This window comes from Polynucleobacter sp. UB-Siik-W21 (assembly GCF_018687415.1).
Classification (GTDB): Bacteria; Pseudomonadota; Gammaproteobacteria; order Burkholderiales; family Burkholderiaceae; genus Polynucleobacter.
The window spans coordinates 1035387-1093057 of sequence record NZ_CP061289.1; the positions used below are offsets into that span (position 1 = coordinate 1035387).

Sequence of the window (57671 nt, forward strand, 5' to 3'; positions counted from 1 at the left end):
ATGTCCTGCATTCACAAGATGCCCAGCCATAGGGGCGCCCATAATACCTAAACCAACAAATCCTAATTTCATTTGATTGCTCATAGAGTCTCCGTTATAAATCGTTTTTTATGAATTGAGATGCTTCATCCAGCCAAGACCTGCTTCAGTATTGGTGGCAGGTTTGTATTCACAACCTATCCAACCATGATAGCCAATTCGGTCAAGGAACTTGAACAAGTATGGGTAATTGATTTCTCCAGTGCCAGGCTCATTGCGACCAGGATTGTCAGCTAGTTGAATATGGCCAATTTTGGAGAGATTCTTTTCAATGGTATTTGCTAGCTCACCTTCCATGCGCTGTGCATGATAGATATCGTATTGAATGAAGAGATTATCGGCAGCAACTTCAGCCAAAATATCTGCAGCCTGTTTGGTAGTATTTAAAAAGAATCCAGGAATATCAAAGGTATTAATTGGTTCAATCAATAAACGAAGATTTGCTTTTTTGAGCTCCGCTGCAGCATAGCGAAGATTTTCTACTAAGGTTGCATGAAGAAGTTTTGGATCGACTCCCACAGGGGTCTTCCCAGCTAAACAATTCAGTTGTTGAACTCCTAATACTCTGGCGTATTCAATGGCTTTAGCAACACCCTGGCGGAATTCTTCTACGCGATCAGGATGACACGCAATGCCTCGCTCTCCTGCATCCCAATCTCCAGCTGGCAGGTTATGCAGCACTAATGTCAGTTGGTGTTGATCTAATTGTTGTTTGATCTCTGCAGCAGAATAGGCGTAAGGGAAAAGGAACTCAACCGCATTAAATCCGGCTTTACTGGCTCTTTCGAAGCGCTCTAAAAATGGTGCCTCATTAAATAGCATGGTTAAGTTAGCAGCAAATTGTGGCATAGCAAACCTTTAGAAGAATGAAGAATTGATAACGAATCTTAACAAAGAAGCCAATTTTCTTCCCGAAATGCAATAGGGCTTGATTAGAGCTTAATAGTTAATGAAAGTAGGCTAATATGGAAAATAAACGCTTTTATCCCATAAGGAAAACAATGAATACTCAATTTATCCAAATCTCCTTGGCTCTTGCAGTCAGCCTTGCAGGCTTAGGCACTGCTTTTGCTCAAGCCGGTAGTTCTCCTTCATCTGCTAATCAGCCCATGGTAATCGATGCCGCAGTAGTAGATAACAGCTACCTACTCTATGAAGGTAATGTTTTAAAAGTAGACAAAAAGACGCGCACCATCACCTTCAAAAATAAAGAAGGAGAATCAAAATTTGTTGCCGGCCCTGAAATCACCAATTTTGATCAAATCAAAAAAGGGGATCGTCTCAGCGTTACATATCAATTAGCAGTAGCTATCGAATTGATTAAAACCAAGAGTGATGGCGTTCGTAGCAAAGTTGAAACTAATACAGTAACAACCTCTAAAGGCAATGAAAAGCCAACCGAAACCATTTCCAACAAAACAACTATCATTGCCGATATAGTCGAAGTCAATCGTGATAAGAAATTGGTTTCTGTTAAGGGCCCTAGCGGCAAGATCACTACCGTGATGGTCAAGAACCCTGCTCTTTTAGCTGATGTGAATATTGGCGAGCAAGTTAAAGTCATTTATTACGATGCCATGGCTGCCTCAATTACCTCTCCAAAAAAATAAGCCTTGTAGATGCAACTAACGGCAGTTTGTTTTAAGGCAATTACTACTCTCGCGTTTACCTCACTCCTCTTGGCCTGCGCTAACACCACCAGGTCAGGAGCGGTGGGTGTAAACCGATCTCAGTTCTTAGTAGTATCTGCTTCTGAAGTGGATCGTTTGTCTGCTGTTAGTTACAACGAGCAGAATCAAAAAGCCAAAGAAAAAAATATTCTGCTTACATCCGGCCCTGAATACGATAGGCTTAAGGCAATCTCCAACCGATTAATTTCTCAAACGGGAGTCTTTCGTGACGATACCCGCCAGTGGAATTGGCAACTGGTTTTAATCAATGCGCCGATTCTGAATGCTACTTGCGCTCCCGGCGGAAAGATCACCTTTTATACGGGCTTAATTGAACAACTGAATCTGACTGATGATGAGATTGCGGCCATCATGGGCCATGAAATTGCCCATGCATTGCGTGAACATGGTCGAGAACGTTTATCACAGGCCATGGCTCAGAGCGCCGTTACTAATATTGCTATGGCTGCGGCAGGAGCTTATGGTTCAGCGATTAGCGCAGCCAATCAAGCGGCTCAATATATTTTGGTATTACCTAATTCTAGACAAAACGAATCAGAGGCGGATGCAATTGGCCTGGAACTGGCTGCAAGAGCTGGCTTTAAACCTCAAGCTGCCATTAGTGTTTGGCAAAAGATGAATAAGGTAACTCAAGGTAAAGGCCCACCAGAGTTTTTGTCGACCCACCCTTCTGGTGAAACCAGAATTGAGCAACTCTCAGAACTCATGCCTGCAGTAGAGCCGCTTTACATAACAGCAGTAAAACCATCTACCAATTTAAATGCCGACAAATCTAAAAAATAAATGTTATTTTTTAGATTGTTGTGGCACGGTGTTATTTACTGGAGGAGTTACCGGCTTTGGCTGTGGCACAACTAATGGTGAAGGAGGTTTTGGAGCCGGTGCAGCAGATGGGTTGGCTGGACGGCCACTTTGAGCGCCACCTGGAGATGTAGGTGAAGCTTTTTCAAAAGGATTAAAACCCAAGCCGGCAGCGCCTGCAGGCAGTGTCGCAAAACTAAGAAATATGGCCAATATCTTGTACATCCTTCGATTATGACACATTGCAGCATAAAAGTCACCTATTTATGGCCTAGTGAGTGCCAAGAGTGATCTTCAAAGCTTATTTTGAGTTTCTTTATCTTTTGAAATGAGGTTCATTGCATTTTTCAAGCTTCTACTGGCATCGCTTAAAAGCTGAAAATTACTGTCACTTACGCGGGTTAATAATATCGCCTTATATCGCTCTCTTTGTAACCACTCAACAATTCCAACGGCAATAAAAGCTATCAAGATGTAAGAGATAAATACAAAAGAATCCTGGGGTGTTGGCATATCAAATGAGTCAAAAGGTGGAACGAAGAAAAAAAAGGCTAAGGGAATAGAAAGAATAATTGTTACGACACTTGGCAGAAAACCAAAAAAAAGTGCTATCAAGATCGTATTCAGAATAAAAAAGGTCATCGGGAGATTGGCCTGTAAAAATGTATGCAAGCTATAGCGTATGGAAAAAGCCACAAACACTCCAAATACAGCCATAAAATAGGCTTGAGGCCCATTTCTTGCCCAACGCTTCGAATTTTGTATTTTCATGAGTAATAATGACGTTATATATATAGGTACCCGAAACACCCAATGACAGTCCCAATAGATCAGCAAGATCGTTACGAAACATTCTATCAAGGTAATTCAGGTCACGTAGTGATTCTTTTACCTGGTCTTTGTGGTTCTGAATTGGAGATGGGTGTTATTCCTAGACTCTTACGTCAATCTGACCACTCCTACGTAATCCCAAGAATACCCGGCTACTCTGCACACACTGGTTTAAAAGACTATCAAGAATGGATTGAAACGGTAGATCAGCTTGTTTATGATTTAAATTCTAGCTACAAATCAGTATCACTTGTTGGGTTAAGCATGGGGGCTACCCTTGCCCTAGCGGTTTCTGAAAGAAATGCAAATATAAAATGCCTTTCGCTGCTTTCCCCAGTCATTTTTTTTGATGGCTGGTCTGTGCCCTGGTACTACCCGTTTTTATCCTTTATATATAAATTAGGAGTTCGAAATTGGCATTACAAGGAATCTGAACCATTTGGCGTTAAAAATAAAGATTTACGCCGACACATTCGAAAAGCCGTTATGGCTAATTCTGTAAGCGAGCTAGGAGCAGCTCATCTTCCGGCAAAACACCTCTATCAGTCCTTGCAATTAGTTGCAGCTACGAAAAAAAATCTCGAAGACATTACATCAGACGTGTTAATCATCCATGCTATTGATGATGAAACTGCTTCACCTAAAAATCCTGACTTCTTAATAAGCAAAATTGCCTCTGAAACCTGTCGAGTAATCTGGTTGGGTAACTCATACCATATGATTACTGTGGATAATGAACGGGAAGTCGTAGCCAACGAAGTCATTAAATTTATTGGGCTATCTATCCAAAAGGAAGAAGCGCTTAATCATTACGATCTTGAATCCCCCAATCTCATCATTAAAAATCGACATGAAGGCTAAGCTTATTAAGATAAAATTGGTATTTGGTGGGATTTTTGTTTCAACCTGCCTTCTGTCCCATTTCTCTTATGGACAAACACTCCCTCCTTTCAAGTCATCCGATACGAACTATCAAGCTATTCCATTAAGTGCTTACCTTAGTGAACTTAATGAAAAAAATGCTTCCTTAAAAGTAAAGAAATTAAATACAGATTCTGCGTTATCCACTGCCAAACAAGCTGGAATGCCGAATTTAAGTCCTATCCTAACTTATGCACGCGGTAGTATTTATACTCAGGCGCCCTATACTGACTATACCAATCCGTCATCGAATACTTTTGGGGCTACAGTTACTGTAGAGGGTTGGGGTAAGCGTTCTGCCCGTGAGGCTTATGCTCAAGCCGAAGCAAACCGACTGTTAGCAGAGACGGTTGTTGAAACTAGGACTCTTGAAACTCAAGCAATTTTTAACTATATCGATGCGCTAAGAACAAAATTACTATGGCAGTCCTATCAATTTGCCCTTGATAAGCTAGGCACCATAAAGTCTTCAGATATAACAGCTCAAAAAGCGGAATTCCAAGCAGCTCAAAAAGTTCTTGCTAATGATTTGAAATACTACTCATATGGTTTATTAGGGTTACTTGGAGCGCAAGATCAGCAGTTGCCTCTTCCCTTAGGCACGCTCAACATAGCACCACAAAAATTTAAAGTTGAGGAACTCGTTGAGCAGGCACAAAACAACAGAGTAGAGATCATTTCTAATAAAGCCTTTGTTGAATCTGCTAACGCTAATTTAGAAGTTGTGAGGGCTAGCAAAAATACAGATTTCTTGCCGGGGATTTATTACACCGAAACACCCCCATACACTTCAAGTGGAGTTGGCTATGGAGCTCAAAAATCATTAAGCTTTTTACTCTCTATTCCTCTGGGTAATGGCATGTTAAATAATTCTGACGTAATCTCGGCCTCAAATAGCGTGACAGAGCAAGAAGTAAATTTAAGAGCTGCAAAATCAAAAATTGTTACTGAAATTAATCAAACTTACTTACAATATCAGTCTGCTCGGGAACGTCTTGAAACTGCGACAAGCGCCTACAATCAAGCAAAATTATTACAAAACTCAGGCCTTCAGGGATTATTAAAATTTCGAGATGTGGAATACGAATTGATAGATGCCCGCACTGTTCACGCAAAAACTCTGATACTGTTGCAAAGATTAAGTGGGAACTTTGAAAACCCCAATTTATATTAAGTCCGACTAGAGGTCACTATGAAGATCATCAAGAAATCTTTACCAGCTTTTGTATTAATCTCAACCTTACTTACGTTATCAATACCTGTTTACGCAGCGCAAACTCAAGCGCAGCAGCAAGCAACTGCAGCGGCTTCTAAAGCTGCAGCAACTGCAGCGGCTTCTAAAGCTGCAGCAACTGCAGCGGCCTCTAAAGCTGCAGCAACTGCAGCGGCCTCTAAAGCTGCAGCGATTACTGCATCAACTAAAGCTAATCCAACAACATCAACATTGTCTGCTTCGAAGAGCAGCAATGGTGTTACAGGTACCACACCTACTTCGAGTAAGACCTCAGCTAGCACAAGTAGTGGCGCTAGTACATCAGTCGCGAGGAGTAACGTCCTATCTTCGAATAATCAGCAAGTCATTAGTCATGCCGAAGGCAGCAAATCTTCCATTCAACCTGGTAATCCTGGAGGACCTACTGATGGTGGCAATTATCTCGGCACTTCTCCTACTAGCCAGTAATGCCCTAAACAATTATGGAAAAATAAAAAAGCCCTTTCAACAAGGGCTTTTTTAATGAATTTGGCGGAACGGACGGGACTCGAACCCGCGACCCTCTGCGTGACAGGCAGATATTCTAACCAACTGAACTACCGCTCCAAATTACAACAAGTGAATCAAAAAAACTACTACCAAAAAGATCTGGCGTCCCCAGGGGGATTCGAACCCCCGTACTCACCGTGAAAGGGTGATGTCCTAGGCCTCTAGACGATGGGGACCTGGACTACTGCAAACTACAAATGTCTTGAATTTTTGGTGGAGATAAGCGGGATCGAACCGCTGACCTCTTGCATGCCATGCAAGCGCTCTCCCAGCTGAGCTATACCCCCGAAATCTCGCAATAAAACCACAAGACAATCAAAACAATCCAAGATTTTAGCCTATTTTTGCGTAAGCACGCAAATTGCCTACAGGACGACCTTCGAGAGCCTATTTACAGCCTCTTCTTTACCCAAAACGACTAATACAGAATCAATGGCTGGTGTCTGAGTAGTTGCAAATAATGCATAACGAACAGGCATTGCTAAGGCTGGCATTTTGAGTTGGTGCTTTGCTAGGACTTGTTTGAATGCAGCGCTATAAGCTTCTTTACTTGGCTCTGCATTTTGAATAGTTTCAATCAAATCTTTTAATGCAGGAACTACAGATTGAGGAATATTCTCTGCAATTTGTTGCGCATTGATTTGCGGCGCTGGCAGATAAAATAACTTTGCTCCTTCCGCAATCTCAATCAAGGTATTGGCGCGATCCTTTAATAAAGCAACCACTTGAATAAAGTTCGGACCACTTTCAGTATCAATGCCTAGTGCATGAGCAAAAGGCTTGGTTGCTTGTGCCAAGTTAGCTGGATCTGCATTTTGAATATATTGATGGTTAAGCCAAAGGAGCTTTTCAGGGTTATGTTGAGCTGGTGAGCGACCCAAACTATCGAGATCAAACCAATTGACAAATTGCTCCTTAGTAAATACCTCTGCATCACCATGTGACCAACCCAAACGCGCCAAGTAGTTCAAGATAGCGTCCGGCAGATACCCTGCTTTTTGATAATCCCGCACACTCATGGCGCCATTGCGTTTGCTCATCTTTTCACCAGAGTCGTTTAAGACTGTGGGTAAATGGGCATAGACAGGCGGAGTCCCGCCAAGAGCTTTCATGATATTGATTTGGCGTGGCGTATTGTTCACATGATCATCACCGCGTATGACGTGAGTAATCTTCATATCCAAGTCATCCACCACTACGCAGAAGTTATAGGTGGGAGTACCATCAGGTCTCGCAATGACTAGGTCATCCAACTCGTCGTTCGAAATTTCAATTTGACCTTTGACGGCATCATCCCAAATCACAGATCCACCAAGCGGGTTTTTAAAACGAATCACCGGTGGAACACCTTCCGGAATGGCCGGCAAAGTTTTGCCTGGCTCAGGCCGCCACAATCCGTTATAACGCGGCTTTTCTTTATTAGCCATCTGCTGGTCACGGAGTTTGTTGAGTTCATCCTCACTCATATAGCAAGGATATGCCAATCCAGATGCCACCATTTGCTTGATCACTTCACGATAACGATCAATACGCTGCATTTGATAGATAGGGCCTTCGTCGATATCCATGCCTAACCACGCCATACCTTCAATGATGACGTCTACCGCCTCTTGCGTGGAGCGCTCAACATCCGTATCTTCAATGCGAAGAATGAAATCGCCTTGATTGTGACGCGCAAAAGCCCAAGGATAGAGTGCGCTGCGAAGATTTCCCAAATGAATGAAGCCCGTGGGACTGGGGGCGAATCGTGTACGAATATGCATAGTAAGTATTATCTCAGGTCGGCCAAATAGGCACCCAAATCAAAAAACATGGATACTTTGATCTATGAATGAATTGCTTGTATTTATGTGTGATGGTGCCCCAGTTCGCGGGGAAATTGTCTCTATCGGCACTGCCTGGCAGGCTGTTTTGGAGCGTCGTAACGACCCTCTGGCGGTACGTCGCATCCTCGGAGACTTCGTTGGTGCTGCAACACTCCTGAGTGCCAGTTTAAAGTTTGATGGCACCCTCATCATCCAGGCTCAAAGTAAGGGCCCTATTCAGCTACTTGTGGTCGAATGTAAATCCGACCTCTCAATGCGTGCCACTGTAAAACTATCAGTTGATCCCTCCGAAATATCGGAAGGCGCAAGCTTAGGAGAGTTACTAGATGCCGGTAATTCAGGCAGGCTTGTGATCACTCTAGATCCTGCAGACCGTGAACCTGGCCAAGCGCCTTATCAAGGCATAGTCGCACTTCAAGAGTATCAGAGTGAGGTGCTTCAGCCTGTTGCTAGCGCAGCTGAGGCAATAGCGCTATACATGCAAAATTCTGAACAGTTAGATACCCGTATTTGGCTGGCCTCGAATGAAAGTCATATTGGCGGACTTTTATTACAACGTCTTCCAAACTCTGGAGGCCATATTCACTTAGATCCTCAGGTCGCTGCAGAAGGCTGGTCACGCATCCAAACTTTAGGCGAAACAATTACTGATGAAGAACTATTGACTCTTCCTCCAGAAACCATCTTGAGACGCTTATTCCTTGAAGAGTCTGCAGAGAATGGTGTGAGGATCTTTCCCGCACGCCCTATTCGCTTTGCGTGCCGTTGCTCTCGTACAAAAGTGGCTGATATCTTGAGAATGTTGGGTGAAGAGGAAGTGCAAAGCATCTTGGCAGAACAAGGCTCTGTAGAAACCATCTGTGACTTCTGTGCAAAACCTTACCGTTTTGATGCGGTAGATTGTCTGCAAGTATTTAAAACAGATTTGTTGAGTGACGCCACCAGACCACCCTCAAGCGGCCACTGAAATCTTATTGCTTGGTAACTTGAGTATCTGAAGACTTATCAGCAGGCAGGATTTGTACAAAAAACTCACCGTCTTTAATAAGACCATGCTCAACCCGAGCGCGTTCCTCAATCGCACGGGTTCCGTCTTTTAAATCTTTGACATCACCTGCAAGTTTTGCATTACGCAAAGCCAAGAGGCTATTTTTAGCTTCTTGAAGCTCTACTTGTTTTTCCATCTCGTAAACCTTTAACCATCCACCCTTTCCCAACCAAAGTGGGTACTGAATTGCAATCAGCAATAACAGCATCGAGTAGATAACAATGCGCATAAAAACTGAATGCTTAGCGTTTCAAGTTGTAGAACACAGACTTCCCAGGGTAGCTTGCTACATCACCCAAATCTTCTTCAATGCGTAAAAGTTGGTTGTACTTAGCAATCCGGTCAGAGCGTGACAAAGAGCCCGTCTTAATCTGACCAGCATTAGTACCAACGGCGATATCGGCAATCGTGCTGTCTTCGGTCTCACCTGAACGATGAGAAATCACAGCGGTGTAATTAGCGCGCTTAGCCATCTCAATAGCAGCGAAGGTCTCAGTCAAGGTGCCAATTTGATTAATTTTGATCAAGATCGAATTAGCGATTCCCTTTTCAATACCTTCTTTGAGGATGCGGGTGTTGGTTACGAAGAGATCATCGCCTACTAACTGAATTTTTTTGCCCAACTTCTGAGTAATATCAGCCCATCCATCCCAATCACTCTCATGCATACCATCTTCAATGGAGACAATTGGGAACTGGTCAGCTAAATTGCCTAGGTAGTCTGAGAACTCGCTTGAGCTTAGTTGCAGGCCCTCACCAGATAAATGGTATTTACCGTCTTTATAAAACTCACTAGCGGCGCAATCCAAAGCCAAGAGAACATCTTCACCAGCTTCGTAGCCGGCGCCCTCAATAGCCTTCATGATGGTTTGCAAGCACTCTTGATTGCTCTTAAAATTCGGTGCAAAGCCCCCTTCATCGCCAACTGTTGTCGGCATGCCTTGAGCGCCAATAATCTTTTTAAGCTCATGAAAAATTTCAGCGCCGCAGCGTAAGGCATCACGGAAGTTTTCTGCGCCTACCGGCATCACCATAAATTCTTGGATGTCTAAGCTGTTATTGGCGTGTGCACCACCATTCACAATGTTCATCATCGGCACGGGTAATTGCATGCCGCCAGAGCCGCCAAAGTAACGATATAAAGGTAAACCTGCTTCTTCAGCAGCAGCTCTAGCTACTGCCATAGAGACAGCCAGCGTTGCATTAGCGCCGAGCCTTGCTTTGTTATGGGTACCATCCAAATCGATCAGGGTGTGATCCAAGAAGGCTTGTTCGCTAGCATCTAAACCAAGAATAGTTTCAGCAATTTCAATATTGATATTTTGAACGGCTTTAAGAACGCCTTTGCCTAAGTAACGTGACATATCACCATCACGTAATTCAATAGCTTCACGTGAACCCGTGGATGCTCCGGATGGAACTGCTGCACGACCCATTACACCAGACTCGAGTAATACATCGCACTCTACTGTTGGGTTACCGCGTGAATCCAGAACTTCTCTACCGATGATGTCAACAATGGCGCTCATGCACCTTCTCCTTAAAACAATTTGAAATGGGGCGTATTAAAAATTACTTAATTACTGAAAACTATTCTCTAAAAAAGAGCCGCTAGATTTAACCACTGTATCGATTGCCACTAGTGACTCTAATAATTCTTTCATACGATTCAGTGGCACAGCGTTAGGCCCATCAGATAATGCATTTGCAGGATCTGGATGGGTTTCCATGAACAGACCGCTAATGCCAACGGCAATGGCGGCACGTGCCAATACGGGAACAAATTCACGCTGACCACCACTAGAATTTCCTTGGCCACCTGGTAACTGCACCGAATGAGTCGCATCAAATACCACCGGCGCATGGGACTCGCGCAGGATGGCAAGGCTACGCATATCGGAAACTAGATTGTTATAACCAAAAGAAGCGCCGCGTTCACAGACCATGAATTGGTCCGGCAGATTACTCTCTGCTGCTGCTGCTCTGGCTTTTTCAATGACATTGAGCATCTCATGGGGAGAAAGAAATTGCCCTTTTTTGAAATTCACTGGCTTACCACTTTGGGCGCAAGCGCGAATAAAGTCAGTCTGTCTACACAGGAATGCTGGTGTTTGCAAAACATCGACCACTTGAGCTACCGCTGCAATCTCAGTAGTATCGTGCACATCCGTTAGTACCGGAACGCCAACTTCCTTTTTTACCTTCGCCAATATCTCAAGACCCTTTTCCATACCTAGGCCACGGAATGAAGTTCCTGACGAGCGATTGGCTTTATCGAAGGAAGACTTGTAAATGAATGGGATCTTTAAAGTAGCAGTAATTTCTTTTAATTGACCAGCAATATCGATAGCCGATTGTTCAGACTCAATGACACACGGGCCTGCGATCAGAAAGAATCGATGCTCTAGACCAACGTCGAAACCACAAAGCTTGAATTTGCTCATCGTTTCCTCTTAGGCAACTTGTTTTAATGCAGCATCTTGATGCGCAAGCGCGGCATTGATAAACGCTGAGAACAATGGGTGACCATCCCGTGGCGTCGAGGTGAATTCTGGGTGAAATTGCACGCCAAAGAACCAGGGATGCATGGATTCTGGAAGCTCCATCATTTCTGGCAGAGACTCGTTTGGAGTGCGCGCAGAAATAATCAAACCTGACTGCTCAAGTTTTGGTACGTAGATGTTGTTTACCTCATAGCGATGCCGATGACGTTCATTGACCTCCGCACCATAGATGCGATGCGCTAAGGTATCCGCTTTTACTGGACAACGTTGTGAACCAAGACGCATGGAACCACCAAGATCAGAATCGTTGGTGCGCTTCTCAACACGCCCTTCTCTATCCAGCCACTCATTAATGAGAGCGACAACAGGGCTATCTGTGTCAGGGTCAAATTCAGTACTATTGGCTTTCGTAATGTTTGCCACGTGGCGCGCAAACTCAATCACAGCCAATTGCATACCCAAGCAAATGCCCAAATAAGGGACATGGTTTTCTCGGGCATAACGGATTGCAGCGATTTTTCCTTCTGTACCACGCTTACCAAAGCCACCTGGAACTAAAATTGCATCAAGCTTTTTAAGGCAGTCAACACCATCTTTTTCAATTACTTCGGAGTCGATGTAATTGATGTTCACGCGAGTAAGCGTATGAATACCTGCATGGCGTAAAGCCTCAATGAGAGATTTATAGGATTCAGTCAGCTCGACATACTTGCCAACCATGCCGATAGTCACTTCATGCTTGGGATTGGCCAACTCATAAACCAATTTAGCCCACACAGCCAGATTGGCTGGTTTAGCATCAATTTGTAACTCACGACAAATCAAATCATCCATACCTTGGGCATGAAGCATTTCTGGAATCTTATAAATCGTGTCGACATCCCATACCGAGATCACTGCTTCTTCGCGCACATTCGAAAATAAAGAAATCTTGGCACGCTCATCATCTGGAATAGGTCGATCAGCACGGCAAAGTAATACCGTTGGCATGATGCCTATCTCACGTAATTTTTGAACCGAGTGTTGAGTGGGCTTGGTTTTTAACTCACCCGCACTGCTAATGTAAGGTACCAAAGTTAAGTGCACAAATGCACAACTATGAGTGGGCAAACGCAGACTCATCTGCCGCGCGGCCTCTAAAAAAGGAAGTGATTCAATATCACCCACAGTGCCGCCAATTTCACAAATAGCAATATCCGCTTTGCCATCGTGACTTGCTTTAGCGCCACGCTCTACAAAAGCTTGAATTTCATTTGTAATGTGTGGAATAACCTGAACTGTTTTGCCAAGGTATTCGCCGCGACGCTCTTTACTGATTACTGACTCATAAATCTGACCAGTAGTGAAATTATTGCTTTTACGCATCTTTGCCGACACGAAACGCTCATAGTGACCCAAATCCAAATCAGTCTCTGCGCCATCTTCAGTCACGAAAACCTCGCCGTGCTGGAGAGGACTCATCGTGCCAGGATCAACGTTGATATAAGGGTCTAATTTTAGGAGGGTGACTTTCAGGCCGCGGGATTCAAGAATCGCGGCAAGCGAGGCAGCTGCGATTCCTTTCCCTAGAGAAGAAACCACACCACCAGTGACAAAAACGTATTTAGTCATCGCTTAAGCTCTGTTGGAAAAAGTAATTATAACGATAGCAATCCTCTTTTACAGAAATCTAAAGAAGGTTATATTGAAAAAATCTATGAAAAAACCTCTATTTTTCGTCTTTGTTGCAAGTATTTTGACCCTAGGGGTCAATGTCATCTCATCTCAGACAACAGACTCCATTGCGGGGTCTTGGAAGACTTTTGACGATGACACCAATCAGCCGGCAGCTATTGTCCTCATCACCGAGAAGAATGGCCTATTTTCAGGAGTAGTTACCAAATTACTAGATCCAAGTGCACTCCCTACCTGCGAAAAATGCACTGATTACCGTAAAGGCAAGGCAGTCATTGGGATGGAAATTCTATCTGGCCTAAAAAAGACGGGGGATTCCTATTCTGGCGGTCATATATTGGACCCAGACGATGGTGAAATTTACCGCGCTGAGATGAAGCTTAAGGAGCAAGGGGCCAAATTAGATCTGCGCGCATACATTGGAATTCCTCTACTGGGCAGAACCCAGACTTGGATTCGTGAAAGATAAGCGCCATGCGTCTTCTATTTTCGGTCCTAATGACCCTGCTGTCCCTTTTTTACTTTTTGCCTTTTGCCATCGCTTTTAATAAGAAACGGGCCAACACAGGGGCCATATTTGCCTTAAACCTGTTTTTAGGATGGTCACTCATTGGTTGGGTTGTTGCTCTAGTTTGGGCTCTGAAAGAAGAGCAAGTGATCTAGTTTTGGTCAAAACGGTCGGTTTTGATGATCAATAGGGTTTAAATTCTTATATAAGACTTGAATTAGTCACTATAATTGAAAGATTTGGGTGAAAATGCCCTTTTAGCCTTTCTATTGATTACTTTTACCCCATAGGAAACACAATGTTAGAAGCCTATAACGCACAAGTTGCTGAAAGAGCAGCTCTTGGGATTCCAGCTCTTCCCCTGACCAAGGATCAAACTGCTGAATTAGTAAAGCTACTCAAAAGTCCTCCTGCAGGTAAAGAGGCTGAACTAATAGAGCTTATTACCAATCGCGTTCCAGCAGGGGTTGATGATGCCGCTAAGGTCAAAGCAGAATTTTTAGATACCGTTGCTAAAGGAACAGAAAAGTCTCCTTTGATTTCGCGTGTCAAAGCAACTGAATTGTTGGGCACCATGCTTGGTGGCTACAACATCAAACCACTGGTAGAGTTGTTGACGGATGCCGAATGCGGTACAGCTGCCGCCGAAGCCCTCAAGAAAACACTTTTGATGTTTGATTATTTCAATGACGTGCATGAGCTAGCCGAAAAAGGTAACGCTAACGCTAAAACAGTAATGAAAAGCTGGGCTGATGCAGAGTGGTTTACGAGTCGCCCTGCTGTTCCAGAAAGCCTGAAGCTCACAGTATTCAAAGTCACTGGTGAGACCAATACTGACGATCTCTCTCCTGCGCCTGATGCATGGAGTCGTCCAGATATCCCCTTGCATGCAACGATCATGCTAAAGAACCCACGTCCAGGTATCGAGCCTGATGAATCTGGTGTTCGCGGCCCGATGAAGCAAATCGCCACCCTCCAGAAAAAAGGCAATCAAATTGCTTATGTTGGTGATGTGGTGGGTACTGGCTCATCACGTAAGTCTGCAACTAACTCTGTTCTTTGGTGGACTGGTCAGGATATTCCATTCGTACCAAACAAGCGCTTTGGTGGCGTTTGTTTGGGTGGCAACATTGCTCCAATCTTCTTTAATACCATGGAAGATTCTGGCGCACTCCCCATCGAATTGGATGTATCGCAAATGAATATGGGTGATGAGATTGAACTCCGCCCTTACGAAGGCAAAGTATTTAAGAACGGTCAAGAGATCACTACTTTTGCCCTTAAATCCCCAGTAATTTTGGATGAAGTCCGTGCGGGTGGACGTATTCCATTGATCGTAGGTAGAGGCTTGACAGCTAAAGCTCGCGCGGCATTGGGTTTACCTGCTTCCACTGAATTCCGCCTCCCAGTGAGTCCGCCTAATAACAACAAAGGTTTCAGCTTGGCCCAGAAGATGGTGGGTCGTGCCTGTGGCTTACCAGAAGGTCAAGGCGTCCGTCCTGGAACCTATTGCGAACCACGTATGACCACTGTTGGCTCACAAGACACCACCGGTCCGATGACGCGTGATGAATTGAAAGACTTGGCTTGCTTGGGTTTTTCTTCTGACTTGGTCATGCAGTCCTTCTGTCACACCTCCGCTTATCCAAAGCCAGTGGATATTCGTACGCAACACGAATTACCGCCATTCATGACCAATCGTGGTGGTGTTGCATTACGCCCAGGTGACGGTGTGATTCACAGTTGGTTAAACCGTTTACTTCTTCCAGATACTTGCGGTACTGGTGGCGATAGCCACACTCGTTTCCCAATCGGCATTTCCTTTCCTGCTGGATCAGGCTTAGTTGCCTTTGCAGCTGCTACTGGCGTCATGCCATTAGATATGCCTGGGTCTGTATTGGTGCGTTTTAAAGGCAAGATGCAACCTGGCATCACTTTGCGTGACTTAGTAAATGCAATCCCTTTGTACGCAATCAAAAAGGGTTTGCTGACAGTTGAGAAGCAAGGTAAGAAGAATATTTTCTCTGGTCGCATTTTAGAAATCGAAGGCTTACCTGATCTGAAAGTGGAGCAAGCCTTTGAATTGTCTGATGCTTCTGCTGAACGCTCTGCTGGCGGCTGCACCGTTCACCTGAATAAAGAACCTATCATTGAGTACATGCAGTCCAACATCACTTTGATGAAGTGGATGATTGCCAATGGTTATGAAGACAAGCGTACTCTTGGACGTCGTATTAAAGCCATGGAAGCTTGGATTGCAAATCCACAATTACTCAAAGCTGATGCGAATGCAGACTATGCCGAGATCATCGAAATCAATATCGATGAAATCAAAGAGCCTATTCTTGCCTGCCCTAACGACCCAGATGATGTGAAAATATTGTCTGAAGTTGCTGGCGATAAGATTGATGAAGTCTTCATTGGCTCATGCATGACAAACATTGGCCACTTCCGCGCTGCTGGACAAGTATTACAAGGCAAGAAAGATATGCCAACCCGTTTATGGGTAGCACCTCCTACCAAGATGGATGCGATGATCTTGATGGAAGAAGGCTACTACGGCATGTTAGGTGCAGCGGGTGCACGTATGGAGAGCCCAGGTTGTTCATTGTGCATGGGCAATCAAGCGCAGATTCGTAAGGGTTCTACAGCAGTATCGACTTCTACTCGCAACTTCCCTAATCGCTTAGGTATTGATACCCGTGTGTATTTGGCTTCTGCCGAATTAGCATCTGTAGCCGCCCTCTTGGGTCGCTTACCCACTCCTGCTGAATACTTGGAACAAGTAAAAGCGCTTGATGCTAAGGCTGGCGATGTTTATAAATATATGAGCTTTGATAAGATTAAGTCATTTAGCGACGTTGCTGATACTGTAGCGGTGTAATACTCAACATCCCAAGCTAGCAAGAAGTTGGAAAATAGAAAAAGGCGATCAAGCGATCGCCTTTTTCTTTTAGATGCCGAACGATTAAATCGAGAGTTTATTTTCTTGGCGTGCATTTTCGCGACTGATACCAGTTACCCACTTATTGGTGGGTAAGCCCGTCTTTTCCATAATGAGCTTTGCACGTTTTGAAACATCCTGCCATTCAGCTTCTAACTGAGGACCTTTGAATGCGATTGCGACAACATTGCAATCATGCGATTCTGGAAACAATAAAACACGGTCATCAAAAGCTTTACAGATATTCTGAAGATTGATATCAAAACTTTGATGGCGTGAGAATAGGTTCACCGTCATTACGCCAGGACTATTCAGAATGTCAAAGCAACCTTGATAAAACTCCAATGAGCTTGCGGCAGGTCCATCACATATAGCGTCATACAGGTCAACCTGAACTGCGTCAAATTGATTCTTATATCGGTTCAATTGAACAAACGTCTTAGCATCAGCCTGCAGTGTCTCCAGCCTACGATCATCATTCGCCATAAAAAACATAGATCGAGCAGCCACTATGACCGCAGGATTGAGTTCAACTACCGTTGTTTTTACTGCCGGACAGTGACGATGTTGAAACTTTGCCAATGCACCCGTACCCAAACCTAATTGCGCCACCTTCATACCAGGTTTGGTCTCTAAAAATAGTAACCATGCCATCATTTGCTGGTTATATTCAAGATAGATTTCATCAGGATCTCGAATACGCATTGCCCCTTGAATGAGTTCAGTTCCAAAATGGAGATAGCGTACTCCCCCACTTTCTGAAAAGGTCACTGGCTCCATCAACATCATCTAATGGGGTTTAATTAGCCCAGCGACGTGCATTGCGGAACAAACGCAACCAAGGGCTAGCGCCATCTGGCGTATCCAACCACTCTGGTGGGCACCAACTCATTTGTACTGCTCTGAATACCCGCTCGGGATGAGGCATCATCACTGTAAAGCGACCATCAGCAGTAGTGACTCCAGTTAAGCCCCCAGGTGATCCATTGGGATTCATTGGATAGATCTCCGTTGGATTGCCTTGGTGATCAACAAAACGTAATACTGCTAAGTCCTGCTGGGTAATCTGATCTAAGCTTCCCTGTTGACTGAAATTGGCAAATCCTTCGCCGTGTGCAATTGCGATTGGGAGTTGGCTACCTTCCATGCCTTGAGTAAAGATGGAAGGCGATGCGAGCACTTCTGCCATGACTAAACGGGCTTCATATTGCTCAGACTGGTTACGGGTGAACTTCGGCCAAGCCTCGGCACCAGGAATAATTCCTGCAAGATTGCTCATCATTTGGCAGCCATTGCAAACGCCTAAGGCAAAACTATCTTGGCGATTAAAGAAGCTGGAGAATTGATCTCGTAGTTTTTGATTAAATAAAATGGTTTTTGCCCAACCTTCACCGGCACCTAAAACATCACCGTAACTAAATCCCCCACACGCGATAAGACCACGGAAATCATCCAGCTTCGCCTTACCACTGAGTAGGTCTGACATATGAACGTCGTAACTATCAAATCCAGCCCAATTGACGGCATAAGCCATTTCTACATGGGAGTTAACGCCTTGCTCACGCAAAATCGCCACTTTTGGTCTCGCATTTTTTGCGATGAATGGCGCGGCAATATCCGCTGCAGCATCAAACGTAAGCTTTGGCGACATGCCAGGATCAGATAAGTTATCTAAGAGCGCAAATTCAGAGTCCGCACAGGCTGGGTTATCGCGTAAACGGGCTATTTGATGGCTCGTATTGCTCCACATCTTTTGCAATACCTCACGCGGTTCTGCAAAGATATTCTTAGCATCGCGCCAAATCTCAACCCGCCCATTAGTATTAGGCTTGCCAATCACATGACTATAAGCACTCAGACCTAATTGACGCAAAATTGCAAAGACTTCATCGCGATTTTCCCTACGAATTTGAATAACAGCGCCGAGCTCTTCATTAAATAGAGCGCGAATGGTTTGTTCATGTCGACGACCAGATACTTGCTGCGACCAGTTTTTTGCATCACCGTAATCTGGCTCTTGACCTGCATCAACTGCAATCATATCGACATTGATAGAAACACCCGTATGCGATGCAAATGCCATCTCGGCTACACAAGCCAGCAAGCCACCATCAGAACGATCGTGATAGGCAAGCAATTTATTTTCTTTGCGCAACTCAATTATTGCTTTAGCCAATGACTTGAGATCTTCTGGATGGTCTAGATCGGGCGCTGACTTACCAGATTGATTGAGTACTTGTGCCAAGATACTGCCAGCCATACGATTCTGACCGCGACCTAAGTCAATCAGAATTAACTCAGTTTCTAATACTGACCCATCTTGATTTTTTAATTGCAATAATGGTGTTGCTGTTTTGCGAACGTCTTGAACAGCAGCAAATGCAGAAATAATGAGAGAAACTGGAGCGACCACTTTCTTAGCCCCGCTACCATCACGCCATTCGGTTGCCATAGACAATGAATCTTTTCCTACTGGAATAGAGATACCCAAGGCGGGACACAATTCCATACCAACGGCTTTAACAGAGTCATATAACTTCGCGTCTTCGCCTGGAGCACCGCAAGCAGCCATCCAGTTAGCAGATAGTTTGACATCTTCAAGACGACGAATATCTGCTGCCAATAAATTGGTCAACGCTTCACCAACTGCCATACGCGCTGCTGCTGGGGCATCGATAACTGCCAATGGGGTTCTTTCACCCATAGACATCACTTCGCCACGGAAGCCTTTGTAGTCCATCAAAGTCACAGCACAGTCTGCAACAGGTACTTGCCATGGACCTACAAATTGATCGCGAGCATTTAAACCACCAACAGTTCTATCGCCAATAGTGATTAAGAACGATTTACTTGCAACTGTAGGTTGCTGTAGCACCCAAGCAATGCATTGCGCTAGATCTGTATCAGTAATATCAAGTTCTATAAATTCTTGGTGAACACGTTTCACATCACGATGCATGCGAGGTGGCTTACCCAGCAAAACTTCCATCGGCATGTCGATCGGCAGTGCAGCATCTGTACCTGACGGATGTTTCGAATCGACTAATTGCAATTGACGCTCGGTAGTTGCTTCACCAACTACGGCAAATGGGCAGCGTTCACGCTCGCAAAAAGATTTAAATAAATCGAGGTCTTTGGCCTCAATCGCCAGTACATAACGCTCTTGAGACTCATTACACCAAATCTCAGCAGGGCTCATACCGCTCTCTTCAAGCGGAACGCTGCGCAGCTTAAAGGTGGCGCCTAAACCCGCACCATCAGCCAACTCAGGAAAGGCATTAGATAGGCCGCCTGCGCCAACGTCATGAATAGACACAATGGGGTTCTTCTCACCCAATGCTCGGCAGGCGTTAATCACTTCTTGTGCACGTCGCTCCATTTCTGGATTACCGCGCTGTACTGAATCAAAATCTAAATCTGCTGTATTGGTGCCAGTAGCTACTGAGCTACCAGTTGCGCCACCCATGCCAATCCGCATGCCCGGACCACCCAATTGAATTAACAAGTGTCCAGATTGAATTGCTTTTTTTGCAGTATGTATGGCTTCAATACTGCCAATACCACCTGCAATCATGATGGGCTTGTGATAGCCGCGACGCGTACCGTCTAAGGTTTGCTCAAATACCCGGAAGTAGCCACCCAAAATTGGACGACCAAATTCATTATTGAATGCAGCACCGCCCAGTGGCCCATCAATCATAATTTGCAAAGGTGTGGCAATCCGTTCAGGCTTGCCGTATTGCTCGCTCTCCCAAGGAAGATCAGTTCCAGGAATATTGAGGTTTGACACTGAGAAGCCAGTTAATCCCGCCTTAGGACGACCGCCTACGCCAGTGGCACCCTCATCCCGAATCTCCCCGCCAGCACCAGTAGAGGCGCCAGGGAAAGGCGCAATTGCTGTTGGATGATTATGAGTTTCCACCTTCATCAAGGTATGAACTAAGCGCGTATCTTTTTCGTAGCGATGATCAGCGCCTTGAGGACTCCAAGTTTCAGATTCACAACCTGCCATGACTGCTGAATTATCAGAATAGGCAACAATCGTCCCTTCGGGTTGGAGTTGATGTGTATTGCGGATCATGGCAAACAAAGACCGATCTTGATCATCACCATCAATTGTCCAAGTGGAATTGAAGATCTTGTGACGGCAATGCTCACTATTGGCTTGCGCAAACATGATGAGCTCTACATCGCTAGGATTACGCTCAAGGCGTACAAAGTTCTCTGTTAAATAGGCAACTTCATCATCCGATAAGGCTAAGCCCAATTCTTGATTGGCTATATCTAGAGCCGAACGACCCTCGGTCAGAACTGGAATGCGGCTTAATGGACGATCATCCAAAGTTTGATAAAGACCATTTGCAGCCTCAACCGCGTCAATCACTGCTTCTGTCATGCGATCGTGCACTGCAGTCAAAACAGATTGCAACTGTTTTGGATTTAATCCTTTTTTACTCTTCCAGGAAAATTGAACTCCACGTTCGATTCGTAATATAGGCAAGCCGCATTGCTGTGCAATATCCGTTGCCTTACTTGCCCAAGGAGAAACCGTGCCTAAACGGGGAATCACAATTGCGCTGTGCTCACCTCTGGGTCCACTATTGGCTAAACCAAACCAAGATTTGCCTTCACCGACTTTCGAAATAAAGGGTTGGCCATAGGTCAATAAACTTGCAAGGACTTCTTGATTTTGACTGCTCAGTTGCGCTTCAGACCAAATGAAGTGAAGAAACTGGGCTTCAATAGACTCCAGCTCAATACCTTGGGCTGCTAATGAGGCTAAAAGTCGTTGTTGACGAAATGGAGAAAGCGCATCAGCGCCAGGCAAAAAATGGAAAAAAGACATCCCTAGATTATAAGGTTTTGCCTACACTAGGCGACCACCCTGGAGGTGTAGCTGGCGCTGGCACCGATTGGCCAAGGCGGGATCATGGGTGACCAATATGAGGGTAGATTTGCTGGCTTGATTGAGCTCAAACAGTAACTGAATCACCCTCTCTCCGCTGGCCTCATCTAGGCTGCCAGTCGGCTCATCAGCGAAAAGAATGTCAGGCTGGACAATAAAGGCTCTAGCAAGGGCTACCCGTTGCTGCTCACCGCCAGATAAGGTTTTGGGGAAATGATTGAGACGGTCTTGTAAACCCACCTTTTCAAGCCAAGACACCGCTTCAGCCTTAGCATCCTTGCGACCGCTCATCTGTGCTGGTAATAAGACATTTTCTAAGGCAGTTAAATGAGATAACAACTGAAAGGACTGAAATACAAAGCTCACATGGGAAGCGCGTAGCTTTGCCCGTCCATCTTCGTCTAGAGTATTGAGGTCTTGACCCATCAGGTAAACGTTTCCAGAGCTTGGCAGATCCAGTCCAGCCAGCAAGCCTAACAAGGTACTTTTACCGGATCCTGAGGCTCCAGTAATGGCGACACTTTCTCCCTGTGTAATATCAAAACAAATGTCGTGCAAAATGGTCAATGAGCCATCGCTAGATGACACTTGTTTTCCGAGATGATTTGCGCTCAATACTTTTGTTGGAGTGCTCATAAATGATTCAAAGTTGGTGGACCTGCAAAAAACAGCAACTGCTATCAATAGGCTTATTTTGCCTGTTAATCCCCATTGCCACAGCGATTCACGCCAATCCTGTGATCTTGGTCATGGGCGATAGCCTTTCAGCTGAATATGGCTTACCCAAAGGGTCAGGCTGGGTCAAACTTCTTGAAGGGCAATTACAAAAACAACCTAGTCCTTGGACAGTCTTTAATGCCAGCATTAGCGGAGAAACTACTTCGGGGGGTCTCGCTCGCCTACCAGCACTCCTAGAGTCTAAAAAACCAGGAATGGTTTTGTTAGAGCTCGGCGCAAACGACGCATTACGCGGACTATCAATTGAGCAAACACAAAATAACCTTCGAAGAATGATTGTATTGAGCAAAAAAACTGGGGCAAAGGTTTTACTATTAGGGATGCAAATACCGCCCAACTATGGGCAACATTACACCAAACAATTCAAAGAACTCTATTCAACACTCGCAACCCAAGAAGGGCTTGAATTATTACCCTTCTTTTTAAATGGCGTTGCAGCCAATAAAGAACTATTTCAAGCGGATAACATTCACCCCAATGTTGCGGCACAAGCCATCCTCTTTAAAAACGTATGGGGCGCTATGGCCCCATATCAAAAACTTCTCCAACCATCACAGTAAAGACCAGTCCAACGTTCTGGATCTACTTTCAGAACTAGCTATTAGAACTAACTACCAGCACCAGTTGATGGCGGCTTCAATGGGTTGATCACTTTTACAACAGCCGCATTACGCCAGTAAGCCATAAAACCAGCAAACTCTGATTGAGATGCTAAAGCCTGGATTTGCTGTGCTTGAGCTTTGTGAATCTTGGCATCTAAGCCTGTAGGCTGTCGCGCCTGATCTACCCGATATAAGGTTGCACCAATACCCGGAATGCTGACAGAAACCACTTTAGGAAATTGATCAGGATGAATAGACATGACGTCATCTAATGCTGGTCCAACTAGATTAGCGGGCTTATTACGTGAAACCCAAAATGGGCTGGCAAAGCCACTGGAATTCTTTGGGTCTTTTTGTAAAGTGCCAAATTTTTCTGCGGCAGCAGCCACCGCTAATTTTTCTGCAGCACGCTGACTAACCTGACGCTTCACTTCAGCGGCAACATCTTGATAAGGCAAAATTTGTGCAGGATGAAATGTGACTACCCGAGCAGAAACAAAAACACCAGGGGTAGTTTGTACCGCTTCAGTATTACGTTTGTTCTTCAATGCCTCATCACCAAACAATGACTGGACCACTTTTGGATTTGCTAGTGGATGTTCTCTAGAAACACCAGTGACGCCAGAGCGGGTCAATCCCTTTTGCGTCTGAATCGATAATTTTAATTTATCAGCAGCAGGTTTCAGACTATCAGATTGGTCATAAGTCATATTGGCAAATTGGTCTGCCTTTTCGCTAAATGCTTTGGCATCTTCTTTGGGATCAGCCTTCAGAACGATATATTCCACGTCAATAAACTCAGGGCTTTCAAATAACTTGGCATTCGCGTTATAGAAAGCCTGTAGTTCGTCTTGACTGGGATTCACTTTACTCAAATAGTCTTTAGCAGTAAACGACAGGGTTTGAACTTGACGCTCTGTTTCATAGAGCGTAGAAACAATTTCAGATAGTTTCGGTGTGCCGATCTCAGTCCGTGCAACAGAGTTAACCAATTGCCCAATCTTTAAATCAAAAGCCTGACTTGCGTAAAACTGCTCTTCATTTAAACCATTGCTAGCCAGTAGTTGCTTGAAGCGAACATCATCAAAACTGCCATCTTGACGATAGAGGGCACGAATTTGAGGAATACCTTGCAGACTCTTAATCAAAGCTTCTTTACCAACTTGCAGACGAAGATCTACTACAGCAAAACCGAGGATGCGTTGTTGCAACAATTCATTCAAGATGGCCTGTTTAAATGGCAAGCTTTGGGCAATTTGCAAATTACCGCCAACACGTTCAGCCTGTCGCTTAGCAGCGTTATCGACTTCTTGCGCAGTAATCGGTTTGCCGTTGACTTTGACCAAATCCGTCTCTTTGTCCATGAAGCTGGAATAGCTCGAAATACCAAAAAAGACGAATGACGGAACAATGAACAACATCAGCACGAGCTGAAGTAATTTTTGATGCTTACGGACGGTATCAAACATGAATTAGATCGCTAGTAAAGATTAGAAATAAGCAGGGATAGTAAGAGTTTACTAGGCACAGGAGATATAAATCAGAAAGCCGAGAAAAGGCTATAGATGGTGAATATTTGGTGGGCGCTGAGAGGCTCGAACTCCCGACATTCTGCGTGTAAGGCAGACGCTCTACCAACTGAGCTAAGCGCCCCAAAATATTACAGGTGAGATTGTAACCTAAGCGTGGGTTTTCGCATGAAATACATCAAAACCACCCTCAAGTGCTGGGTGGCTTTGATGATAACCGGGCTTCTGCCTAACTTAGGTTAGTGCTTAAGAATATCTCCGGAAGAGACACTTTCACTGGCTTTACTTGCCTCAGTGACTTTCTTAGCCAACTCTTCAGGAGTAGGATCAGGCAGTGCTTCTGGCATGCGCTCTAAAGCAAGCTCAAGAACCTTATCAATCCAGCGAACTGGCACAATTTCGATCGCATTCTTAACGTTGTCTGGAATATCAATCAGATCTTTGACGTTTTCTTCAGGGATCAAGGCCAGCTTAATACCACCACGATGAGCAGCCAATAGTTTCTCTTTCAAACCACCAATCGGAAGCACTTCACCTCGCAAAGTAATTTCACCAGTCATGGCCACATCAGATCGAATGGGAATTCCTGTAAATACGGATACCAACGCAGTAGTGATCGCGATACCAGCTGAAGGGCCATCTTTAGGAGTTGCACCATCGGGGAAGTGGATATGGATATCTTTCTTCTCAAATGCCTCATCTGTGATACCAAGACGTTTTGCTCTAGAGCGAACCACAGTGCGAGCAGCTTCGACTGACTCCTTCATGACATCGCCAATCGAACCGGTGCGAGTAATGACACCTTTACCAGGCATCGTCGCAGCCTCAATTGTCAGAAGATCGCCGCCTACTTCTGTCCATGCCAAACCAGTCACTTGACCAACTTGATTCTCTTTACCAGCCAAACCGAAGTCATACATGCGGACAGATAAGAACTTCTCTAAATTATCTGCATTGACAACAATTGGCGCAGCTTCTTTTTTCAAGAGCAAAAGCTTAACTACTTTACGGCAGATCTTGCTAATTTCTCTTTCAAGAGAACGCACACCAGCTTCGCGGGTGTAGTAGCGAATCATATTGCGTACAGCACTCTCTTCTATCTTTAATTCATCCTTTTTTAAACCATTGTTCTTGATTTGCTTTGGAATTAAATAATTGACAGCAATACTGGTCTTTTCATCCTCGGTATAGCCAGCCAAACGAATAATTTCTAAACGATCAAGCAATGGGCCGGGAATATTTAATGAATTAGAGGTGGCAACGAACATCACATCTGAGAGATCAAAATCAACCTCGACATAATGATCTTGGAACGTATGATTCTGTTCGGGATCCAAAACTTCCAATAAGGCGCTAGCAGGATCACCACGGAAATCCATACCCATCTTGTCTACTTCATCCAAGAGGAATAATGGATTGCGCACGCCTACTTTGGTTAAGCTAGTCAAAATCTTGCCCGGCATAGAACCAATATAGGTACGACGGTGACCACGAATCTCAGACTCATCACGCACGCCGCCCAATGCCATACGCACGAACTTTCGATTAGTTGCACGAGCAATCGATTGGCCTAGAGAAGTTTTACCAACGCCAGGAGGGCCAACTAAACAAAGAATCGGTGCTTTAACACGGTCAACGCGTTGTTGAACTGCGAGATATTCCAGAATGCGTTCTTTGACTTTGTCTAAACCATAGTGGTCTTCATCCAATACTTTTTCAGCATTAGTCAGATCATTATTGATCTTGGTCTTTTTCTTCCAAGGAAGATTGACCAGGGTATCAATGAAGTTACGAATCACGGTAGCTTCAGCAGACATAGGCGACATCAACTTGAGCTTCTTTAATTCTGATTCTGCTTTTTTCAAAGCCTCTTTAGGCATAAGAGCCGCTTTAATGCGCTTCTCGAGCTCTTCGAGATCAGCACCCTCTTCACCCTCGCCTAATTCTTTCTGAATCGCTTTGACTTGCTCATTCAAGTAGTACTCGCGCTGACTCTTTTCCATTTGGCGCTTCACGCGTCCACGAATGCGCTTTTCCACTTGCAGAATATCGATCTCACTTTCAAGATCAGCCAAGAGGCTTTCGAGACGCTGAACAACATCAGTCATCTCCAGTAAGCGTTGCTTCTGCTCCAGTTTCACTGGTAAATGTGCGCAAATCGTGTCGGCAAGACGGCTTGGGTCATCAATGCCACCAAGCGATGACAAGATTTCTTGCGGAACTTTTTTATTCAGTTTTACGTATTGATCAAACTGAGCCATGATAGCGCGGCGCAAGGCTTCAGTTTCATGGGCATCAATGGCATTTAAAGCCGTTGGCGTAGCTTCGCAATTGAAGTAACCAAGGCTATCTTCAATTTGGCTCACTTCAGCACGTTGCACTCCCTCAACGAGCACCTTCACGGTGCCATCAGGTAATTTAAGCATTTGCAGAATATTGGCAATGCAACCGACCTCATAGAGATCCTCAATAACAGGCTCATCCTTAGCAGCAGTCTTTTGCGCTACTAAAAGGACATTTTTACCCGTTTCCATCGCGGCCTCTAGTGCTTTAATGGACTTTGGGCGACCTACAAACAGGGGGATCACCATATGGGGGAAGACAACTACGTCCCGCAAGGGCAGTAACGGTAGTTGAATCGGCTCAGAGGGTAGTAATAAGTGGCCAGGCATTAGGCAATTCCTCCAAAGTAATCAATCCTCAAGGGTCTACTTCTAGTGTTATGAGATTTAATAGCCACTAAATACAGACGATATTTTGAATAGCATACTACCTATATGGGTAGCACTTACTGAAATTCAAGGGAAAAAGGCGCAGAAAAGAGGCAAATAGGCCAAATAAATGGCAAAAACACTGAAAATTTAGGCTTTTTTGCTTAAATCGGATTGTTCGAGATCTTGTTTATAGACTAATAAGGGTTTACCGCCCTCAGCAATACTCGATTCGTCAATCACGACCTTTTGAACATTCTTTAAGGATGGCAAGTCGTACATCACATCCATCAAAGAGCCTTCCAGGATAGATCTCAGGCCACGTGCACCGGTTTTGCGGGCGATAGCCTTCTTAGCAATAGCCGAAAGCGCTTCAAGACGGACTTCAAGTTCGGAGCCCTCCATGGTCAGTAAGGCTTGATATTGCTTTACCAGTGCATTTTTGGGTTCAGTCAGAATTTGAATTAAAGCCTCTTCATCAAGCTGAGCCAATGTAGCCACGACAGGCAAGCGACCAATCAATTCGGGAATCAAACCAAATTTAATCAGATCTTCTGGTTCAACTTCAACCAGCAAATCACTGACACCGCGATCGTCTTTGCCAGGAACGACAGCATTGAAGCCAATACCCGTTTTAGCGGTACGTTGCTGAATCACTTTTTCTAAACCGTCAAAGGCACCGCCGCAGATAAACAAAATATTAGTGGTATCGACTTGTAGAAAATCTTGGTTTGGATGCTTCCGTCCACCTTGTGGTGGCACGGAGGCCATCGTACCTTCAACCAGCTTTAACAAAGCTTGTTGAACGCCCTCACCAGATACATCCCGCGTAATCGATGGGTTATCTGACTTACGAGAAATCTTATCGATCTCATCAATGTACACAATACCGCGCTGCGCTTTTTCAACGTTGTAATCGCACGCTTGTAAAAGTTTTTGAATAATATTCTCTACGTCTTCACCAACGTAACCAGCTTCAGTTAATGTGGTTGCATCAGCCATCACAAAAGGTACATCGAGCATACGAGCCAATGTTTGCGCTAACAATGTTTTGCCGGAACCAGTTGGTCCGATCAGCAAAATATTGCTCTTTGCCAACTCAACTCCATCCACAATCGCTTTAGCAGCAAGCTTGGGTTCTTTTTTGTCAAGCGCCTCAACAGGTTTGCCGTCCTTATCTAACTTCACTTTTTTAGGCATAGGGAGATATTGCAAACGCTTGTAATGGTTGTAAACAGCTACAGCCAAAGTCTTCTTAGCGTGTTCTTGACCAATCACATACTGATCAAGGTTTTCACGAATCTGGTGTGGGGTTGGCAGAGAGCCATCACCCTCATCTTTAGGAAGTTTGGCAATCTCTTCTTGAATAATATCGGTGCAAAGATCGATGCACTCATCACAGATGAATACAGAAGGGCCGGCGATCAGTTTTTTGACTTCGTGCTGGCTCTTGCCACAAAAGGAGCAATACAAAACTTTATCAGTTGAATTGGTGCTCGTTGTATCGTTCAAAGTATTCGCTCAATCAGTGTAGTTAGGTCTAGCGCTTAAGGGCGCTTTTCAATCACTTTATCGATCAGACCGTAATCACGCGCTTGTTCAGCAGACATGAAGTTGTCACGATCAGTATCTTTTGCAATCGTTTCGATTGATTGGCCAGTGCGATCAGCCAAGATCTTATTAAGACGCTCACGTAAATACAGAATCTCACGTGCTTGAATTTCAATATCTGAAGCCTGTCCGCGTGCGCCACCCAAAGGCTGATGGATCATGACGCGAGAGTTCGGCAATGCGTAGCGTTTCTCTTTCTCGCCGGCACATAATAAGAATGCACCCATACTGGCTGCCATGCCCATGCACAAGGTGCTGACATTTGGTTTGATAAATTGCATCGTATCGTATATCGCCAAACCAGCAGATACCGATCCACCTGGTGAGTTGATATATAAAGAAATGTCTTTATCTGGATTTTCGCTTTCCAAGAATAGTAACTGCGCTATTACCAAATTAGCCGTTTGATCATTCACTTCGCCGACTAAGAACACGACGCGCTCTTTTAGGAGGCGTGAATAAATGTCGTATGCACGCTCACCCCGACCCGAGGTCTCGATAACCATCGGAACCAAACCCAATCCTTTCGGTTCTAAATCTTCAGATTGAAATTGATTCTGGATCATATTGAGGCCTTTTTATTAAATAAATGACAACTTAGTTTAGCTTGCTTAACTCTTCAAAGCTAATCGCCTTATCGTTCACTTTAGCTAAAGATGTGAAATATTTAATCACATTGTCTTCTAACACCAGATTTTCAATGTCTTTTAGGCGGCTTGGGTTGCTGTAGAACCAACGAACTACTTCTTTAGGATCTTCGTAAGTTGCTGCCTGTTCGTCAATTTCAGTCTTGATTTGGTCGGCCGTAGCAGCCAGGTTATTTTGCTTTACCAAGTCGCCTAAGATCAAACCAAGGCGCACCCGCTTGAGTGCCTGCTCAGCAAAAATCTCTGGCGGGATTGGGGCATCCTTAGCGTTTGGCACGCCGCGTTGAATGAGGTCTTCACGCGCACCTTGAACTAAGCGTTCCTGTTCAGACGCAACTAATGATTTAGGAACATCGAGTTCACATAATTCATTCACTTTCTCCATGACTTCACTTTTTAATAAGGAAGTAATGCGACGCTTTACTTCGCGATCTAAATTTTGTTTTACTTCTTCGCGCATTTTCGCAACGCCACCTTCGGTTACACCTAAGGAAAGTGCAAACGCATCATCTACTACAGGCAAGTGTGCCCAGTTAACAGACTTCACAGTAATGGTGAACTCTGCAGTTTTACCGGCTACCTCTTTGCCATGGTAATCCGCTGGGAAGCTTAATGGAAATGCCTTACTCTCGCCAACCTTTAATCCTAAGGTAGCCGCTTCAAACTCAGGAAGCATGCGCCCTTCACCTAAGACATATTCGAAGTCTTCTGCTTTTCCGCCAGTAAACTCAACGCCATCAATCTTGCCAACAAAGTCGATGATCACTTGGTCACCGTTTTGCGCGGCAGTATTAGCACCACCATCACCATGGGGGCCAGCTTCGCCTCGGGAGTGGTAATGCACTTGTTGTTTACGCAGTACGTCAAGTGCACGATCTATTTCTGCGTCACCAATCTCAGTGGTGTACTTAGTTACTTCCGCTTTACTGAAATCACCGACCTTGACTTCAGGCAGTACTTCAAAGAAAGCATCAAACACAATCGTGTCAGCATCGAGTTCGCTCTTTGGTTCTAGACGAGGTTGTCCGGCCAGCTTAACGCCCTCTTTTTGACTTTGCTCATAAAAGAGTTCAGAAGCTTTATCAAACTGGAGTTCGAAATCCACTTGCATGCCATATTGCTTTTCAACAATATTCTTAGGCACCTTACCTGGACGGAAGCCGGCCATTTTCATGGTCTTACCAACTTTAGCCAAACGAGCTTCGCGTGCTTTTGTCAAATCAGCACGAGCGAATTCCAAAGTCATTTTGCGGTTTAACGAACCTAAATTTTCTATCTGCACAGCCATTCTCGTCTCTTAATTGAAGATCTGGAAATGTGAAGTCCAAGCCAAGTAGCAATCTTGTGGTGCGAGGAGGGGGACTCGAACCCCCACACCATTTCTGGCGTCAGGACCTAAACCTGGTGCGTCTACCAATTTCGCCATCCTCGCGATATCCGCAAACACTGCCGAGCTTAAACTTCACTCTAAAAACCGTAATTCTACAATGCTTGAGGGTCTATAGGATCCTGCAGGCCTCATCAAAGGATGGGCGGGGATGACGTGGCATCAAGCTAGAGGCATCTCCATAGCCAATATTGAGCAAAAAGTTCGCTTTTAAACTGCCGCCAGGGAAAAACTCCGCGTTTACCTTATCAGCATCAAAGCCACTCATAGCGCCACAATCTAGGCCTAGGGCTCTAACGGCCAAGATCAAATAAGCGCCTTGCAAGCTAGAGTTTCTGAAAGCCGTTGACTGAATATAGTCATCTTTCCCGATAAACCAACTTTTCGCATCTACATGGGGGAAAAGCTTGGGTAGCTGTTCATAAAAATCCAGATCCATACCAATGATGGCAGTTACTGGTGCACTTTTGGTTTTATCTACATTACTTGGATTAACGCAGGCTACTAAGCGCTCTTTTTCTGCTGGGCTTTTTACAAAAAGAACGTGGGCTGGATTGCTGTTTACGGATGTGGGTGCAAATTTATAGATCTCGTAAATTTGCTTTAGTTGCTCATCGCTGACGGATTTTGGTTGCCATGCATTATGCGTGCGTGCATCTATAAATAATTGCTTTAGTGCTACTTGATCAATGGAATGACCCATGAACTGCTCCAATGAGATTGAGAAAATATTATGACTTGTAGAGTAATGCCACGGCGTGCACTGCAATACCCTCGCCTCTACCAAGATGTCCAAGAGATTCATTTGTCTTGGCTTTGAGATTGACATGACTTGGTGTAACGGCAAGATCATGGGCAATATTACGAACCATTTCTGGTAAGAATTCAGCTAACTTGGGTTTTTGGCAGATGATGGTGGCATCCACATTGCCCACATGATATCCAGCAGCTTGAATCTTTTGTAATGCTGCTCTAATTAATATGCGGCTATCCATATCTTTGAATTGTGGGTCAGTATCAGGAAACAGCTGACCAATATCATTCAAGCCTGCAGCACCTAGCAATGCATCTGTCAGCGCATGTAATAACGCATCAGCATCTGAATGCCCTAACAAGCCCTTCTCGTAAGGGACATGCACTCCGCCAAGAATAAGCTTGCGATCTGCCACCAAGGCATGAACGTCATAGCCTTGACCAATACGGAACTGAGGAATGTGAGGCGTAGTTTGTGTCATAGCTAGATTTTTATGAATGACTAGAGTTCAAAAGCAATTGCATTAATTCCCAATCGGCTGGATGAGTCACTTTGAAATTGCGAGTGGCACCCTCGATGAGTAGTGGTTTAACGCCTGATAACTCCATTGCACTGGCTTCATCAGTGACATCTGCCTCTTGTCTAATGGCATCTTGCAGCGCATCGTGTAATTTTTTTATACCAAACATTTGTGGCGTTTGAGCTTGCCAAAGATGTTTGCGAGGAATCGTTTTCTCTGTATGTGGCATATTGCCAGCAACCACAGAATCAAGATCGGCTTGCTTCAAAGTATCTGCTAATGGGATGGCCAATAAGCCTCCTGATGATGATTTCACGACAGAGGTGATGAGCTTATCGATTAAGGCTGGAGTAATGCCAGGACGGGCAGCGTCATGAACTAATACCCAATCGTCAGCAGAGATGCCTGATTTCAACAATGCGCTCAAGGTATTGCGAACGGTTTCTTGGCGAGTGGGTCCACCGGTTGGTAAAAAGTGAATGGGCTTACCGTTCTCGCCGCTATTCATGCCATCGGCAAGAGTCTTGAGAATGGGGTTATCAATAAAACCAGGGGCAACGCCGATCCAAATAGACTCGATTTGGGGGGATTGCATGAAAGCTTCAAGGGCATAAGCCAACATCGGCTTTCCTGCCAACTGCTGAAACTGCTTAGGAAGCTCACCGCCCAGTCGAGAACCAGACCCTGCGGTTGGCAAGAGTGCGTGGCATTTCACTGTAGATTGATTTCCTAAGCCCATGCCTGATTCTATAATGAGCACAGATGTCTGACGCATTAAATCTAGTACCCCCCATACCTGCGCCGCGGGCTGGGCAGCGCTTTACCTTCTCAGGGCTAGTAGGATCAGCTGATGCGGCTTTGCTTGCCCAATCCGCCCTGCGCTACCGCAACGATTTCTCCGTCATGGTGATTTTCTGTGCCCAGGCTCAAGAAGCCCAAAGACTGGTTGAAGAGATTCCTGCTTTTGCCCCGCAACTCAAGGTCCGCTTATTGCCTGATTGGGAAATCCTCCCCTACGATCATTTCTCGCCACACCAAGATTTAGTTTCGGAGCGACTCGCCACCCTCTATGAGTTACTCAATGGAAGTTGTGACATTGTTTTAGTTCCAGTGACTACTGCGCTCCAGCGTCTGGGTCCCCCGCAATTTTTATCAGGTCACACGTTTTTCTTCAGACAAGGCGATAAGCTCAATGAATCAGCCTTAAGACTGCAATTGCAACAAGCGGGCTACGACCCTGTCAGCGCTGTGATGCGACCAGGTGAATATAGTATTCGTGGTGGCCTAATCGACTTATTTCCCATGGGCTCCAGCTTGCCCTATCGTCTCGATTTGTTTGGTGATGAGATTGAGCAGATCCGCTCTTTTGATCCTGATACACAACGCAGTTTGTATCCTGTAAAAGAGGTTCGATTACTACCGGGTCACGAGTTTCCCTTTAATGATGAAGCACGCACTGCCTTTAGAGGCCGTTGGCGCGAGGTATTTGAAGGTGACCCAACCCGTTGCACCATCTACAAGGATGCCAACCTAGGTATACCCAGTGCTGGCATCGAATCCTACTTACCTTTATTTTTTGAAGAGCAGTCCAGTCTATTTGATTACTTCCCCAGATCGGGTGATCCGGTTTGGCTAGTCAGCATTGGCAATGCAGAAGAATCTATTCGCAGTTTTTGGAAAGACACTGTCTCTCGCTATGAATTTCTCAAACATGACCTAGATCGCCCGATTCTTCCGCCAAAAGAATTATTTCTCGATGTAGATGAATTCTTCACCACCACTAAGCCCTATGCCCGCTTAGTTTTAGACAATGAAGAGGATGAGGCCAAGCAATTTTTACCTGTTCCTGATATTGCTGTTCATCGCCGCGATACTGATCCGATAGCGCGCTTGCGCCAGCTTGTTGCTCAAGAGAAACTCCGCATCCTGATTTGTAGTGATAGTGCGGGACGTAAAGAATCTATTCGGCAATTGCTTGAGGAAAGTAATTCTGTAACTGGTCAACATGGTAAGCCGCTTTTCCAGCTCAAGCCTGAAGGCTTTGAAAACATCGCTGATTTCATGAAAAGTGATGCTCTGTTTGGCTTAGTGACTGCCCCGCTTTTTAATGGCTTTCTTTGGCAAGCAGAAAATGTACTGGTTATTACAGAGGCAGAATTATTTACCTCAACAGCAAGACAAAGGCGTAAGAGTAAAGGTTCAGAAAATGCTGATCCCGATATGCTCTTTAAGGATTTGTCTGAGCTCAAGATTGGCGACCCAGTAGTACATGCAGAACATGGGATCGGTAGATACCAAGGCTTAGTTCTACTTAATCTTGCCCCATCTAAAGAAGCGCTCATCTTTGAAGAGTTCTTGCACTTGCAATACGCGGGGCAAGCAACACTGTATGTACCCGTTCAGCAATTACAGATGGTGACCCGTTACGCGGGCTCTGACCCCGATTCGGCACCCTTGCATCAACTGGGCTCTGGTCAGTGGGATAAAGCCAAAAGGAAAGCTGCTCAACAAATTCGCGATACGGCTGCAGAACTCTTAGGTCTTTATGCAGCTAGAGCCATTCGTAAAGGACATGCGTTTGAATTCTCAGCCCATGACTATGCAGCATTTGCTGAAAGTTTTGGCTTTGAAGAAACACCCGATCAGGCCAACGCCATTGCAGCAGTGATAGGCGATATGACTAGCGGCACTCCAATGGATCGCTTAGTGTGCGGTGATGTTGGCTTTGGCAAAACAGAAGTTGCTCTACGGGCAAGCTTTGTCGCAGTAATGGGTGGCAAACAGGTTGCCATTTTGGCTCCAACCACCTTACTGGCCGAACAACATGTTGCCACTTGGAAAGATCGCTTTGCTGATTGGCCGGTGAAAATTGTTGAGCTATCTCGCTTTAAGACCACGAAAGAAATTAATGCAGCACTCGAAGCGATCGCTAAAGGAGAAGCCGACATCATTATCGGCACCCATAAATTGCTTTCTAAAGAAACGCAATTTGCTAATCTGGGTTTAGTCATCGTGGATGAAGAGCATCGCTTTGGGGTCCGTCAAAAGGATGCACTCAAAGCCTTACGTGCAGAAGTTGATATTCTGACTTTGACGGCTACACCCATCCCAAGAACACTGGGAATGGCAATGGAAGGGCTGCGCGAGTTCTCCATTATCGCAACGGCACCACAAAAACGCTTAGCAATTAAGACCTTTGTTCGTCGTGAAGGAGATGGCGTCATTCGTGAAGCTGTCCTACGTGAGATTAAGCGCGGTGGTCAGGTCTACTTCTTGCACAATGAAGTAGAAACGATTCAAAATCGTAAACACGCTTTGCAGGAGCTCATTCCTGAGGCGAGTATCAGTGTGGCTCACGGGCAAATGCATGAAAGAGAGCTTGAATCTGTCATGCGTGAGTTTGTCACTCAACGCACCAATATTCTGCTGTGTACCACCATTATTGAGACCGGTATCGATGTACCTACAGCCAACACCATCATCATGCATCGTGCGGATAAGTTTGGCTTGGCGCAGTTGCATCAGCTACGTGGTCGTGTTGGTCGCTCTCATCATCAAGCTTATGCCTACCTATTGGTACCTGATCCTGAGGCCCTCAGTAAACAAGCCCAATTGCGTTTGAATGCTATTCAAGCCATGGAAGAGCTTGGCTCTGGCTTCTACTTAGCGATGCACGATTTAGAGATACGCGGTGCTGGGGAAGTCTTAGGGGATAAACAGTCGGGCGAAATTCATGAAATTGGCTTTCAGCTATATACCGAGATGCTTAATCGCGCGGTGAAGTCTCTGCGTAGTGGTAAAGAGCCAGATCTGCTCTCTCCTTTGCAAGCCACTACCGATGTCAATTTAGGTGTGCCCGCCCTGTTCCCTGAAGACTATTGCCCTGACGTGCATGAGCGCCTCTCTTTATATAAGCGCTTTGCTGGTTGTAATGATTTTTCCGAATTAATGGGTCTACGTGAAGAGTTGGTAGATCGCTTTGGCGATTTACCAGACCAAGCCAAATCTTTTTATGAAACCCACCGCCTGCGTTTAGAAATGGTTGGTTTTGGTATTAAGAAAATAGATGCCAGCACAGCTTCTATCCAAATTCAATTTATTCCAAACCCACCGATTGATCCAATGAAGATTATTCAGCTGATTCAGTCATCAAAACACATTCAGCTAAATGGCCAAGATAAGTTAAAAGTGCTGCCCCAAAAAGACCGAGAGTTTGAGAAGCTTGAGCAGCGCTTGGATGTCATTCGACAAGTTTTGCGCCGCTTAAACGAGTCAGCCGTTCTAAGCACTATCATTTAGCTATGCCTAAGCACCAACCGCACCAAACTCTTGTCGCTCTCTCTCGGGAACCCATTTCTGAAAAGCTTGTTTTTGAACTGAAGGATCGGGCTTTGCAGTTTGGCGCCACTTTGCACAGTCTTGGCGTACAAATGTCGAATGGTGCATATCATTCAGAGCGTTGGGATTGCAATCAGCACCTAGACATCACTCAGAGAGAATCTTTACGGTCTATTGCAAATATCCATCGGACAGACCTATGCTTTCTGCAATCAAATTTAATGGTACAAGATATTCGTGTTCTTGCCATGGATATGGACTCTACCCTCATCAATATTGAATGCATCGATGAGATTGCAGACTTTACGGGCAAAAAATCAGCAGTTGCCCAAATTACTGAAGCCACAATGCGCGGTGAGATTAAAGATTTTAAAGAAAGTTTGCGCAGACGCGTAGCGCTTTTAGAGGGTGTACACGCTGATGCTTTGGAATCAGTCTATCTTGAACGCTTACGCCCAAATCCTGGTGCCATTGAGCTTCTTGCAGGCGCCCATCAACGTGGAATCTATACCCTGCTCGTCTCTGGAGGCTTTACCTTCTTCACAGAAAAATTAAGGCAACAATTGGGATTCAAGCAATCCCAAGCTAATACGCTCGAGATCATTGATGGCAGGCTCACTGGCAAGGTGCTCGGCGATATTGTTGATGGCGCCGCGAAAGCGGCTCATTTAGATGACGCCTGCCGCAACTTAGGCTGCAGCAAAGCCAACGCAATCACGATGGGTGATGGTGCAAACGATCTGATCATGATGAATGGCTCAGGTATTAGCGTTGCCTATCAAGCTAAACCGATCGTTAAAGAAAAGGCCGACGCGGCTTTTGACCACGTCGGCTTGGATGCTGCTTTGCTGCTGATTGCTTAAGGTTACTTAGGCAATTTACATGCGCTCAAAAATAGTCGCAATACCTTGACCGCCACCGATACACATGGTGACCAAAGCATATTTGCCTTGTACACGCTGTAATTCATGAAGCGCTTTAGTTGCAATCGCCGCACCAGAGCAACCAATAGGGTGACCTAAAGCAATCGCTCCACCATTCACGTTCGTCTTAGCAGGATCTAAACCGAGGCCTTTCGTAACTGCCAAAGCTTGCGCTGCAAACGCTTCGTTAGACTCGATCACATCGATTTGATCTAATTTCAGGCCAGCGCGCTCCAGAGCGAGTTTGGTCGCAGGGATTGGGCCTTCGCCCATAATGTGGTTTGGAACGCCAGCTACTGCGTATGACACTAAACGTGCGATAGGTTTATGCCCAGCCTTCTTAGCAGTTTCAGCATCAGCCAATACAAAAAACGCTGCGCCGTCATTAATACCAGATGCATTGCCAGCAGTCACTGAGCCGCCTTCTTTTTTAAACACGGCCTTCATCTTGGCAAGTGTTTCCATAGTGGTATCAGGCTTGCAATGCTCATCGGTATCAAACACGATATCGCCCTTGCGAGTTTTGATCGTGATTGGAACGATTTGTGATTTAAAGCGACCTTCTTTAATGGCATTTGCTGCACGACGGTGTGACTCCACTGCCAATGAATCTTGCTCTTCACGGGTGAGCTTCCATTTTTCAACCAGGTTTTCTGCTGTAACGCCCATATGGCCAACACCAAATGGGTCAGTTAGAACAGCCACCATTAAATCGAGCATTTTGGTATCACCCATACGAGCGCCACTGCGCATCGCTGGTGAACCATACATACCGCGCGACATTACTTCAACACCACCACCAATACCGTAATCACAATCACCCAACATAATTTGCTGAGCAGTGGTCACAATCGCTTGCAAACCAGAACTGCACAAACGGTTCAGCGCCATTGCGACAGAATCCATAGGCAAACCTGCCTGAATCGAAGCAACCCGTGCAACGTAAGCGTAACGACTATCGGTTGGAATCGTATTGCCAACAGTCACGTAATTAATCAGAGCAGGATCTACACCAGAGCGAGTTACTGCTTCTTTCATGACGATTCCACCAAGCTCTGAAGGCTCAAAGCTGCTCAAAGAACCATTGAAGGTACCGATTGCTGAACGAACAGCACTTAAGACAACGACATCACGACTCATATCAATCCCCTTAGCTATGCCCAAAAATGGGCTGAATTTCCACTTACTTCATTAAACAAATAATATATTTAAAAAATCTTCAAGTTTCGGCTATTAGATCATGCCCTTGGGAGCTAATGACAGTAGCGCGGATGATTTCTCCGGCTCGGTACCGCTTAGAAGGCTTACTGGGAGGCAAAACCCTGACTAAACCATCGATTTCAGGGGCGTCACCAATGCTGCGGCCAATTCCACCAGATTCGTCTACCCGATCAATCATGACTTGGATCCGCTTGCCGACTTTCTTGGTAAGTCGCTGAATAGAAATTTCTTCGGCTTTAGCCATAAATCTGGCTTTGCGTTCATCACGAATAGCCTCGGGCACTGGGTTATCTAACTGATTGGCAGTTGCGCCATCCACAGGGGAATAAGCAAAACATCCAGCACGGTCAATTTGGGCTTCATCCAAGAAGTTGAGCAAGTGCTCAAATTCCTCTTCAGTCTCGCCAGGGAAGCCTGCAATAAAAGTACTGCGAATCACTAACTCAGGACAAGCTTGGCGCCAAGACTGAATGCGCTCTATATTTTTTTCACCACTAGCAGGACGCTTCATACGCTTAAGGACATCCGGGTGGGCATGCTGTAAAGGAATATCGAGATAGGGCAAAACACCATAACCGTGCTCTGAGAACTCCGCCATTAAAGGCAAGATGTCATCCACATGAGGATATGGGTAAACGTAATGGAGCCTGACCCAGGCTTGATGTTCGCGTGCGATTTGATTTAGGGCATTCACCAGATCAAACATTCTGGTTTTGACTGGCTTGCCATCCCAAAAGCCAGTGCGATATTGAATGTCAACACCGTAAGCACTAGTGTCTTGTGATACGACCAACAGTTCTTTAACGCCCGACTCAAAGAGACGCTTAGCCTCTTGCAACACTTCGCCAATGGGGCGAGAAACTAAGTCTCCGCGCATGCTAGGAATAATGCAGAACGTGCAGCGATGATTGCAGCCTTCAGAAATCTTGAGGTACGCATAATGCTTTGGTGTAAGCTTCACACCAATCGGCGGAACTAAATCAGTGAAGGGATCATGTGGTTTAGGCAGATGCAAGTGGATTGCCTGCATCACCTCAGCAGTCGCATGTGGGCCAGTAACGGCGAGGACTTTCGGGTGAATGCTTTGGATCAGATCGCTACCATCTGCATTTTTTCTGGCACCTAAGCAACCAGTAACAATTACTTTGCCATTTTCTGCGAGCGCCTCACCGATGGCAGACAAGCTCTCCTCCACAGCGGAATCAATAAAGCCACAGGTGTTCACAACGACGAGATCAGCGCCAGAATAATCTTTAGCAGTCTCATAACCCTCTGCACTTAGTTGCGTGAGGATCAGCTCAGAATCTACTAAAGCCTTGGGGCAACCCAAGGATACAAAACCAATTCTTCCAGCCACAACTATTCTTTTTCGGTTTTATTAGGCTGTGGTGTAAATGGAAAGCTACTGAACATATTGTGAGAGCCTTGCATCTGCTCCTGCATCTTGACGAATAAGTCTTTACTCTGTTCCATATAGTTCCCCATCAAACCCTGCATGAGGGGGTTCTGGAGGTTTAGCATTTGTGACCAGGCCTCAGGAGTACTGCTAGCACCCAAGCCTTTAGTTTGATCACCTAACTTGTTGTGAATATCTACAAAAGATTGCATGGTCTTTTCGAGATAATTGCCCATCAAACCTTGCATCGAGTTTCCATAGAAACGAATGATTTGGGAAAGCATTTGGGATGAGAACACGGGTGCGCCACCAGCCTCTTCTTCCAAAATAATTTGCAACAGAATATTGCGCGTCAGATCTTCATCTGTTTTGGCATCAACGACCTTAAAACTCTCACTAGTCATGACCAGGCCTTTGATGTCAGCTAAGGTGACATAAGTACTGGTCTGGGTGTCATAGAGACGACGATTGGGATACTTCTTAATCAGCCGATCTTCACCAACTCTTTTGGTACGGGTAGCCATTTTTTTCCTTACGGTTTACTGCAACGCAACATCGGCATAGTTTATCCCTAGTTTAAGCAAAAGGAAAATAAGCCATGTTGCGCTACAACAAAATACTTTTTACCTACATTAACCAGTGTGAATACCGCCATTGAGGGAGAAGTCTGCCCCAGTCGCATAGCCACCATCTTCAGATGCAATCCAGCAGCATATGGAAGCAATCTCATCTGGGGTTCCTAAGCGCTTTACAGGAATCCCAGCAACAATCTTCTCCAAGACATCCTCGCGAATAGCCTTGACCATATCGGTGCCGATATAACCAGGCGAAACCGTATTCACAGTAACGCCTTTGGTGGCTACTTCTTGTGCCAAGGCCATAGTGAAGCCATGCAGACCTGCTTTTGCAGTGGAATAGTTGCATTGACCAAACTGACCTTTTTGGCCATTCACAGAGGAAATATTAATAATTCTTCCCCAGTTGTTATCCACCATACCGTCAATCACTTGCTTGGTGACGTTAAACAAGGAATTTAGGTTTGTATCAATTACCGCTTTCCAGGCATCAGGAGTCATCTTGCGGAAAACGCTATCGCGTGTGATACCTGCGTTATTAACTAAAACATCAACCCGGCCAACCTCTGCTTTGACCTTTTCAAAGGCAGCAACCGTGCTATCCCAGTCTGAAACGTTACCTTCTGAGGCAATAAAGTCATAGCCTAAGGCTTTTTGCTCGCCAATCCAGCGGTCTTTACGTGGTGAATTTGGGCCACAGCCTGCAATCACCTTAAATCCATCTTTTGCCAAACGTTGGCAAATAGCGGTACCAATGCCACCCATACCACCAGTTACGTATGCGACTTTTTGAGACATCACTTTCCCCTTAAAAAAACCTTCGTTAATGATTTATCTTGCAATCGGACTAAGCTGCTTTTTCTTTCACATAAATGCCTGGAGCAGCTTCCATCTTTTGATATTTTGTATTGCCAAATGTTTTGCTAGCCGGCTTTTGTTCACCACCAAATGGTTCAAGCCATTTGGTGTAGTTGGGCCACCAACTTCCAGGCATCTGCTTAGCGCCTTCAAGCCACTTTTCTGCCGTAGATGCAATCTTGTTATTTTCAAAGTAGTAGCGCTTATTTTTAGCGGGCGGATTAATAACGCCAGCAATGTGACCAGAGGCACCCAACACAAAGCGATTTTTTCCCTTCAAAATATGGGTAGACTGATAAGCAGATTGCCAAGGAACTATATGATCTTCTTGTGAGGCATAGACATATGCGGGACATTTGATCTTGCCCAAATCAACCTTCTCACCACAAATCTTCACCTTGCCAGGTTTAATCAAATCATTTTGCAAGTAGGTATGACGCAAATACCAGCAATACATGTTGCCTGGTAAGTTCGTGGAATCACCGTTCCAGTACAACAAATCAAATGGTGGCGGAGAATTTCCCTTCAGGTAATTCTCGACAACATAATTCCAGACTAAATCGTTTGGACGCAAGAATGAGAAGGTATTGCCTAAATCAAGACCGGACATCATGCCGTATTTGCCACCCTTACCGCCAATAGTATTCTCGCGCATCTCGACCATGCCTTCATCAATGAAGACATCCAAGATGCCAGTATTCGTAAAGTCAAGCAAAGTCGTAAATAGCGTCAAGCAAGCAGCTGGATGTTCATCACGGGCAGCTAAGACGGCAAGCGCTGAAGTTGTTAAGGTTCCACCAACGCAAAAGCCTAGGATATTGATCTGCTTTGATTCACCAATATTTTGAGCGACTTCAATCGCCTTAATAACGCCTTTACCCACATAGTCATTCCAACTCACCTCTGCCATCGAGGCATCTGGATTCTTCCAAGAAACTAGAAAGACAGTATGCCCTTGCGAAACCATATGACGGACTACCGAGTTATCAGGTTGCAAATCCAGAATGTAATACTTATTAATACAGGGCGGTACCATTAAGTATGGGCGCTCAAAAACTGTCTCCGTTAATGGCGTGTATTGAATCAGTTCAAACAACTCATTACGAAACACCACATGACCTTCTGTAGTAGCAATATTTTTTCCAACCTCAAAAGCACTTTCATCGGTAATCGAGACTTTGCCCTTTTTCATGTCCCCAAGGAGATTCACAATTCCTTTTTGAATGGATTGTCCTTGAGTGCTAATAATATTTTCCAAAACCTCTGGATTAGTGGCAATGAAATTCGAAGGTGAGAGTGCGTCAATCATTTGTTCGGTTGTGAACAAAATTTTCTGACGAGTCTTTTCATCCGTCTCTACTGCTTGCGCTAAAGACATTAAATGTTTGGAGTTTAATAAATAAGTGGCAGCAATCACTTTGCTCCATGAGGAATGCCAAGCCTTGCCAGCAAAGCGACGGTCTTTGACTTCTATCGCTTCAGGATTGGTGGCAATATGCGCAAGCTCTGCAAAATATTCTTTTTGAATTTCAGTTAAACGCTCTTGTGGAATCAGCGCCATATGGTGCGGCGCCAAAGAAGGCGTTGCACCCGGATTCATACCTGCAAACATAGTGATCTCTTTAAATTAGTAAAGCCATTCTCCATCCATAAGGCATATAGAGTTATACGCAATAACCCTAGCTAAATTCTGAATCTAGTAGTAACCCTCACATGGGGGAAAACATAGAGGGGTTACTTAGCGTCAGATATCCAGATGAGACTTGCAAACCTACCAGTTTCTCCATCACGGCGATAGGAGAAAAATTGAGCTGCCTGCGTGACTGTGCAATATTGACCGCCAAAAATCTGATCAACACCTACGGACTCAAGCCTGCTACGTGCTAAGGAGTAAATATCAGCTAAATACTTTCCTGGTTTTTCAGAAATTGGTGAAAAAGCGGATTGGGGATACGAAATCCCAAAATCCTGAAATGCATTAAGCACGTCTTGCCCTACTTCAAAAGCCTGAGGCCCAATCGCGGGTCCAAGCCAAGCGATGATGTTTTTATCTGCATCCTGACAGATAAGCTTTGTCATTTCAGTGACCGTATTTTCCAAAACGCCGGCACATAAGCCTCTCCAGCCAGCATGGGCTGCACCAATCACCGTACCGCTCTGATTTGTGAATAACACAGGCAAACAATCGGCGGTCATGATGGCCAAGACTTCATTGGGGATGTTACTCACGACTGCATCAGCTTCTAGTAATCGTGTGCTAGGTGTGCTTACTTTGACACCATGTATTTGCTTTAACCAAATAGGGTCAGCTGGCAGATAAGTTCTCAAAAGCGCCCGATTGGCTAATACGTTCTCAGGCAAATCACCCACATGATCCCCAAGATTGAACGAATCAAAAGGCGCTAGACTAACTCCACCAGTTCTTTTAGTGACTAGAGTCTGGATTGATAAGGGCGCATCCCACTCTGGTTTTAAGAATCCATTAGTCAGACTAGTCATGAGTGCGTTCGTTATGAATAGAAGCTAATACAGTTGCCTCTTGAGGGAGATCCGCTTCCGACATGCCAACCTGGGGCAACAACTGCATTAAATCCAGTGGTGGCAAACGAAACCAGCTAACCAGCTCTTGCGTTACAGGGTGCTGCAGACTCAGCGCAAAGGCATGTAATGCTTGGCGCTCAAATGACAGACTTTTTGCTACGCCCGGAGTTTTCTTGCGATAGACCGGGTCCCCAAGCAATGGAAATCCGAGTGATTCGAGATGCACCCGAATCTGATGAGTACGCCCCGTCTCTAAACGACATTCCAATAAAGCCAGGGGTGATTCTAAAAATGTTGATTTCGCTAAGCGTCTAAATAATGTTGCTGCTGGTTTACCTTGTGGACTGCCTGCCGCCATCTTTAAACGATCACGTTGATCTCGACCAACCGATGCCAATACCTTGCCTTGACTAGGAGCCCCTCCCCAAACCCAGGCTAAATATCTTCGGCCTACGGTTCTATCTTGCAGTTGTCTGACGAGAGAGGTTTGAGCTTGAGCGGTTCTCGCAACCACCATCAAGCCAGAGGTATCTTTATCTAGTCGATGCACAATACCTGCCCGCGGTAAAGATTTGAGTTCTGGATATTTAAATAGCAGCCCATTTAACAAAGTTCCCGACCAATTACCCGCTGCGGGATGCACTACTAGACCTGGGGGTTTATTGATCACAATGATGGCATCGTCCTCATAAACCACATCCAAAGGAATGTTTTCTGGACTAAAGGCAAATTGCTCCGGCATTTCTTGCGGAAATACCTTAATGCTCTCGCCACCTCTCAGTAAATAACGGGCTTTAGTGACCTTGCCGTCAACCATCACAGCACCCGCTTCTACCCAGGTCTTTAGCCGATTCCGTGAATAATCTGGCAAAGAGCCCGCTAGTACCTTGTCGAGGCGTTCACCAGCCATCTCCGGGGGAATTTCCAGGGAGATGAAATCCTCTTCATCGATATAATCAACAGGATTCGAATCAGGAGTTTGCGGCAATGCCACGCTTAAAGAGCCTTTCAGTTATGTCCGACGTAATATCAGACCCCAGTTTAAGGCTTGCTGGGTCACCTGCCCCTCAAAAAATCATTCCCCGTTCAAGCATGGGTTTACTCACCCTGCTTTTGACTTGCATGTGTGCTTTATTGGTTTTAAGTGGCTGTGCTGGTAGTGATGGGCAAAAGGATGGCACTGATATTTGGTCAGAATCTAAACTCTACTCAGAAGCAACCGATAAATTAAATGATGGTGACTTTGCGAAGTGCGGCAAATATTTTGACAAATTAGAGGCCCGTTTTCCTTTTGGACCGTATTCACAGCAAGCCCAAATTAATGCCGCCTATTGTTACTGGAAAGCGCAAGAGCAAACCCAAGCACTGGTAGCGATCGATCGTTTCATCAAATTGCATCAAGGTAGCCCTACCTTGGACTACGCTTACTATCTCAAAGGTCTCATTACCTTTAACGATGATTTAGGTTGGCTTGGTAAATTTACGGGGCAAGATTTAAGTGAACGCGATCCGAAGGCTGCTAAAGAAGCATTCGAATCCTTCAAAACAGTTGTTGAGCGCTTCCCCAATAGCAAATATGCACCAGACTCATTGGATCGCATGCGCTATATCGTGAACTCACTGGCTGAGGCAGACGTGATCGTTGCCCGTTTCTACTATCAACGGGGCGCCTACCTGGCTTCTGCAAACCGCGCGCAACTGGTGATCCGTGATTACGACCGTGCTCCAGCCGTAGAAGAAGCTCTGTATCTCTTGACAAAGTCCTACGAAAAATTGGGTATGACTCAATTAAGTAATGACACTGCGCGTGTTTTTAAACTGAACTTCCCAGACAGTCAAATGCTAGAAACTGGACAACGTGTTCAAAAAGAACGCAAATGGTGGCAGATCTGGAATAAGTAATCTAGCGTTTGCAATAACGTTATAAAGGATCCTCTTCAATAGAGGATTTTTTATTTAGAGTCTATTTAATCGCGACTGGCACTCTTGGCGCTACCGCACAAAGCAACTCGTAGCCAATGGTGTCACTCATGCGAGCCACCTCATCTACAGGTACCCGATCACCCCAGAGCTCTACGATACTGCCGATTTTAGCATTTGGTGCATTTCGTAAATCTACACTCAACATATCCATAGATACCCGCCCAACGATCGGACAAATAATGCCGCCACCCGCTTTACTAGCATCACCGACCCAAACCGGAGTGCCATCCTTTGCCTGACGTGGATAACCATCCGCATAACCACAAGCCACTATGCCAATCCGCATGTTCTCAGAAGCTTTATAACGACCACCATATCCTATGCGATCACCTGCTTGAAGATCTTGAATATCAATAATCTCACTCTGCAGCTGCATCACCGCTTTGAGATGAGCATGCTCAATGTCCGAATATAGGCCTGTAGGAGATGCGCCATAGAGCATGATGCCAGGACGCACCCAGTCGCCGAGAGCATTGCGATGCCATAGAATTGCTGCGGAGTTTGCTAAAGAGGTAGGTGCCTCAAGGCCTTCAATAGTTTGATTGAATAGCTCTAACTGACTATCCACTGTAGGCTGACGATCAATTTGATCTGCATTAGCAAAATGCGTCATATGATGCATGCGGTAAGCTGCGGCATGCAGACGATGAAAGGCCGTTCTATAGGCGGCTGGTTTTAAACCCAGACGATTCATGCCCGTGTTCATTTTCAGAAAAACACTAATGGGCTTATGGACTTTATCTGCATAACGTTCGAGCCACTCGATTTGCGCTTCACAGTGAACCACCAAATCACAATGCAATTTCTGGCTTAGGTCCATTTCACTCTCATGAAATAAGCCTTCTAACAGCAAAATTCGCCCTTGCCAGCCATTTTCTCTTAACCAAACCGCATCCTGTATATCTAATAATGCAAACCCGTCGGTTGATTCAAGGCCCTTGAGCGCCGCCTCAAAACAATGCCCATATGCCCTAGCCTTAATAATGGACCAAATTTTTGACTCCGGGGCAAGCTCCCGAACACGGTTTAAGTTATGCTGAAAGGCATGTGAATGAATAGATGCCAAAATTGGTCTATTGATTAAGCTATTAACCGAAGCGCTCATATCCACCCCTCCTTTCATGTTTTAATTGTATTAATGACTAGATTGTACGAATGAACCGTAGTTTTTACATCATTATGGCGGCGCAATTTTTTTCGTCGCTTGCTGATAACGCATTGCTGATTGCAGCAATTGCCCTCTTGGCCCAGCTTAGCGCTCCGGCCTGGATGACTCCTTTGCTTAAATTGTTCTTCGTTTTATCGTATGTTGTGCTGGCTGCCTTTGTTGGTGCGTTTGCTGATTCTCGCCCCAAAGGTAATGTCATGTTCATTACTAACACGATTAAATTCGTTGGTTGTGTGGCAATGCTCTTTGGTGGGCACCCTTTATTGTCTTACGCTATTGTTGGTCTCGGTGCTGCAGCCTACTCACCTGCAAAGTATGGCATCTTGACGGAATTGCTTCCCCCTGAAAAGTTGGTTGCCGCCAATGGTTGGATTGAGGGATTGACAGTAGGCTCTATCATTTTGGGTACGGTATTAGGGGGTGTTTTGATTAGTAGCACCGTCTCGCAAAGTCTGCTTTCCTTGGATATGCCGAGCATTGATACCGGCATAGATACACCCGCAGAATCAGCAATCCTCATCATCATGATGATTTATGTCATCGCCGCATTAATCAATCTGCAGATTCCAGATACCGGCGCACGCTATGTTGCCCAGAAAACCAATCCCATAGAATTAATTAAAGATTTCTCCGTCTGCTTTAAGACGCTTTGGGATGATCGCCTGGGTCAAATCTCTTTGGCGGTGACTACCTTGTTCTGGGGTGCTGGCGCCACCTTGCAGTTCATTGTGATTAAATGGGCACAGGTAGCGCTGCATATGAATCTCTCACAAGGCGCTATTTTGCAAGCCATTTCCGCGGTTGGCGTTGCTGGCGGAGCGGTCTGGGCGGCTTGGCGCGTACCTTTGCGCAATTCACTCAATGTACTTCCCTATGGAATCGCCATGGGGCTGGTTGTTTGCGTATTAGCGATTTACAACTCCGATATGTTGCCAAATACGCCATTGCTGACAATAGGCAAAATGCAAGTTACCTTAAATCTATTGCCGGCTTATTTCTTACTCATTTTGGTGGGCTGGTTAGCGGGATATTTTGTGGTCCCCATGAATGCGCTATTGCAACATCGTGGTCATGTACTGATGTCAGCTGGACATTCCATCGCAGTGCAAAACTTCAATGAAAATATTTCGGTATTGGGAATGCTGGCGATGTACTCATTATTAATCTGGCTTGATCTACCGGTTCAATACGTCATCATTGGATTTGGTTTAGTGGTGAGTCTCATCATGTGGCTAGTAATTCGGCGCCATGCCCGCAACCAAGCTGAATATGACTCTATGCACCTTATCGGTGAACACAAGCACTAAGACTGCGCTAGATTAAGTATTTTGTAGGATAGATTTAGCCAGCAAGAGGTCTTGCCAAAGCAGGGCCTTCTCTTTTGACTTTGTTGCTAATTGAGCCAAATCGAAAGTAGCAACCAACGGAATCTCATCATCATTTCCGGTGTTCAGAGCCAAGATCGTCTCGCGCAACTGCGGCAATGGATCACGCTCACCCGTAATTTTTTGTGCTGTCGGGCCGCCAAAGGCGATAGCAACTAGCGGGACAGCATTTTCTGACGGATGCATTTTAGAAAGATTGTCATTTGGGCTTTTCCACGACCATTCATTACTCGCTAAGCCTAAAACACGAATGACATTCTGAAATAATACCTGGGCATCACCCTGGGGTTGACTCCCAAAAAACCACCAATGTGCCTTGGGAGTACTTTCAGCTGATACCGCTACATTTACTACAAGCTGTGACTGCGTGACAGTGGCAACTTCAGCAGAACCATCCCGCGCAGTCCACTCTGTAATGCCCATTTCTTTTAAGAAGCTTGAATGCGTGTTGGTCATGACTCTAGCTTAATCGATTTAGCCATGACGATGGCATCTTCTCGATTACCAGACCCTTCGCTGGCAGGATAATAATTTTTGCGCACCCCGATTTGTTCATACCCAAGCTTTTGATACAGGGCGACAGCAGACTCATTGGAAGGCCTTACCTCAAGAATAATGCGCGGCATGTTCTGCTGTGAAGCGACGCCCTCAATGGTTGCCATCATGCGCGATCCTAGCCCTAGTTGGCGTAACTTAGGGGCAACAGTGATATTTAAAAGATGTAACTCATCTACCGCTGGATACAGAATGCAATAAGCCCACAGGACTTGCGGATCAAGATAGCTTCCTGCCATTGCATTCGCTTGATCAAGCTGTGGTCTGATGCAATAAGCCCAATGACCTGCAGCCAAGGAATCGGAAAAATTACCTCTAGTCCATGGATGAATATGAGAAATCGATTCGATTGCCAGGATATCATCTAGATCAGCCACCTGCATCGGCATAAAGGTTAGCTCAGCGCCATCATCCTGCATAGTCATTACCGCGTACCTTTTTTGAAGGCAATTTCACGTTCATTCGTCGTGAAGGCAACTTTATTGCGCACATAGAGTGGCTCTAGCTGATTGACCGAGATTTGCTGTCCAGCCTTAAACATCTGTTGAGCTAGCTCTAAGATGCCCAATGCGGAAATGGAGATTTCTGGATCAAGCGCTTCACTGAGACAAGGATGATTTACAAATAAGCGCTCGCCAAATTCTTTAATCGCGCTACCAGCAAGGTATTGGATATGCCTTAAATCAATCTCCTCAGGCTTTGAAAGTTGGATATTGCCAATACGCAAAGGGAGGAATGTGGAGTCATTGAATTCATACTTTGCCCAATAGATCTCACCCATACGAGCATCAACAGCAATCACAAATTGAGTAGGCTTGATCTTGGCAAAATGAGGTGTTTTGGTCAGTTGCGCCGCAATGGCATCCAAGCTAACAACTGGCAGGACAGGTAGATTTGCTGCTATCGCAAGGCCTTGAACTGCTGCAAGGCCTAAACGGACCCCAGTAAATGCGCCCGGGCCAATACCTATCGCAATCGCATCAAGTTGAGAAAGTTTCTGATTTGCTTGGGCCAGTAAATTTTCAGTCCAAGGCAATAAGCATTGGCTAGCGCCCGCCGACACCAATTCGTGTCGGAGCTGAGGTGCTGAATCACCTAAAGATAAAGCCACCGAACACCAAGCTGAGGAAGTGTCGATGGCCAATAATCGCGTCAATTCAAGCTCGCTTTATGGTTGTGATTATCTAAAAGCTAAATTATGAACGCAATCCCGCGATGACTTCAGGAGGAGCTTGAACCAACTCAATGAGGACGCCCTCTCCGCTGATCGGAAATTCATCGTTACCCTTGGGATGGACAAAGGTGATGTCATAGCCCGCAGCGCCCTTACGAATACCACCAGGAGCAAAACGCAAGCCATTGGCAGAGAGCCATTCAACCGCCTTAGGAAGGTCATCCACCCACAATCCGATGTGATTGAGGGGTGTTTGATGTACGGCAGGCTTTTTCTCAATATCCAATGGTTGCATCAGATCTACTTCTATCTCATGGACACCGGTTCCAATCGCACAAATATCTTCATCCACGTTTTCACGCTCTGAGACAAAAGTACTTTTGTACTCAAAACCAAGCATCTCTACCCAAAGTTTTTTGAGGCGATCTTTGCTTGCGCCGCCAATAGCGATTTGTTGAATACCGAGAATTTTGAATGGTTTAGCTGTCATGGATGATGGTCCTGCTTATTCAAAACGAATGATGAGTTGATCTACCGCCAAGCTTTCACCTTCTTTGGCGCAGATTTCTGAAACAATCCCATCCTGTGCTGCAGAGATTGTGTTCTCCATCTTCATCGCTTCAATTGAAGCTAATTTTTGACCCGCTGTGACTGCTTCACCCACCTTAACAGCAAGTTTCGTGAGCAAACCTGGCATGGGAGACATCACCAACTTCGAGGTATCTGGTGGAAGCTTCACTGGCATACGACGCTGAAGTTCAGCACCTAATGGACTCAACACCATACATTCGTAATGCGCGCCATCAAGTACTAAGTAGAGCCGAACACCCTTGCGCTCTACTTGTGCCGTAATCTTGCTGGTACGGTTAATCATGGCATGTAAAGCCAGTTGACCTGGACGCCAATCACTCTCAATGTCATAACGGCTAACACCATCTGCATCATCAATATATACAGAATAGATGCCATCTTTTAATTCAATGCGCACTGCCTCTTCATACGGATCAATCATTGATCCTGTTTTCTTACCAGTGACCACGACAAACTTCTTGGCAATCACCATTTCGTGACCAGCCAATTGACCATCAATCATCTTGATATGCTCAAGATAGCGATAGCGCATAAAGGCAGCTAGGGCTGCAAGGCGTTTTGGGTCTGCAGGCTGCACAGAATCCTTCTTAAAGCCTTCTGGATATTCTTCAGCGATAAAGCCCGTTGTGAAATCGCCATTCACGAAACGGGGATGTTGCAGTAAAGCAGCCTGAAACGGTATATTCGAATGAATGCCGCGAATAACAAAATCATTCAAGGCAGCACGCATCTTTTCAATTGCCTCAGCACGATCTTTGCCGTGCACGATTAACTTCGCAATCATAGAGTCGTAGTACATCGGAATTTCACCGCCTTCGTACACGCCGGTATCTACTCGTACTCCATTAATGGACTCCGGTGGACGATATTTCACAAGACGGCCTGTGGATGGTAGGAAGTTGCGAAATGGATCATCTGCATTAATGCGACACTCCATTGACCAACCATCCAACTTCACATCCGCTTGTTTAAATGCCAACTTTTCCCCAGCTGCTACCCGAATCATCTGCTCAACCAAGTCAAGACCAGTAATGCTTTCCGTTACGGGATGTTCCACCTGCAAGCGCGTATTCATCTCCAGGAAATAGAAAGACTTATCTTTGCCTACCACGAACTCCACAGTGCCAGCAGACTGGTAGTTCACAGCTTTAGCCAAGGCAACGGCTTGCTCACCCATCGCTTTACGAGTAACAGGATCAATAAATGGAGATGGCGCCTCTTCGATCACTTTTTGGTGACGACGCTGAATTGAGCAATCGCGTTCATTCAGATAGACCACGTTGCCATGAGAATCTCCTAAGACCTGAATCTCAATATGACGCGGACCTTCCACAAACTTCTCAATAAAGATCCGATCATCACCAAAACTATTCATCGCTTCGGTTTTGCAGGCAGCAAAACCTTCGGCTGCTTCTTGATCATTCAAGGCAACACGTAAACCCTTACCGCCGCCGCCAGCTGAAGCCTTAATCATGACTGGATAGCCAATACCTTGCGCAATTTTTACCGCTTCATCTGTTGTGGCAATTGCCTCGTTGTGGCCAGGGATCGTGTTGACCTTGGCTTCTAATGCCAGCTTTTTGGAGGCAATTTTGTCGCCCATTGCTGCAATCGATTCATGCTTCGGACCAATAAAGACAATACCCTCTTCTTCACATCGTTTAGCAAATTGCTCATTCTCGGATAAGAAACCATATCCTGGATGGACTGCTTCAGCACCAGTATCTTTGCAGGCTTGAATAATACGATCCATTACAAGATAGGATTCACGGGAAGGTGCCGGTCCAATACAGATAGCTTCATCCGCCATCTGAACATGACGCGCCTCTTTATCTGCCTCAGAATAAACAGCCACTGTTTTGATACCCATTTTTTTGGCTGTTTTCATGACACGGCAAGTAATCTCTCCGCGATTAGCAATCAAAATTTTCTTAAACATTTTCGTAGTCATCATCTATCGGCGCCTTTACAGAGGGATATTGCCGTGTTTACGCGCAGGATTTTTTAAATCTTTATCTTTGAGCATTGCGAGCGAACGGGCAATCCGTTTGCGAGTCTCATGCGGGAGGATGACATCGTCAATATAGCCACGACGCCCTGCCACAAAGGGGTTTGCAAACTTGGCTTTGTACTCTGCTTCACGGCCAGCGATCTTTACTGGCTCAGATTTTTCTTCACGAAAGATAATCTCGACTGCACCCTTAGGGCCCATCACCGCAATCTCTGCTGAAGGCCAAGCAAAATTCACGTCGCCACGCAAGTGCTTGGAAGCCATCACGTCATAAGCGCCACCATAGGCTTTACGAGTAATCAAAGTCACTTTAGGTACGGTGCAATCCGCATAGGCATACAGTAACTTCGCACCGTGTTTAATAATACCGCCATATTCTTGGGCGGTACCTGGCATAAAGCCTGGCACATCAACTAAAGTCACTACCGGAATATTGAAGGCATCACAGAAGCGGACAAAACGCGCTGCCTTGATAGATGCCTTGATATCTAAGCAACCAGCCAAGACTAATGGTTGGTTCGCAACAATACCGATAGAGCGACCTTCCATGCGAGCAAAGCCAATCACGATGTTCTTGGCATAGTCGGGTTGAAGTTCAAAGAACACGCCATCATCCACAATCTTTTCAATTAACTCTTTCATGTCATAAGGTTGATTTGGATTAGATGGCACTAAGGTATCGAGAGAAAAATCAGGCTCTTCTGTGCGGTTTGCCCCTTTGATCAAGGGCGGTTTTTCACGGTTAGAAAGCGGCAAGTAGTTAAAGAAGCGACGCAACATCATGATGGCATCAACATCATTGTCAAAGGCTAAGTCGCAAACACCAGAAACGGTTGAGTGCGTTACTGCCCCACCCAACTCTTCAGAAGTCACGTCCTCATGAGTCACGGTCTTGACCACTTCCGGACCAGTAACAAACATATAAGAGCTGTCTTTCACCATGAAGATGAAATCCGTCAACGCCGGCGAATACACGGCTCCACCAGCAGACGGACCCATGATCAAGGAGATTTGTGGAATCACTCCTGAGGCTGTGACGTTGCGCTGGAAAATCTCTGCATAGCCACCTAATGAAGCTACGCCCTCTTGGATACGCGCACCACCTGAGTCATTCAAACCAATCACGGGAGCGCCGACTTTGAGCGCTTGGTCCATGATCTTGCAAATCTTCTCAGCGTGGGCTTCTGATAATGAGCCCCCAAGAACCGTAAAGTCTTGTGAGAACACAAATACCAAACGACCATTGATCATTCCATAACCAGTCACAACGCCATCACCTGGCACTGTTTGATCGGCCATGCCAAAGTCGTGGCAACGGTGCTCTACGAACATATCCCACTCTTCAAAGGTGCCAGCATCGAGTAAAAGCTCGATACGCTCACGAGCAGTTAACTTGCCCTTAGCGTGCTGAGCCTGAATACGCTTTTGGCCACCGCCTAAGCGTGCTAGCTCGCGCTTTGCTTCCAGTTGTTGAATGATGTCTTGCATTGCCCGACTCCTTAGAAAAATTCATGTCCCATGGACTCCAATAGGCGTCTTGCTGCTACTGAAGGCGCCATGGTTCCCTGGTTTACTTGTGCCACTAAGCTTGGTAGAAGCGCTTGAACCGCTTCATTACTACGAAATGCATTCTTTAAGCCAGCATCAATACGATCCCACATCCAGGCACCAGCCTGTTGCTGACGACGTAAATCAAACTTACCATTGGCTCGCTGCAGTTTTTGAAAATGCGTGACCTTATCCCACAACTCAGGAACACCTTTGCCCTCTAAAGCGCTTAATGTCATGACAGTGGGATGCCAAAAGTCTTCATCGTGCGAAGCATGGTCAGGATTTCCCTGGAAGCCCAAGAGACGCAATGAACTGGTGATAAAAAGTTGCGCGCGCATTGCCGCAGCTGGATCTAGATCAACCTTATTGATCACAATCAAATCTGCAATCTCCATGACACCTTTTTTAATCGCTTGCAAATCATCGCCAGCATTGGGTAATTGAAGTAGCAAGAACATATCCGTCATGCCTGCGACTGCAATCTCACTTTGACCAACACCGACTGTTTCAACAATGATGATGTCAAAGCCAGCAGCCTCTGCTACTAACATGGCCTCACGGGTTTTTTCAGCAACACCTCCGAGCGTCAATGACGATGGGCTGGGGCGAATGAAGGCATTCTCTAGAACGGATAAACGCTCCATACGCGTTTTATCCCCCAGAATAGAACCGCCTGACAAACTAGAGGATGGATCGATTGCAAGTACAGCAACACGATGTCCCTTTTCAATTAAATACAGACCAAGCGTTTCAATGAGCGTTGATTTACCAACCCCTGGAACTCCCGAAATACCTAAGCGAAAGGACTTACCCGTTTTAGGTAAAAGCGCATTAAGGACATCATCAGCGCGTTTACGATGATCTAAGCGAGTGGATTCCAGCAAGGTAATAACCTTTGCCAATGCACGTCGCTGTTTAAGCGAGGGTGCACCAGTAAGATCGGCTATTAGCGCTAGGTCGGCAACTTCAAGCATGCTCGTCAATGTGTTAACTTTGTATCAAACAGGTTTTACAGATTGACGAATTTGCTCAAGCACATCCTTTGCTGAAGCTGGAATTGGGGTGCCTGGACCATAAATCCCTTTGACGCCCGCTTCGTAAAGAAACTCGTAGTCTTGTCTTGGGATTACACCGCCGACAAAAACAATAATGTCATCAGAACCTTGTTTCTTCAATTCAGCAATGATGGCTGGCACTAGAGTTTTGTGACCTGCCGCCAAAGTAGATACACCTAGAGCATGAACGTCATTCTCAATCGCCTGACGGGCGCATTCTTCAGGTGTTTGAAATAAGGGTCCGATATCCACATCGAAGCCCAAATCCGCATAGGCAGTCGCTACGACTTTAGCCCCACGATCATGTCCATCTTGGCCTAGTTTGGCAATCATCACGCGAGGGCGACGACCAAACTCTTTGGCAAAGTCAGCGATTTCAGTTTGTAATTTTGACCAGCCCTCGGCTGAGTCATAAGCAGCTGCATACACTCCGGTCACCTTTTGAGTATCGGCGCGATGGCGCCCGTAAACTTTCTCTAACGCATCAGACACTTCACCAACGGTCGCACGCAAACGAATTGCATTAACAGATAACTCCAACAAATTACCGGAGTGATCTTCTGCAGCCTTAGTTAAAGCCTCTAATGCAGCCTCTACTTTTTTACTATCGCGCTTGGCTTTGATTTGCTTTAAACGCACGACTTGACCTTCACGAACCCTGTCGTTATCAATCATTAATACATCCACAAGATCTTCCTTGCCCAGCTTATATTTATTGACGCCAACAATCACGTCAGTGCCTGAGTCGATCTTGGCCTGTTTTTCAGCTGCCGCTGCTTCAATCTTCAGCTTAGCCCAACCACTTTCAACTGCCTTTGTCATGCCGCCCATCGCATCAACCTCTTGAATAATGTCCCAAGCTTTATCGGCCATCTCTTGAGTGAGGCTCTCCATCATGTAAGAACCAGCCCAGGGATCGATCACGCTAGTAATGTGGGTTTCTTCCTGAAGTATCAACTGCGTATTGCGAGCAATGCGGCTTGAAAACTCAGAAGGCAAAGCGATTGCCTCGTCTAGAGAATTGGTATGCAAGGATTGAGTGCCCCCAAAGACAGCAGCCATTGCTTCAACCGTAGTTCTCACGACATTGTTATAGGGGTCTTGTTCTGTCAATGACCAGCCCGAAGTTTGACAATGCGTCCGCAACATCAAAGACTTTGGATTCTGTGGTTCAAATGATTTCATAATGCGCCACCACAGCAAGCGTGCCGCACGTAATTTAGCAACTTCCAAGTAGAAGTTCATGCCGATTGCAAAGAAGAATGAAAGACGCCCAGCAAAGCCATCAACATCCAAACCTTTAGCAAGCGCTGTTTTGACATATTCCTTACCGTCAGCCAAGGTGAATGCCAATTCCAATACTTGGTTTGCTCCAGCTTCTTGCATGTGATAACCCGATATCGAGATCGAGTTAAATTTCGGCATGTGTTGCGCGGTGTACTCAATGATGTCGCCAATAATGAGCATCGAAGGTTCTGGCGGGTAAATATAGGTATTACGCACCATGAACTCTTTCAGAATGTCGTTCTGAATGGTGCCTGATAGCAGTTCTTGCTTAACACCTTGCTCTTCGCCAGCAACAATATAGCCCGCTAACACTGGCAATACAGCACCATTCATCGTCATCGATACAGACACTTTGTCCAGCGGAATACCATCGAACAAAATCTTCATATCTTCTACAGAGTCAATGGCGACTCCCGCCTTACCAACGTCACCCGTAACGCGTGGATGATCAGAGTCATAACCTCGATGTGTTGCCAAGTCGAATGCAACAGAAACACCTTGTCCACCCGCATCTAATGCTTTGCGATAAAAGGCATTCGATTCTTCTGCAGTCGAGAATCCTGCGTACTGACGAATCGTCCATGGCCTCACGGAATACATCGTTGCTTGTGGTCCGCGCAAATAAGGCTCGAAACCAGGCAAAGTATCGGTGTAATTTAAGTTCTCTGTGTCTAATGAGGTGTAAAGCGCTTTTAACTGAATACCATCAGGAGTATTCCAGCCCAGCTTATCCACATCGCCATTTGGTGCTGATTTTTGGGCAGACTTTTTCCAAGTCTCTATATTGACTTCTGGAAATGATGGCCATGCACTAGCTGGACTTTTCTTTTCTGAACTCACAAAGCACTCCCGTTTAATATGTTGCATTGCATCTAAGATTTTGTAATTCTGCTTGACTATTTGGAATTTGTCTAGATATCATGTATTCATAATTATGGATACAAAACTGAATAATCGACCTTTATACGAAGACGTAGCCGATCGTCTCCGAGAGCAAATTTTTGCTAAGGAACTAGCTCCTGGAAGCTGGCTAGATGAACAACGCTTGGCAGAACAATTTGGTATCAGTCGAACCCCGATGCGCGAAGCTATTAAAGTACTGGCC

General features: G+C 45.4%; 51 protein-coding genes and 5 tRNA genes (2 of these 56 cut by a window edge). 15 read left to right on the top strand and 41 right to left on the bottom strand.

The window, feature by feature from the left end:
- Both glxR and hyi read right to left on the bottom strand, forming a co-directional pair.
- A protein-coding gene (gene glxR / locus C2756_RS05420; protein WP_215297144.1) for a 2-hydroxy-3-oxopropionate reductase crosses the window boundary here: on the bottom strand, positions 1–84 show its 5' end (the start). It extends 816 nt beyond the left edge of the window; the window shows 84 of its 900 coding nt (coding positions 1–84); its start codon is at positions 82–84; its stop codon lies beyond the left edge, outside the window.
- A gap of 24 nt (positions 85–108) precedes the next feature.
- Positions 109–888, bottom strand: a complete 780-nt coding sequence (hyi, locus tag C2756_RS05425) for a hydroxypyruvate isomerase (protein ID WP_215320647.1) — start codon at positions 886–888, stop codon at positions 109–111.
- Positions 889–1040: 152 nt separating this feature from the next.
- On the opposite strand from hyi, the gene C2756_RS05430 reads away from it, so the two are divergent.
- Together C2756_RS05430 and C2756_RS05435 are read left to right on the top strand one after the other, a co-directional pair.
- Positions 1041–1649 carry a hypothetical protein gene (locus tag C2756_RS05430; RefSeq protein ID WP_215320649.1) on the top strand — a complete coding sequence of 203 codons (609 nt, stop codon included), beginning with the start codon at positions 1041–1043 and terminating at the stop codon, positions 1647–1649.
- Between the two features lie 9 nt (positions 1650–1658).
- On the top strand, positions 1659–2513 hold the full coding sequence (locus tag C2756_RS05435) for a M48 family metallopeptidase (protein ID WP_215320651.1): 855 nt from the start codon (positions 1659–1661) through the stop codon (positions 2511–2513).
- A 3-nt stretch (positions 2514–2516) separates the two neighbouring features.
- Here C2756_RS05435 and C2756_RS05440 read toward each other — a convergent pair whose 3' ends face one another.
- Both C2756_RS05440 and C2756_RS05445 read right to left on the bottom strand, forming a co-directional pair.
- Positions 2517–2756: a hypothetical protein gene (locus C2756_RS05440; RefSeq protein ID WP_215320653.1), complete on the bottom strand. Its 240-nt coding sequence runs from the start codon at positions 2754–2756 to the stop codon at positions 2517–2519.
- A gap of 69 nt (positions 2757–2825) precedes the next feature.
- Positions 2826–3302, bottom strand: a complete 477-nt coding sequence (locus C2756_RS05445; RefSeq protein WP_215320655.1) for a DUF4118 domain-containing protein — start codon at positions 3300–3302, stop codon at positions 2826–2828.
- A gap of 42 nt (positions 3303–3344) precedes the next feature.
- Here C2756_RS05445 and C2756_RS05450 point away from each other — a divergent pair, with 42 nt between their 5' ends.
- The 3 genes from C2756_RS05450 to C2756_RS05460 are packed head-to-tail and all read left to right on the top strand — an operon-like array spanning position 3345 to position 5964.
- Complete coding sequence (locus C2756_RS05450; protein ID WP_215320657.1) at positions 3345–4223, top strand: carboxylesterase; 879 nt, start codon at positions 3345–3347, stop codon at positions 4221–4223.
- Positions 4213–5457: a TolC family protein gene (locus tag C2756_RS05455; RefSeq protein ID WP_215320659.1), complete on the top strand. Its 1245-nt coding sequence runs from the start codon at positions 4213–4215 to the stop codon at positions 5455–5457. Before C2756_RS05450 ends, C2756_RS05455 begins: the two co-directional genes overlap by 11 nt.
- An 18-nt stretch (positions 5458–5475) precedes the next feature.
- Positions 5476–5964 carry a hypothetical protein gene (locus tag C2756_RS05460; protein ID WP_215320661.1) on the top strand — a complete coding sequence of 163 codons (489 nt, stop codon included), beginning with the start codon at positions 5476–5478 and terminating at the stop codon, positions 5962–5964.
- Positions 5965–6025: 61 nt separating this feature from the next.
- Here C2756_RS05460 and C2756_RS05465 read toward each other — a convergent pair.
- The 4 genes from C2756_RS05465 to gltX form a co-directional block, all read right to left on the bottom strand.
- Positions 6026–6102 (bottom strand) — tRNA-Asp (locus tag C2756_RS05465).
- A 43-nt stretch (positions 6103–6145) separates the two neighbouring features.
- Positions 6146–6221, bottom strand: a tRNA-Glu gene (locus tag C2756_RS05470).
- Positions 6222–6256: 35 nt separating this feature from the next.
- A tRNA-Ala gene (locus C2756_RS05475) sits at positions 6257–6332 on the bottom strand.
- A gap of 78 nt (positions 6333–6410) precedes the next feature.
- The gene (gene gltX, locus C2756_RS05480) at positions 6411–7808 is read right to left on the bottom strand and encodes a glutamate--tRNA ligase (RefSeq protein ID WP_215320663.1); all 1398 of its coding nucleotides are present in this window, start codon (positions 7806–7808) and stop codon (positions 6411–6413) included.
- Between the two features lie 64 nt (positions 7809–7872).
- Here gltX and C2756_RS05485 point away from each other — a divergent pair, with 64 nt between their 5' ends.
- Entirely contained in the window at positions 7873–8838 is a 966-nt protein-coding gene (locus C2756_RS05485; RefSeq protein ID WP_215320665.1) for an Hsp33 family molecular chaperone HslO, read from the top strand.
- A gap of 4 nt (positions 8839–8842) precedes the next feature.
- On the opposite strand, the gene ftsB is transcribed toward C2756_RS05485, so the two are convergent.
- From ftsB to C2756_RS05505, 4 genes are read right to left on the bottom strand one after another with little or no spacing between them, the layout of a single operon-like run.
- A complete protein-coding gene (gene ftsB, locus C2756_RS05490; protein ID WP_215320667.1) occupies positions 8843–9148 on the bottom strand; it encodes a cell division protein FtsB in 306 nt (101 codons plus the stop codon).
- Positions 9149–9161: 13 nt separating this feature from the next.
- Positions 9162–10448 carry a phosphopyruvate hydratase gene (eno, locus tag C2756_RS05495; RefSeq protein WP_215320668.1) on the bottom strand — a complete coding sequence of 429 codons (1287 nt, stop codon included), beginning with the start codon at positions 10446–10448 and terminating at the stop codon, positions 9162–9164.
- A 51-nt stretch (positions 10449–10499) separates the two neighbouring features.
- A complete protein-coding gene (kdsA, locus tag C2756_RS05500; protein ID WP_215320670.1) occupies positions 10500–11363 on the bottom strand; it encodes a 3-deoxy-8-phosphooctulonate synthase in 864 nt (287 codons plus the stop codon).
- 9 nt (positions 11364–11372) lie between these two features.
- Complete coding sequence (locus C2756_RS05505) at positions 11373–13034, bottom strand: CTP synthase (RefSeq protein WP_215320672.1); 1662 nt, start codon at positions 13032–13034, stop codon at positions 11373–11375.
- An 85-nt stretch (positions 13035–13119) separates the two neighbouring features.
- Here C2756_RS05505 and C2756_RS05510 point away from each other — a divergent pair, with 85 nt between their 5' ends.
- The 3 genes from C2756_RS05510 to C2756_RS05520 all read left to right on the top strand — a co-directional run bounded on the left by C2756_RS05510 (position 13120) and on the right by C2756_RS05520 (position 16489).
- Positions 13120–13566, top strand: coding sequence for a DUF2147 domain-containing protein (locus C2756_RS05510; RefSeq protein WP_215320674.1), 447 nt, complete (start codon positions 13120–13122; stop codon positions 13564–13566).
- Between the two features lie 29 nt (positions 13567–13595).
- A complete protein-coding gene (locus C2756_RS05515; RefSeq protein ID WP_251372155.1) occupies positions 13596–13760 on the top strand; it encodes a superinfection immunity protein in 165 nt (54 codons plus the stop codon).
- A gap of 143 nt (positions 13761–13903) precedes the next feature.
- Positions 13904–16489, top strand: coding sequence for a bifunctional aconitate hydratase 2/2-methylisocitrate dehydratase (locus C2756_RS05520; protein ID WP_215320678.1), 2586 nt, complete (start codon positions 13904–13906; stop codon positions 16487–16489).
- Positions 16490–16573: 84 nt separating this feature from the next.
- Here C2756_RS05520 and C2756_RS05525 read toward each other — a convergent pair whose 3' ends face one another.
- Genes C2756_RS05525 through C2756_RS05535 form a run of 3 tightly spaced genes read right to left on the bottom strand, consistent with a single transcriptional unit; the run spans position 16574 to position 22091 of the window.
- On the bottom strand, positions 16574–17338 hold the full coding sequence (locus tag C2756_RS05525; RefSeq protein WP_251372124.1) for a spermidine synthase: 765 nt from the start codon (positions 17336–17338) through the stop codon (positions 16574–16576).
- A gap of 10 nt (positions 17339–17348) precedes the next feature.
- Entirely contained in the window at positions 17349–21395 is a 4047-nt protein-coding gene (gene purL, locus C2756_RS05530; protein WP_215320679.1) for a phosphoribosylformylglycinamidine synthase, read from the bottom strand.
- A gap of 21 nt (positions 21396–21416) precedes the next feature.
- Positions 21417–22091: an ABC transporter ATP-binding protein gene (locus C2756_RS05535; RefSeq protein ID WP_215320681.1), complete on the bottom strand. Its 675-nt coding sequence runs from the start codon at positions 22089–22091 to the stop codon at positions 21417–21419.
- A 2-nt stretch (positions 22092–22093) separates the two neighbouring features.
- Here C2756_RS05535 and C2756_RS05540 point away from each other — a divergent pair, with 2 nt between their 5' ends.
- Positions 22094–22753: an arylesterase gene (locus C2756_RS05540; protein WP_215320683.1), complete on the top strand. Its 660-nt coding sequence runs from the start codon at positions 22094–22096 to the stop codon at positions 22751–22753.
- 47 nt (positions 22754–22800) lie between these two features.
- Here C2756_RS05540 and C2756_RS05545 read toward each other — a convergent pair whose 3' ends face one another.
- From C2756_RS05545 to ispD, 10 genes are all read right to left on the bottom strand, one after another.
- Positions 22801–24264 carry a peptidylprolyl isomerase gene (locus C2756_RS05545; protein WP_215320685.1) on the bottom strand — a complete coding sequence of 488 codons (1464 nt, stop codon included), beginning with the start codon at positions 24262–24264 and terminating at the stop codon, positions 22801–22803.
- A 108-nt stretch (positions 24265–24372) separates the two neighbouring features.
- A tRNA-Val gene (locus C2756_RS05550) sits at positions 24373–24448 on the bottom strand.
- A 115-nt stretch (positions 24449–24563) separates the two neighbouring features.
- Positions 24564–26996, bottom strand: a complete 2433-nt coding sequence (lon, locus tag C2756_RS05555) for an endopeptidase La (RefSeq protein WP_215320688.1) — start codon at positions 26994–26996, stop codon at positions 24564–24566.
- 189 nt (positions 26997–27185) lie between these two features.
- Positions 27186–28547 carry an ATP-dependent Clp protease ATP-binding subunit ClpX gene (gene clpX / locus C2756_RS05560; RefSeq protein WP_215320690.1) on the bottom strand — a complete coding sequence of 454 codons (1362 nt, stop codon included), beginning with the start codon at positions 28545–28547 and terminating at the stop codon, positions 27186–27188.
- 35 nt (positions 28548–28582) lie between these two features.
- Positions 28583–29212, bottom strand: a complete 630-nt coding sequence (clpP, locus tag C2756_RS05565) for an ATP-dependent Clp endopeptidase proteolytic subunit ClpP (protein ID WP_215297184.1) — start codon at positions 29210–29212, stop codon at positions 28583–28585.
- Positions 29213–29243: 31 nt separating this feature from the next.
- On the bottom strand, positions 29244–30581 hold the full coding sequence (gene tig, locus C2756_RS05570; protein ID WP_215317916.1) for a trigger factor: 1338 nt from the start codon (positions 30579–30581) through the stop codon (positions 29244–29246).
- Positions 30582–30638: 57 nt separating this feature from the next.
- Positions 30639–30725: transfer RNA gene (locus C2756_RS05575), tRNA-Leu, on the bottom strand.
- Positions 30726–30792: 67 nt separating this feature from the next.
- A complete protein-coding gene (locus tag C2756_RS05580; protein ID WP_215317917.1) occupies positions 30793–31383 on the bottom strand; it encodes a malonic semialdehyde reductase in 591 nt (196 codons plus the stop codon).
- Positions 31384–31411: 28 nt separating this feature from the next.
- Positions 31412–31915 carry a 2-C-methyl-D-erythritol 2,4-cyclodiphosphate synthase gene (gene ispF, locus C2756_RS05585; RefSeq protein ID WP_215317918.1) on the bottom strand — a complete coding sequence of 168 codons (504 nt, stop codon included), beginning with the start codon at positions 31913–31915 and terminating at the stop codon, positions 31412–31414.
- Between the two features lie 10 nt (positions 31916–31925).
- Positions 31926–32729 carry a 2-C-methyl-D-erythritol 4-phosphate cytidylyltransferase gene (gene ispD / locus C2756_RS05590; RefSeq protein ID WP_251371988.1) on the bottom strand — a complete coding sequence of 268 codons (804 nt, stop codon included), beginning with the start codon at positions 32727–32729 and terminating at the stop codon, positions 31926–31928.
- On the opposite strand from ispD, the gene mfd reads away from it, so the two are divergent.
- Positions 32717–36253, top strand: coding sequence for a transcription-repair coupling factor (mfd, locus tag C2756_RS05595; protein ID WP_215317919.1), 3537 nt, complete (start codon positions 32717–32719; stop codon positions 36251–36253). The two genes, ispD and mfd, sit on opposite strands and share 13 nt — an antisense overlap.
- A 2-nt stretch (positions 36254–36255) precedes the next feature.
- The gene (serB, locus tag C2756_RS05600) at positions 36256–37155 is read left to right on the top strand and encodes a phosphoserine phosphatase SerB (RefSeq protein ID WP_215317920.1); all 900 of its coding nucleotides are present in this window, start codon (positions 36256–36258) and stop codon (positions 37153–37155) included.
- A 15-nt stretch (positions 37156–37170) separates the two neighbouring features.
- Here serB and C2756_RS05605 read toward each other — a convergent pair whose 3' ends face one another.
- The 7 genes from C2756_RS05605 to C2756_RS05635 all read right to left on the bottom strand — a co-directional run bounded on the left by C2756_RS05605 (position 37171) and on the right by C2756_RS05635 (position 44800).
- The gene (locus C2756_RS05605; RefSeq protein WP_215317921.1) at positions 37171–38355 is read right to left on the bottom strand and encodes an acetyl-CoA C-acyltransferase family protein; all 1185 of its coding nucleotides are present in this window, start codon (positions 38353–38355) and stop codon (positions 37171–37173) included.
- A gap of 79 nt (positions 38356–38434) precedes the next feature.
- Positions 38435–39793 (bottom strand): 30S ribosomal protein S12 methylthiotransferase RimO, encoded by a 1359-nt coding sequence (gene rimO, locus C2756_RS05610; RefSeq protein ID WP_215317923.1) that lies wholly within the window; start codon positions 39791–39793, stop codon positions 38435–38437.
- Between the two features lie 2 nt (positions 39794–39795).
- Positions 39796–40356, bottom strand: a complete 561-nt coding sequence (gene phaR, locus C2756_RS05615; protein ID WP_215317924.1) for a polyhydroxyalkanoate synthesis repressor PhaR — start codon at positions 40354–40356, stop codon at positions 39796–39798.
- 108 nt (positions 40357–40464) lie between these two features.
- The gene (locus tag C2756_RS05620; protein ID WP_215297202.1) at positions 40465–41205 is read right to left on the bottom strand and encodes a 3-ketoacyl-ACP reductase; all 741 of its coding nucleotides are present in this window, start codon (positions 41203–41205) and stop codon (positions 40465–40467) included.
- Positions 41206–41254: 49 nt separating this feature from the next.
- Complete coding sequence (gene phaC, locus C2756_RS05625) at positions 41255–42877, bottom strand: class I poly(R)-hydroxyalkanoic acid synthase (RefSeq protein WP_215317926.1); 1623 nt, start codon at positions 42875–42877, stop codon at positions 41255–41257.
- Positions 42878–42999: 122 nt separating this feature from the next.
- Positions 43000–43764 (bottom strand): peptidoglycan editing factor PgeF, encoded by a 765-nt coding sequence (gene pgeF, locus C2756_RS05630; RefSeq protein WP_215317927.1) that lies wholly within the window; start codon positions 43762–43764, stop codon positions 43000–43002.
- Positions 43757–44800 (bottom strand): RluA family pseudouridine synthase, encoded by a 1044-nt coding sequence (locus tag C2756_RS05635; protein ID WP_251371989.1) that lies wholly within the window; start codon positions 44798–44800, stop codon positions 43757–43759. Before C2756_RS05635 ends, pgeF begins: the two co-directional genes overlap by 8 nt.
- Before the next feature lie 20 nt (positions 44801–44820).
- Here C2756_RS05635 and C2756_RS05640 point away from each other — a divergent pair, with 20 nt between their 5' ends.
- Positions 44821–45708, top strand: a complete 888-nt coding sequence (locus C2756_RS05640) for an outer membrane protein assembly factor BamD (protein WP_215317928.1) — start codon at positions 44821–44823, stop codon at positions 45706–45708.
- A 61-nt stretch (positions 45709–45769) separates the two neighbouring features.
- On the opposite strand, the gene alr is transcribed toward C2756_RS05640, so the two are convergent.
- Positions 45770–46870: an alanine racemase gene (gene alr / locus C2756_RS05645; RefSeq protein ID WP_215320844.1), complete on the bottom strand. Its 1101-nt coding sequence runs from the start codon at positions 46868–46870 to the stop codon at positions 45770–45772.
- Positions 46871–46944: 74 nt separating this feature from the next.
- Between alr and lplT the strand changes: the two genes are divergently transcribed.
- Positions 46945–48264: a lysophospholipid transporter LplT gene (lplT, locus tag C2756_RS05650; protein ID WP_215317930.1), complete on the top strand. Its 1320-nt coding sequence runs from the start codon at positions 46945–46947 to the stop codon at positions 48262–48264.
- A gap of 12 nt (positions 48265–48276) precedes the next feature.
- Here the strand turns inward: lplT and C2756_RS05655 are convergent, their stop codons facing one another.
- From C2756_RS05655 to scpA, 8 genes are read right to left on the bottom strand one after another with little or no spacing between them, the layout of a single operon-like run.
- Positions 48277–48798 (bottom strand): DNA polymerase III subunit psi, encoded by a 522-nt coding sequence (locus tag C2756_RS05655; protein WP_215317932.1) that lies wholly within the window; start codon positions 48796–48798, stop codon positions 48277–48279.
- On the bottom strand, positions 48795–49322 hold the full coding sequence (rimI, locus tag C2756_RS05660; protein ID WP_215317934.1) for a ribosomal protein S18-alanine N-acetyltransferase: 528 nt from the start codon (positions 49320–49322) through the stop codon (positions 48795–48797). The genes C2756_RS05655 and rimI overlap by 4 nt, the downstream gene beginning before the upstream one ends.
- Positions 49322–50053: a tRNA (adenosine(37)-N6)-threonylcarbamoyltransferase complex dimerization subunit type 1 TsaB gene (gene tsaB / locus C2756_RS05665; protein WP_251371990.1), complete on the bottom strand. Its 732-nt coding sequence runs from the start codon at positions 50051–50053 to the stop codon at positions 49322–49324. Before tsaB ends, rimI begins: the two co-directional genes overlap by 1 nt.
- A gap of 40 nt (positions 50054–50093) precedes the next feature.
- Complete coding sequence (locus C2756_RS05670; RefSeq protein WP_215317936.1) at positions 50094–50561, bottom strand: VOC family protein; 468 nt, start codon at positions 50559–50561, stop codon at positions 50094–50096.
- A gap of 15 nt (positions 50562–50576) precedes the next feature.
- Positions 50577–52601 carry an acetyl-CoA carboxylase biotin carboxylase subunit gene (accC, locus tag C2756_RS05675; protein WP_215320848.1) on the bottom strand — a complete coding sequence of 675 codons (2025 nt, stop codon included), beginning with the start codon at positions 52599–52601 and terminating at the stop codon, positions 50577–50579.
- A gap of 27 nt (positions 52602–52628) precedes the next feature.
- Positions 52629–54161: an acyl-CoA carboxylase subunit beta gene (locus C2756_RS05680; RefSeq protein ID WP_215317938.1), complete on the bottom strand. Its 1533-nt coding sequence runs from the start codon at positions 54159–54161 to the stop codon at positions 52629–52631.
- A gap of 11 nt (positions 54162–54172) precedes the next feature.
- Positions 54173–55198 carry a methylmalonyl Co-A mutase-associated GTPase MeaB gene (meaB, locus tag C2756_RS05685; protein WP_215317940.1) on the bottom strand — a complete coding sequence of 342 codons (1026 nt, stop codon included), beginning with the start codon at positions 55196–55198 and terminating at the stop codon, positions 54173–54175.
- A gap of 24 nt (positions 55199–55222) precedes the next feature.
- Entirely contained in the window at positions 55223–57349 is a 2127-nt protein-coding gene (gene scpA, locus C2756_RS05690; protein WP_371817097.1) for a methylmalonyl-CoA mutase, read from the bottom strand.
- Between the two features lie 151 nt (positions 57350–57500).
- Between scpA and C2756_RS05695 the strand changes: the two genes are divergently transcribed.
- On the top strand, positions 57501–57671 hold the beginning of the coding sequence (locus C2756_RS05695) for a GntR family transcriptional regulator (protein WP_215317943.1). 468 nt of this gene lie beyond the right edge of the window; 171 of the gene's 639 nt are visible here — the first part of the coding sequence; the start codon lies at positions 57501–57503; the stop codon falls past the right edge of the window.

Excerpts from the sequence above, each read along its gene's own strand:
- hyi (WP_215320647.1), bottom strand. The coding sequence starts at position 888 with ATGCCACAATTTGCTGCTAACTTAACCATGCTATTTAATGAGGCACCA.
- C2756_RS05430 (WP_215320649.1), top strand. The coding sequence starts at position 1,041 with ATGAATACTCAATTTATCCAAATCTCCTTGGCTCTTGCAGTCAGCCTT.
- C2756_RS05435 (WP_215320651.1), top strand. The coding sequence starts at position 1,659 with ATGCAACTAACGGCAGTTTGTTTTAAGGCAATTACTACTCTCGCGTTT.
- C2756_RS05440 (WP_215320653.1), bottom strand. The coding sequence starts at position 2,756 with ATGTACAAGATATTGGCCATATTTCTTAGTTTTGCGACACTGCCTGCA.
- C2756_RS05445 (WP_215320655.1), bottom strand. The coding sequence starts at position 3,302 with ATGAAAATACAAAATTCGAAGCGTTGGGCAAGAAATGGGCCTCAAGCC.
- C2756_RS05450 (WP_215320657.1), top strand. The coding sequence starts at position 3,345 with ATGACAGTCCCAATAGATCAGCAAGATCGTTACGAAACATTCTATCAA.
- C2756_RS05455 (WP_215320659.1), top strand. The coding sequence starts at position 4,213 with ATGAAGGCTAAGCTTATTAAGATAAAATTGGTATTTGGTGGGATTTTT.
- C2756_RS05460 (WP_215320661.1), top strand. The coding sequence starts at position 5,476 with ATGAAGATCATCAAGAAATCTTTACCAGCTTTTGTATTAATCTCAACC.
- gltX (WP_215320663.1), bottom strand. The coding sequence starts at position 7,808 with ATGCATATTCGTACACGATTCGCCCCCAGTCCCACGGGCTTCATTCAT.
- C2756_RS05485 (WP_215320665.1), top strand. The coding sequence starts at position 7,873 with ATGAATGAATTGCTTGTATTTATGTGTGATGGTGCCCCAGTTCGCGGG.
- ftsB (WP_215320667.1), bottom strand. The coding sequence starts at position 9,148 with ATGCGCATTGTTATCTACTCGATGCTGTTATTGCTGATTGCAATTCAG.
- eno (WP_215320668.1), bottom strand. The coding sequence starts at position 10,448 with ATGAGCGCCATTGTTGACATCATCGGTAGAGAAGTTCTGGATTCACGC.
- kdsA (WP_215320670.1), bottom strand. The coding sequence starts at position 11,363 with ATGAGCAAATTCAAGCTTTGTGGTTTCGACGTTGGTCTAGAGCATCGA.
- C2756_RS05505 (WP_215320672.1), bottom strand. The coding sequence starts at position 13,034 with ATGACTAAATACGTTTTTGTCACTGGTGGTGTGGTTTCTTCTCTAGGG.
- C2756_RS05510 (WP_215320674.1), top strand. The coding sequence starts at position 13,120 with ATGAAAAAACCTCTATTTTTCGTCTTTGTTGCAAGTATTTTGACCCTA.
- C2756_RS05515 (WP_251372155.1), top strand. The coding sequence starts at position 13,596 with ATGACCCTGCTGTCCCTTTTTTACTTTTTGCCTTTTGCCATCGCTTTT.
- C2756_RS05520 (WP_215320678.1), top strand. The coding sequence starts at position 13,904 with ATGTTAGAAGCCTATAACGCACAAGTTGCTGAAAGAGCAGCTCTTGGG.
- C2756_RS05525 (WP_251372124.1), bottom strand. The coding sequence starts at position 17,338 with ATGATGTTGATGGAGCCAGTGACCTTTTCAGAAAGTGGGGGAGTACGC.
- purL (WP_215320679.1), bottom strand. The coding sequence starts at position 21,395 with ATGTCTTTTTTCCATTTTTTGCCTGGCGCTGATGCGCTTTCTCCATTT.
- C2756_RS05535 (WP_215320681.1), bottom strand. The coding sequence starts at position 22,091 with ATGAGCACTCCAACAAAAGTATTGAGCGCAAATCATCTCGGAAAACAA.
- C2756_RS05540 (WP_215320683.1), top strand. The coding sequence starts at position 22,094 with ATGATTCAAAGTTGGTGGACCTGCAAAAAACAGCAACTGCTATCAATA.
- C2756_RS05545 (WP_215320685.1), bottom strand. The coding sequence starts at position 24,264 with ATGTTTGATACCGTCCGTAAGCATCAAAAATTACTTCAGCTCGTGCTG.
- lon (WP_215320688.1), bottom strand. The coding sequence starts at position 26,996 with ATGCCTGGCCACTTATTACTACCCTCTGAGCCGATTCAACTACCGTTA.
- clpP (WP_215297184.1), bottom strand. The coding sequence starts at position 29,212 with ATGATCCAGAATCAATTTCAATCTGAAGATTTAGAACCGAAAGGATTG.
- tig (WP_215317916.1), bottom strand. The coding sequence starts at position 30,581 with ATGGCTGTGCAGATAGAAAATTTAGGTTCGTTAAACCGCAAAATGACT.
- C2756_RS05580 (WP_215317917.1), bottom strand. The coding sequence starts at position 31,383 with ATGGGTCATTCCATTGATCAAGTAGCACTAAAGCAATTATTTATAGAT.
- ispF (WP_215317918.1), bottom strand. The coding sequence starts at position 31,915 with ATGACACAAACTACGCCTCACATTCCTCAGTTCCGTATTGGTCAAGGC.
- mfd (WP_215317919.1), top strand. The coding sequence starts at position 32,717 with ATGTCTGACGCATTAAATCTAGTACCCCCCATACCTGCGCCGCGGGCT.
- ispD (WP_251371988.1), bottom strand. The coding sequence starts at position 32,729 with ATGCGTCAGACATCTGTGCTCATTATAGAATCAGGCATGGGCTTAGGA.
- serB (WP_215317920.1), top strand. The coding sequence starts at position 36,256 with ATGCCTAAGCACCAACCGCACCAAACTCTTGTCGCTCTCTCTCGGGAA.
- C2756_RS05605 (WP_215317921.1), bottom strand. The coding sequence starts at position 38,355 with ATGAGTCGTGATGTCGTTGTCTTAAGTGCTGTTCGTTCAGCAATCGGT.
- phaR (WP_215317924.1), bottom strand. The coding sequence starts at position 40,356 with ATGGCTACCCGTACCAAAAGAGTTGGTGAAGATCGGCTGATTAAGAAG.
- C2756_RS05620 (WP_215297202.1), bottom strand. The coding sequence starts at position 41,205 with ATGTCTCAAAAAGTCGCATACGTAACTGGTGGTATGGGTGGCATTGGT.
- phaC (WP_215317926.1), bottom strand. The coding sequence starts at position 42,877 with ATGTTTGCAGGTATGAATCCGGGTGCAACGCCTTCTTTGGCGCCGCAC.
- pgeF (WP_215317927.1), bottom strand. The coding sequence starts at position 43,764 with ATGACTAGTCTGACTAATGGATTCTTAAAACCAGAGTGGGATGCGCCC.
- C2756_RS05640 (WP_215317928.1), top strand. The coding sequence starts at position 44,821 with ATGTCCGACGTAATATCAGACCCCAGTTTAAGGCTTGCTGGGTCACCT.
- lplT (WP_215317930.1), top strand. The coding sequence starts at position 46,945 with ATGAACCGTAGTTTTTACATCATTATGGCGGCGCAATTTTTTTCGTCG.
- C2756_RS05655 (WP_215317932.1), bottom strand. The coding sequence starts at position 48,798 with ATGACCAACACGCATTCAAGCTTCTTAAAAGAAATGGGCATTACAGAG.
- rimI (WP_215317934.1), bottom strand. The coding sequence starts at position 49,322 with ATGACTATGCAGGATGATGGCGCTGAGCTAACCTTTATGCCGATGCAG.
- C2756_RS05670 (WP_215317936.1), bottom strand. The coding sequence starts at position 50,561 with ATGACAGCTAAACCATTCAAAATTCTCGGTATTCAACAAATCGCTATT.
- accC (WP_215320848.1), bottom strand. The coding sequence starts at position 52,601 with ATGTTTAAGAAAATTTTGATTGCTAATCGCGGAGAGATTACTTGCCGT.
- C2756_RS05680 (WP_215317938.1), bottom strand. The coding sequence starts at position 54,161 with ATGCAAGACATCATTCAACAACTGGAAGCAAAGCGCGAGCTAGCACGC.
- meaB (WP_215317940.1), bottom strand. The coding sequence starts at position 55,198 with ATGCTTGAAGTTGCCGACCTAGCGCTAATAGCCGATCTTACTGGTGCA.